The sequence below is a fragment of the Arthrobacter sp. ZGTC212 genome (genome assembly GCF_002929255.1).
In the GTDB taxonomy this organism is placed as follows: Bacteria; Actinomycetota; Actinomycetes; order Actinomycetales; family Micrococcaceae; genus Arthrobacter_B; species Arthrobacter_B sunyaminii.
Genome location: NZ_PJIJ01000003.1, coordinates 193,637 through 250,041, shown reverse-complemented (window position 1 = coordinate 250,041; position 56,405 = coordinate 193,637). Strand labels below are relative to the sequence as shown.

52 protein-coding genes (2 of these 52 running past the window's edge) are annotated in these 56,405 nt (G+C 65.2%); 29 read left to right on the top strand and 23 right to left on the bottom strand.

Annotation, left to right across the window (positions count from 1 at the left end; genetic code table 11):
• The 3 genes from CXQ89_RS13405 to CXQ89_RS13395 form a co-directional block, all read right to left on the bottom strand.
• A protein-coding gene (locus CXQ89_RS13405) for an ABC transporter permease (RefSeq protein ID WP_104055096.1) crosses the window boundary here: on the bottom strand, positions 1 to 843 show its 5' portion. 105 nt of this gene lie to the left of the window's left edge; 843 of the gene's 948 nt are visible here — the first part of the coding sequence; its start codon is at positions 841 to 843; the stop codon falls past the left edge of the window.
• A 6-nt stretch (positions 844 to 849) separates the two neighbouring features.
• Positions 850 to 2,385 (bottom strand): ABC transporter substrate-binding protein, encoded by a 1,536-nt coding sequence (locus CXQ89_RS13400; RefSeq protein ID WP_104161622.1) that lies wholly within the window; start codon positions 2,383 to 2,385, stop codon positions 850 to 852.
• A gap of 339 nt (positions 2,386 to 2,724) precedes the next feature.
• A complete protein-coding gene (locus CXQ89_RS13395; RefSeq protein WP_104055094.1) occupies positions 2,725 to 2,928 on the bottom strand; it encodes a cold-shock protein in 204 nt (67 codons plus the stop codon).
• A 212-nt stretch (positions 2,929 to 3,140) separates the two neighbouring features.
• Here CXQ89_RS13395 and glsA point away from each other — a divergent pair, with 212 nt between their 5' ends.
• Entirely contained in the window at positions 3,141 to 5,024 is a 1,884-nt protein-coding gene (gene glsA / locus CXQ89_RS13390) for a glutaminase A (protein ID WP_104055093.1), read from the top strand.
• Positions 5,025 to 5,082: 58 nt separating this feature from the next.
• On the opposite strand, the gene CXQ89_RS13385 is transcribed toward glsA, so the two are convergent.
• Complete coding sequence (locus tag CXQ89_RS13385) at positions 5,083 to 6,021, bottom strand: LysR family transcriptional regulator (protein WP_181032348.1); 939 nt, start codon at positions 6,019 to 6,021, stop codon at positions 5,083 to 5,085.
• 237 nt (positions 6,022 to 6,258) lie between these two features.
• Here CXQ89_RS13385 and CXQ89_RS13380 point away from each other — a divergent pair, with 237 nt between their 5' ends.
• Positions 6,259 to 7,590 carry an LGFP repeat-containing protein gene (locus CXQ89_RS13380; protein ID WP_104161620.1) on the top strand — a complete coding sequence of 444 codons (1,332 nt, stop codon included), beginning with the start codon at positions 6,259 to 6,261 and terminating at the stop codon, positions 7,588 to 7,590.
• A 95-nt stretch (positions 7,591 to 7,685) separates the two neighbouring features.
• Here CXQ89_RS13380 and CXQ89_RS13375 read toward each other — a convergent pair whose 3' ends face one another.
• The 3 genes from CXQ89_RS13375 to CXQ89_RS13365 all read right to left on the bottom strand — a co-directional run bounded on the left by CXQ89_RS13375 (position 7,686) and on the right by CXQ89_RS13365 (position 10,416).
• On the bottom strand, positions 7,686 to 7,889 hold the full coding sequence (locus tag CXQ89_RS13375) for a cold-shock protein (protein ID WP_104055090.1): 204 nt from the start codon (positions 7,887 to 7,889) through the stop codon (positions 7,686 to 7,688).
• A 206-nt stretch (positions 7,890 to 8,095) separates the two neighbouring features.
• On the bottom strand, positions 8,096 to 8,644 hold the full coding sequence (locus tag CXQ89_RS13370; RefSeq protein ID WP_258060094.1) for a DUF421 domain-containing protein: 549 nt from the start codon (positions 8,642 to 8,644) through the stop codon (positions 8,096 to 8,098).
• A 218-nt stretch (positions 8,645 to 8,862) separates the two neighbouring features.
• Positions 8,863 to 10,416, bottom strand: a complete 1,554-nt coding sequence (locus tag CXQ89_RS13365) for an FAD-binding protein (RefSeq protein ID WP_219815613.1) — start codon at positions 10,414 to 10,416, stop codon at positions 8,863 to 8,865.
• 209 nt (positions 10,417 to 10,625) lie between these two features.
• Here CXQ89_RS13365 and CXQ89_RS13360 point away from each other — a divergent pair, with 209 nt between their 5' ends.
• Together CXQ89_RS13360 and CXQ89_RS13355 are read left to right on the top strand one after the other, a co-directional pair.
• Positions 10,626 to 11,783, top strand: coding sequence for a Rieske 2Fe-2S domain-containing protein (locus tag CXQ89_RS13360; RefSeq protein WP_104161619.1), 1,158 nt, complete (start codon positions 10,626 to 10,628; stop codon positions 11,781 to 11,783).
• Positions 11,783 to 12,064 carry a ferredoxin gene (locus CXQ89_RS13355; RefSeq protein ID WP_104055087.1) on the top strand — a complete coding sequence of 94 codons (282 nt, stop codon included), beginning with the start codon at positions 11,783 to 11,785 and terminating at the stop codon, positions 12,062 to 12,064. Before CXQ89_RS13360 ends, CXQ89_RS13355 begins: the two co-directional genes overlap by 1 nt.
• A 173-nt stretch (positions 12,065 to 12,237) precedes the next feature.
• On the opposite strand, the gene CXQ89_RS13350 is transcribed toward CXQ89_RS13355, so the two are convergent.
• Together CXQ89_RS13350 and CXQ89_RS13345 are read right to left on the bottom strand one after the other, a co-directional pair.
• Positions 12,238 to 13,284 carry a ferredoxin--NADP reductase gene (locus CXQ89_RS13350; protein WP_104161618.1) on the bottom strand — a complete coding sequence of 349 codons (1,047 nt, stop codon included), beginning with the start codon at positions 13,282 to 13,284 and terminating at the stop codon, positions 12,238 to 12,240.
• Entirely contained in the window at positions 13,281 to 14,180 is a 900-nt protein-coding gene (locus CXQ89_RS13345; RefSeq protein WP_104055085.1) for an alpha/beta fold hydrolase, read from the bottom strand. Before CXQ89_RS13345 ends, CXQ89_RS13350 begins: the two co-directional genes overlap by 4 nt.
• A gap of 221 nt (positions 14,181 to 14,401) precedes the next feature.
• On the opposite strand from CXQ89_RS13345, the gene CXQ89_RS13340 reads away from it, so the two are divergent.
• From CXQ89_RS13340 to CXQ89_RS13330, 3 genes are all read left to right on the top strand, one after another.
• Complete coding sequence (locus tag CXQ89_RS13340; RefSeq protein ID WP_104055084.1) at positions 14,402 to 15,586, top strand: acyl-CoA dehydrogenase family protein; 1,185 nt, start codon at positions 14,402 to 14,404, stop codon at positions 15,584 to 15,586.
• A gap of 62 nt (positions 15,587 to 15,648) precedes the next feature.
• Entirely contained in the window at positions 15,649 to 16,575 is a 927-nt protein-coding gene (locus tag CXQ89_RS13335; RefSeq protein WP_104055083.1) for a VOC family protein, read from the top strand.
• 91 nt (positions 16,576 to 16,666) lie between these two features.
• Positions 16,667 to 17,137, top strand: a complete 471-nt coding sequence (locus CXQ89_RS13330) for a nuclear transport factor 2 family protein (protein WP_104161617.1) — start codon at positions 16,667 to 16,669, stop codon at positions 17,135 to 17,137.
• Between the two features lie 83 nt (positions 17,138 to 17,220).
• Here CXQ89_RS13330 and CXQ89_RS13325 read toward each other — a convergent pair whose 3' ends face one another.
• Entirely contained in the window at positions 17,221 to 18,036 is an 816-nt protein-coding gene (locus CXQ89_RS13325; RefSeq protein ID WP_104161616.1) for an IclR family transcriptional regulator, read from the bottom strand.
• 244 nt (positions 18,037 to 18,280) lie between these two features.
• Here CXQ89_RS13325 and CXQ89_RS13320 point away from each other — a divergent pair, with 244 nt between their 5' ends.
• The 4 genes from CXQ89_RS13320 to CXQ89_RS13305 are packed head-to-tail and all read left to right on the top strand — an operon-like array spanning position 18,281 to position 22,300.
• Positions 18,281 to 19,096, top strand: a complete 816-nt coding sequence (locus CXQ89_RS13320; RefSeq protein WP_104161615.1) for a 2-keto-4-pentenoate hydratase — start codon at positions 18,281 to 18,283, stop codon at positions 19,094 to 19,096.
• The gene (locus CXQ89_RS13315; protein WP_258060093.1) at positions 19,096 to 20,070 is read left to right on the top strand and encodes an acetaldehyde dehydrogenase (acetylating); all 975 of its coding nucleotides are present in this window, start codon (positions 19,096 to 19,098) and stop codon (positions 20,068 to 20,070) included. Before CXQ89_RS13320 ends, CXQ89_RS13315 begins: the two co-directional genes overlap by 1 nt.
• Before the next feature lie 2 nt (positions 20,071 to 20,072).
• Positions 20,073 to 21,080: a 4-hydroxy-2-oxovalerate aldolase gene (dmpG, locus tag CXQ89_RS13310; protein WP_104104304.1), complete on the top strand. Its 1,008-nt coding sequence runs from the start codon at positions 20,073 to 20,075 to the stop codon at positions 21,078 to 21,080.
• A 32-nt stretch (positions 21,081 to 21,112) separates the two neighbouring features.
• Positions 21,113 to 22,300, top strand: a complete 1,188-nt coding sequence (locus CXQ89_RS13305) for a flavin reductase (RefSeq protein WP_104161614.1) — start codon at positions 21,113 to 21,115, stop codon at positions 22,298 to 22,300.
• Positions 22,301 to 22,303: 3 nt separating this feature from the next.
• Here the strand turns inward: CXQ89_RS13305 and CXQ89_RS13300 are convergent, their stop codons facing one another.
• From CXQ89_RS13300 to CXQ89_RS13280, 5 genes are all read right to left on the bottom strand, one after another.
• The gene (locus tag CXQ89_RS13300; protein ID WP_104161613.1) at positions 22,304 to 23,608 is read right to left on the bottom strand and encodes a TetR/AcrR family transcriptional regulator; all 1,305 of its coding nucleotides are present in this window, start codon (positions 23,606 to 23,608) and stop codon (positions 22,304 to 22,306) included.
• A 105-nt stretch (positions 23,609 to 23,713) separates the two neighbouring features.
• Positions 23,714 to 24,181: a thioesterase family protein gene (locus tag CXQ89_RS13295; RefSeq protein ID WP_258060092.1), complete on the bottom strand. Its 468-nt coding sequence runs from the start codon at positions 24,179 to 24,181 to the stop codon at positions 23,714 to 23,716.
• A gap of 28 nt (positions 24,182 to 24,209) precedes the next feature.
• The gene (locus tag CXQ89_RS13290; RefSeq protein WP_181032347.1) at positions 24,210 to 25,691 is read right to left on the bottom strand and encodes an FAD-dependent oxidoreductase; all 1,482 of its coding nucleotides are present in this window, start codon (positions 25,689 to 25,691) and stop codon (positions 24,210 to 24,212) included.
• Positions 25,692 to 25,870: 179 nt separating this feature from the next.
• Complete coding sequence (locus CXQ89_RS13285) at positions 25,871 to 26,860, bottom strand: LLM class flavin-dependent oxidoreductase (RefSeq protein WP_104161611.1); 990 nt, start codon at positions 26,858 to 26,860, stop codon at positions 25,871 to 25,873.
• A gap of 148 nt (positions 26,861 to 27,008) precedes the next feature.
• Positions 27,009 to 27,497, bottom strand: coding sequence for an SRPBCC domain-containing protein (locus tag CXQ89_RS13280; protein ID WP_181032346.1), 489 nt, complete (start codon positions 27,495 to 27,497; stop codon positions 27,009 to 27,011).
• A 149-nt stretch (positions 27,498 to 27,646) separates the two neighbouring features.
• Between CXQ89_RS13280 and CXQ89_RS13275 the strand changes: the two genes are divergently transcribed.
• Entirely contained in the window at positions 27,647 to 27,943 is a 297-nt protein-coding gene (locus tag CXQ89_RS13275; RefSeq protein ID WP_104161904.1) for a DUF3253 domain-containing protein, read from the top strand.
• 2 nt (positions 27,944 to 27,945) lie between these two features.
• Here CXQ89_RS13275 and CXQ89_RS13270 read toward each other — a convergent pair whose 3' ends face one another.
• Both CXQ89_RS13270 and CXQ89_RS13265 read right to left on the bottom strand, forming a co-directional pair.
• Positions 27,946 to 28,254 carry a cupin domain-containing protein gene (locus CXQ89_RS13270; RefSeq protein ID WP_104161609.1) on the bottom strand — a complete coding sequence of 103 codons (309 nt, stop codon included), beginning with the start codon at positions 28,252 to 28,254 and terminating at the stop codon, positions 27,946 to 27,948.
• Between the two features lie 61 nt (positions 28,255 to 28,315).
• Positions 28,316 to 29,959, bottom strand: a complete 1,644-nt coding sequence (locus CXQ89_RS13265) for a PucR family transcriptional regulator ligand-binding domain-containing protein (protein WP_104161608.1) — start codon at positions 29,957 to 29,959, stop codon at positions 28,316 to 28,318.
• A gap of 148 nt (positions 29,960 to 30,107) precedes the next feature.
• Here CXQ89_RS13265 and CXQ89_RS13260 point away from each other — a divergent pair, with 148 nt between their 5' ends.
• From CXQ89_RS13260 to putP, 3 genes are all read left to right on the top strand, one after another.
• Positions 30,108 to 31,598, top strand: coding sequence for a CoA-acylating methylmalonate-semialdehyde dehydrogenase (locus tag CXQ89_RS13260; RefSeq protein WP_104161607.1), 1,491 nt, complete (start codon positions 30,108 to 30,110; stop codon positions 31,596 to 31,598).
• Positions 31,599 to 31,619: 21 nt separating this feature from the next.
• Complete coding sequence (locus CXQ89_RS13255) at positions 31,620 to 32,993, top strand: aspartate aminotransferase family protein (protein WP_104161606.1); 1,374 nt, start codon at positions 31,620 to 31,622, stop codon at positions 32,991 to 32,993.
• Positions 32,994 to 33,170: 177 nt separating this feature from the next.
• Entirely contained in the window at positions 33,171 to 34,682 is a 1,512-nt protein-coding gene (gene putP, locus CXQ89_RS13250; RefSeq protein ID WP_104161605.1) for a sodium/proline symporter PutP, read from the top strand.
• A 58-nt stretch (positions 34,683 to 34,740) separates the two neighbouring features.
• Here putP and CXQ89_RS13245 read toward each other — a convergent pair whose 3' ends face one another.
• A complete protein-coding gene (locus CXQ89_RS13245; protein WP_104161604.1) occupies positions 34,741 to 35,703 on the bottom strand; it encodes an L-lactate dehydrogenase in 963 nt (320 codons plus the stop codon).
• Positions 35,704 to 35,923: 220 nt separating this feature from the next.
• Here CXQ89_RS13245 and CXQ89_RS13240 point away from each other — a divergent pair, with 220 nt between their 5' ends.
• Both CXQ89_RS13240 and CXQ89_RS13235 read left to right on the top strand, forming a co-directional pair.
• The gene (locus tag CXQ89_RS13240; RefSeq protein ID WP_104161603.1) at positions 35,924 to 36,361 is read left to right on the top strand and encodes a hypothetical protein; all 438 of its coding nucleotides are present in this window, start codon (positions 35,924 to 35,926) and stop codon (positions 36,359 to 36,361) included.
• Entirely contained in the window at positions 36,358 to 37,074 is a 717-nt protein-coding gene (locus CXQ89_RS13235; RefSeq protein ID WP_104161602.1) for a hypothetical protein, read from the top strand. Before CXQ89_RS13240 ends, CXQ89_RS13235 begins: the two co-directional genes overlap by 4 nt.
• A gap of 115 nt (positions 37,075 to 37,189) precedes the next feature.
• Here the strand turns inward: CXQ89_RS13235 and CXQ89_RS13230 are convergent, their stop codons facing one another.
• Complete coding sequence (locus CXQ89_RS13230) at positions 37,190 to 38,938, bottom strand: gamma-glutamyltransferase family protein (protein ID WP_374952985.1); 1,749 nt, start codon at positions 38,936 to 38,938, stop codon at positions 37,190 to 37,192.
• A gap of 167 nt (positions 38,939 to 39,105) precedes the next feature.
• On the opposite strand from CXQ89_RS13230, the gene CXQ89_RS13225 reads away from it, so the two are divergent.
• The 10 genes from CXQ89_RS13225 (at position 39,106) to CXQ89_RS13180 (ending at position 50,098) form a co-directional block, all read left to right on the top strand.
• Positions 39,106 to 39,813: a YoaK family protein gene (locus CXQ89_RS13225; protein WP_104161903.1), complete on the top strand. Its 708-nt coding sequence runs from the start codon at positions 39,106 to 39,108 to the stop codon at positions 39,811 to 39,813.
• Between the two features lie 9 nt (positions 39,814 to 39,822).
• A complete protein-coding gene (locus CXQ89_RS13220; protein ID WP_104055064.1) occupies positions 39,823 to 40,377 on the top strand; it encodes a GNAT family N-acetyltransferase in 555 nt (184 codons plus the stop codon).
• Positions 40,378 to 40,606: 229 nt separating this feature from the next.
• A complete protein-coding gene (locus CXQ89_RS13215; RefSeq protein WP_104055063.1) occupies positions 40,607 to 42,346 on the top strand; it encodes an L-lactate permease in 1,740 nt (579 codons plus the stop codon).
• Positions 42,347 to 42,428: 82 nt separating this feature from the next.
• Complete coding sequence (locus CXQ89_RS13210) at positions 42,429 to 43,445, top strand: alpha/beta hydrolase (protein ID WP_104161600.1); 1,017 nt, start codon at positions 42,429 to 42,431, stop codon at positions 43,443 to 43,445.
• Positions 43,446 to 43,582: 137 nt separating this feature from the next.
• Entirely contained in the window at positions 43,583 to 44,845 is a 1,263-nt protein-coding gene (gene urtA, locus CXQ89_RS13205; RefSeq protein WP_181032344.1) for an urea ABC transporter substrate-binding protein, read from the top strand.
• A 48-nt stretch (positions 44,846 to 44,893) separates the two neighbouring features.
• Positions 44,894 to 45,778, top strand: a complete 885-nt coding sequence (gene urtB / locus CXQ89_RS13200) for an urea ABC transporter permease subunit UrtB (RefSeq protein ID WP_104055061.1) — start codon at positions 44,894 to 44,896, stop codon at positions 45,776 to 45,778.
• Positions 45,775 to 47,019 carry an urea ABC transporter permease subunit UrtC gene (urtC, locus tag CXQ89_RS13195; protein ID WP_104161599.1) on the top strand — a complete coding sequence of 415 codons (1,245 nt, stop codon included), beginning with the start codon at positions 45,775 to 45,777 and terminating at the stop codon, positions 47,017 to 47,019. The genes urtB and urtC overlap by 4 nt, the downstream gene beginning before the upstream one ends.
• A complete protein-coding gene (urtD, locus tag CXQ89_RS13190) occupies positions 47,016 to 47,843 on the top strand; it encodes an urea ABC transporter ATP-binding protein UrtD (protein ID WP_258060091.1) in 828 nt (275 codons plus the stop codon). Before urtC ends, urtD begins: the two co-directional genes overlap by 4 nt.
• Positions 47,843 to 48,535, top strand: coding sequence for an urea ABC transporter ATP-binding subunit UrtE (urtE, locus tag CXQ89_RS13185; protein WP_104161598.1), 693 nt, complete (start codon positions 47,843 to 47,845; stop codon positions 48,533 to 48,535). The genes urtD and urtE overlap by 1 nt, the downstream gene beginning before the upstream one ends.
• A 105-nt stretch (positions 48,536 to 48,640) precedes the next feature.
• A complete protein-coding gene (locus tag CXQ89_RS13180) occupies positions 48,641 to 50,098 on the top strand; it encodes a DUF5129 domain-containing protein (RefSeq protein ID WP_104161597.1) in 1,458 nt (485 codons plus the stop codon).
• Positions 50,099 to 50,152: 54 nt separating this feature from the next.
• On the opposite strand, the gene CXQ89_RS13175 is transcribed toward CXQ89_RS13180, so the two are convergent.
• Positions 50,153 to 50,821 (bottom strand): hypothetical protein, encoded by a 669-nt coding sequence (locus CXQ89_RS13175; protein WP_104161596.1) that lies wholly within the window; start codon positions 50,819 to 50,821, stop codon positions 50,153 to 50,155.
• Positions 50,822 to 51,046: 225 nt separating this feature from the next.
• Between CXQ89_RS13175 and CXQ89_RS13170 the strand changes: the two genes are divergently transcribed.
• Complete coding sequence (locus CXQ89_RS13170; RefSeq protein ID WP_104161595.1) at positions 51,047 to 52,150, top strand: alpha/beta hydrolase; 1,104 nt, start codon at positions 51,047 to 51,049, stop codon at positions 52,148 to 52,150.
• 15 nt (positions 52,151 to 52,165) lie between these two features.
• On the opposite strand, the gene CXQ89_RS13165 is transcribed toward CXQ89_RS13170, so the two are convergent.
• The 3 genes from CXQ89_RS13165 to CXQ89_RS13155 are packed head-to-tail and all read right to left on the bottom strand — an operon-like array spanning position 52,166 to position 55,124.
• On the bottom strand, positions 52,166 to 52,801 hold the full coding sequence (locus CXQ89_RS13165; RefSeq protein WP_104055055.1) for a lactate utilization protein C: 636 nt from the start codon (positions 52,799 to 52,801) through the stop codon (positions 52,166 to 52,168).
• On the bottom strand, positions 52,798 to 54,327 hold the full coding sequence (locus CXQ89_RS13160) for a LutB/LldF family L-lactate oxidation iron-sulfur protein (protein ID WP_104161594.1): 1,530 nt from the start codon (positions 54,325 to 54,327) through the stop codon (positions 52,798 to 52,800). The genes CXQ89_RS13165 and CXQ89_RS13160 overlap by 4 nt, the downstream gene beginning before the upstream one ends.
• Positions 54,324 to 55,124, bottom strand: coding sequence for a (Fe-S)-binding protein (locus tag CXQ89_RS13155; RefSeq protein ID WP_104055053.1), 801 nt, complete (start codon positions 55,122 to 55,124; stop codon positions 54,324 to 54,326). Before CXQ89_RS13155 ends, CXQ89_RS13160 begins: the two co-directional genes overlap by 4 nt.
• A gap of 187 nt (positions 55,125 to 55,311) precedes the next feature.
• Here CXQ89_RS13155 and CXQ89_RS13150 point away from each other — a divergent pair, with 187 nt between their 5' ends.
• Positions 55,312 to 56,405: the 5' portion of an L-lactate permease gene (locus tag CXQ89_RS13150; RefSeq protein ID WP_104161593.1), read on the top strand. The gene runs 640 nt beyond the window's last position; 1,094 of the gene's 1,734 nt are visible here — the first part of the coding sequence; it begins with the start codon at positions 55,312 to 55,314; the stop codon falls past the right edge of the window.

Below are 56,405 nucleotides of genomic sequence, written 5' to 3'. Positions count from 1 at the left end.
GGTAAGCAGATCCCGGTTCCCCACGGCGTCCAGGAGCATGGACCCCAGGCCGGGAATGACGAAGACGCGTTCAATGACCACGGCGCCAATGATCAGTGCCGCCAGCTGTACGCTGGCGACCGTCAGCACCGGAACGGCGGCATTGCGCAGCCCGTGCCGAACCAGTGCTTCCAGTTTGCCGAGCCCCTTGGCCCGGGCAGTACGCAGATAGTCCTCGCTCATGACTTCCAGGACGGCGGACCGGACGTAGCGGGTCAGGACAGCGCCTTGGACGGAAGCCAGGGCGAGCACCGGCAGGGTCACCCGGTGCAGGAAATCGGCAAAGTCCACGCCCGGCGGAGTCCAGCCGTTGGCCGGGAACCAGCCCAGCCCCACAGCAAAGACCACCACCAGCATGATCCCGGCCAGGAAGCCCGGCACCGCCACGCCCAGCTGGCTCAGCCCGCTGAGCAGGACTCCACTGGGTTTGCGGTGCCGCAGCGCGGCAATGGTCCCGAACGGCACGGCGATAACCAGCGCCGCGGCCATCGCCAGCCCCACAAGGATGAGCGAGACCTGCAGGCGGTCCAGCAGCAGGGGGCTGATGTCCTGGCGGGTGACGTAGGAAACCCCGAAGTCACCCCGGAACAGTCCCCCTACCCAGTCGAGATACTGCACCGGCAGCGGTCGGTCGGTGCCGAACTCCCGGCGGGTCTGCTCCAGCAACTCCGGGGTGGCGTTGACGCCCAGGGCTATCTGGGCGGGATCGCCGGGGATGGCACGCATGAAGAGGAACACGGCCACGGTGGCCGCCAGGAACGTGGCGGCAAACCGGGCAGCGTTAATCAGCAGGCGGATACCCACGGCCTGCTACTGCCACCCTGCTGAGCCCAGGTCCAGCGCTTCAGTAACCGAGTTGGCGGGAATGCCGGTCACGCCGGCCTTGGCCACCACAATGTTGGGAAACAGGAACAGGACATCCGCGGCGGCGTCGTCGTTGATGGTGCGCACCACCTGCTGCATGCCGGAAATGTAGCCGGCTTCATCCGCGGCATCCGCTGCTGCCGCGGCGTCCTTGATTTTGGAATTGTCGTAGCCAAGGTAGTAATTGGGGTTGTTGAACATGGTGAGCAGGTCGCGGCTTTCCACGGCAAGGACCACTGACATGTCGTAGTCGTGGCGGGTGAAGACCTTGTCCAGCCAGACGGCGGGGAACTCGGCGGATTCAATGGTGGCGTTGATGCCCACTTCGGCCAGCTGGGACACCACGATTTCAGACACAGCCGTGGCGTACGGGCGGGTGGGCACCGTGAAGGTGACGTCCAGGTTTTCCGCGCCGGCTTCGGCCAGCAGCGCGCGGGCCTTTTCGGGGTCGTAGGGATAGGTGTCGTTGAGGTCCTCGTAGTACGGGTCGGTGGGCGGCACGGGTCCACCCACCAGCGTTCCGTAGCCGCTCCAGGCCGTGTCCAGAACGGCTTGGCGGTCCACGGCATGCAGCACGGCCTGGCGGACGCGCACGTCGTTAAACGGAGGACGGGCGTTGTTCATGGACAGCATGATTTCGCCGTTGGAGGTCCCCTCAAGAACCTGGAAGGAGTCATCGTCCGCGAAGCTGGACAGCAGTTCGGGGGCCTGCATGTTGTAGACCACGTCCACGTCTCCGGAGCGGAGGGCGTTGGTGGTAGCCACGGCATCCGCGAAGTAGCGCAGGGTTGCACTCTCCACCTTGGGCGCCTCCCCCCAGTAATCGGACCGCGCCGCCAATTCAATGGATTCGCCGCGGTTCCAGGCCTGGACGGTGAAGGGTCCGGTGCCGATGGCAGTGGACGCCAGGTCCGCGACGCCGCTTTCATCAAACATGGCGCCCACGGGGGTGCCCAGGTCGAAGAGCCAGGCATTGGACGGGCGGGACAGCTTCACACTCACTTCGGTGTCGCTGAGGACGGTGACGGATTCCACCACATCCATCTTGGATTTCAGGCTGGACAGCCACGCGTCTGACTTCACCCGTTCCAGGCTGAACTTAACGTCGTCGGCAGTGAAGGCCTCCCCGTTGGAAAACGTCACTCCCGGCTGCAGGGTGAAAGTGTAAGTAGTCCGGTCCCCGCTGATGTCCCAGGACTCCGCGAGCAGCGGCTGGATCTGTCCGTCCTGGTCGATTTCCACGAGTCCCTCATACACGTTGGCCATCAGCGCCTGCGGAATGGCAGCGCCGGCCGTAGTGGTGAAGTCCAGGTTTGCGGGTTCACCCGTCAATGCGACGACGACGCCGCCGCTCTCCTGACCGTTCCCCGCACCGTCCTGGCCGGAGCCGCTTTGGCCGGCGCCCGATCCTGCGGAACAAGCGCTGAGTGTCAGCGCCGTCAGCAGAAGGGCAGCCGACGAGCGGACGGGAATTCGGCGCATCTTTTGTTCTCCATCGGTGGGGCGGGCGGTGCCCGGACGGCTGCGGACAATGCGTCCGCGCCAAATGTTGTCCTACATAGTATGAACTCGCTCGGGAACAGAGCGGAAATCGTCTCGGCACGGCCGAAGCGCCACCCCTTGAGGGCAAGCAGCCGCTGTTCCGGGTCACCGGCGGACGCTGCGCTCTAGACCCTGTTGTCCACGACCCCGTACTCCGATCAGGAGGCGGCAGACACCGGACACCTGCAGAACGAGGTGTTAACGCAGAAGCAGGACGGGAATTTCTTCCCGTCCTGCAACTTATTCAAGCCGGTTCCCGGGGGAACCCAAAGTCTAGATTTAGAGGGCCTGGATGTTTACGGCCTGGGGACCCTTGGGGCCCTGCTCTGTATCGAAGCTAACCTTCTGGTTCTCTTCGAGGGAGCGGTAGCCACTCGAGTTGATAGCGGAGTAGTGAGCGAAAACGTCGGCGCTTCCGTCATCGGGCTCGATGAAGCCAAAGCCCTTTTCGGAGTTGAACCATTTCACGGTACCTGTTGCCATTTTTAATCATCCTTCTAAAGAAACCACCCCCGACCTTCGAGGAGTTTCACGTTGCTGTGCCGTACGCGGCATGTTACAGAAAAAGCGGCTGGCCCTTGATGTGGGTTTCGCCGCTTGGACTATCAACATGCGCAACACTGCAACTGAAATTAGTATACACAGAGGCCTCCCAGGCGTCACCCCCTTTCCGCGCTACTCGTTAGGCTTGAGAGATGCGTTCCACTTCCTCCGTGACTGCCGCTCACGCGGCGACGTCCCCGTCCGCGTCCGGCTCCTATCCCGGCTCCTCCCCCATCGAGACATACCTCCGCAGGATTCACACCGAAATAGCGGAACTCAAGGACGGCAAGCCGTACAGCAGCATTCCTGCCATGGCGAATGTGGACCCGAATAACTTCGGCATTGCGCTGGCCACGGCCGACGGATATGTCTACGAGGTGGGCGACACCCGGGAGGAATTCAGCATCCAGTCCATCTCCAAACCCTTCACCTACGGGCTGGCCCTGGCCGACAGGGGAATGGACGCCGTGGACGCGAAGGTGGATGTGGAACCCTCCGGGGATTCCTTTAATGAGATCTCCCTTGCCGAAGGCACCGGGCGGCCTGCCAACGCCATGATTAACGCCGGCGCCCTCACTGCCACCTCCCTGGTCCGCGGCTCCGGCGGCAGCACCCGCTTCAAGCGGATCCTGAACACGTACTCGGCCTTCGCCGGGCGCCAGCTGTCCGTCAGTGAACGGATTTACCGGTCGGAATTAAAGTCAGGCCACCGCAATCACGCTCTCGCGTACCTGTTGCGCTCCTTTGACATCATCGAATCCGACCCGGCTCCGGTCATCAAGGATTATTTCCGCCAATGCTCGGTAATGGTCAATGCACTGGACCTGGCCATGATGGCCGCTACGCTGGCCAACAGCGGCCGCAACCCGCTCTCCGGCGATCAGGTACTGGAAATTGAACCGGTGGAACGGGTGCTTTCCGTCATGACCACCTGTGGCATGTATGACGACGCCGGCGCCTGGCTGTCCAGCGTGGGTATGCCCGCCAAGTCCGGGGTTGGCGGCGGAACCATCGCGGTGCTGCCCGGGCAGGTTGGACTGGCGGTCTATTCCCCTCCGCTGGACGCCCACGGCTCCAGTGTCCGCGGGGTTGCCACCAGCCAGCGGATCTCCCACGACATGCAACTGCACTTTGTCCGCGCTGCCCGCACCGGCCGTTCTGCCATCCGCAACGTCTATGACATCACTGCCGCGCCGTCGGGTATCCGGCGCACAGACGAAGCCGTTGAGGTGCTGCGCAGCCACGGCCACCGCGCCCAGGTGCTGGAACTGAACGGGGATCTTCTCTTTGCCGGTGCCGAGTCGGTGGTGCGGGCGCTCTCCAACCTGGACGACGACGTCGAAATGGTGATCCTGGACCTGCGGAGCGTTGACGAAGTCTCCGAGGTTGCCCTTCGCCTGTTCGCCGAGTCCGCCGAAATGCTGGCGCTGAACGGACGGGGCCTGGTGTTGGTGGACGGCGAAGGAACGGTCACCGAAGATCTGGCCGCACGCGGCCGCGAGGTTCCGTCCTTCCCCACCCGCAACGCTGCCGTTGAATACTGCGAGACACATCTCATTGATGCTTACGGCAGTGAACTGGTGCTCCCGGACGTCATGGAGCCGGTCGATTCGCCGGCCTTAAACCAGCTGGATCCCGAGGATGCCCAAACCGTCCAGGACCTCATGGAAGAGCGTTCTTATGACGACGGCGACGTGGTCCGGCGGGTGGGCCAGCGTTTCGGAGGCGTGTTCTTCATCGTCGCCGGCAACATTGCCACCTCCATGCCGGCACCGGACGGTTCCCGGATCAAACTCACCACTCTGGGCCCGGGGATGACCTTCGGCGAGATGGCCCTGGGCACGGACAAACGTCAGGAAACAACAGTGAAGGCCGCCGGACCGGTTCGGCTCAAGGTTCTCACCGCTGACGCCATGGACACCCTTGAGGAAGAGAATCCGCGTCTGGCCGTGGAACTCTGGAAGGCTCTCACCCGCGACGCCTATACGCGGGTGGAACAGTACCTGCGCGAAAGTGCCCTGCGCGCCCGGGACTGATTCGGCTACAAAAAAGAACGGCGCCCCGTACACAGACGCTGATGGGGGCGCCGTTCTGCTACCCGGCGGCTGCAGGAAGCCGCACGCTCTGCGGCTGACCCGCTGCCCGTGTGAAGAATGTACGAAGGGCGTGGATGAGGGCCGTGACCGGCTCACGGTGGTCCCCGTGACGGGACCCGGCGAAGAAGGTTATCGGGGGCACGCCTACCAGCTGGACCGCCGCCAGCCTTGGATCCAGGTGCCCGGCAAACGGTGAGGGGAATGCCGCAAAACCCGCGCCGCCGGCCACGCTCGCCAGCACAGCCGATGAATCATCGGCCCGGATATCCACCAGCCTGGCCTCTTGGGCAGGCCGGACATCTCCCAGATACCACTGCGCCATCCAGCCAACCGGCAATGATGAGTCATAGACCATCGGTTCCTGCACAAACTCTTCAACCTGAACGCTGGCATTGGCCCAATCATGGCGGGCGGGCACTATTCCGCTCCGATCCACAGTGACGAGCGGACTCGAATCGATGCCGGAATGCTGCACCGGTGACGCCGTCAGGATCACATCAACCGCTCCGACCAGCACTGCGTCGGTCAGTGAATGAAAAGGTACGCCGCGGCAGTTGAGCGCGACCCCCGCCACCAAATGCCGCATCAGGGCTCCAAGCTCAGCCAGCTCGCTTCGCGTTATGTGCTCGCCGATGACGCCCGGGAAGCCCAGCCGAACGCGGAAGGGAGCAGATGCCTCCGTTGCTGCATGCCGGACCGCGGCGGCATGAGTCAGCAGGGGTCCGGCTTCCCTGGCAAATCTGGATCCGGCCGGAGTCAGGGCCAGCATGCCCGAGGGTCCCCGTTCCACCAGCCCGGTCCCAAGCTGGTGCTCGAGCCGCTGCAGCCTTTTGCTGAGGGCTGAGGGAGAGAGGTGCAACCGAGCAGAGGCACGGCCGAAATGCCTCTCGTCCACAAGAATCAGAAAACTTGATACGCACGCCAGGTCCAAGTCCATGGGAGCGCTCCTGCCCTGTCCGTCCATCACATTTTAGAGATCCACGGCCAAAAACGATACGTGTGCCGTGGAATCCGTTCAGTGTTTTTGCCCTGCCTCCCCTCGCTGTCGAGGGGTGATTCCACCTTGGAAACGCAGCCGTGAAGGGGCGCTGACCGGATTTACGTTGAGGGAACAACGGCAACAGTTACGGCCCGTCCCGGGCCGGTGCGCCGCCTCAAGCAAGGAGATGGAATCATGCCGGATACCCACCGTGTGCCTGCCGGCACACCACTGACCCCGGGGACCGGGAGAATAAAAATATCCGACCGCATTAAGCTCCCTCCCCTGATTTCCGGGGAGGGAAACCTGCGCCGGAAATACGACGCCCTCGGCGGAGCTGCCGCCCTTGGCGAACCGGTAAGCAAGGAGGAGGGAAAGATCTGGACCTTCGCAAACGGATCCTGCCTTTGCTACAACCCGGACATGTTCGCCGCATTCGAAATCCACGGCGACATCTACGCGAAGTGGCTCGCCCTGGGCGGCATGGCATGGGGCATACCCTGCACTGACGAGACCGGAACCCCGGACGGCGTTGGGAGGTTCAACCACTTCAACGCCAACACAGCTTCAATCTACTGGACGCCAGCCACGGGTGCCGCGGGGATCTGGGGGCTCATCCGGAAGAAGTGGGCACAAATAGGATGGGAACGCTCACCGCTCGGTTATCCCGTGACGGATGAATCCGGTACGCCCGACGGCGTCGGGAGGTTTAACCACTTCAGCAACGCCGGCTCCGTGTATTGGACGCCGGGGACCGGTGCCCACGCTGTTTACGGTGACATCCGTGCCCGCTGGGAAGCCATGGGCTGGGAAACCTCATATCTTGGTTATCCGGTCAGCGACGAGGTGGACTTTGCCGAAGGCGGCCGGGCCAATGAGTTTCAAAACGGCGGGATCTATTGGTGGCCCGACACCGGCGCGATCGACCTGCGTGACGTCGTCGTGCACTACACCGGCTTGTACTGTTTCGGTGAGACGGACTGGGACCAGAGTTCGTCAGCGGACGAACCCTACGTCATTATGGGCGTCACCTCTCCGCAGGTGGCTACGGTTCACCGGTCCGGGATCTATAACGATGTTGACGCTGGTGAGTCCCGGCCGGACCTCATCGAGGTTTACCGCGGACGTCCATACGGCATGAATATCTGCGCCGTTGTGATGGAAAACGATTTTGGCGACCCGGACAAGTACAAGGAAGACATCCAGAACGTGGTGATGGGCGTGCATGCCGCCGGCACGCTGGCTCTTGGGCTGATACCGGTTGTGGGACCCGTGATCGCAGCCGTCGCCGGCCCGGCGCTGAAAACACTGATGCCAAGCATCGGAGGCGCCATCAACAACGCCCTCAACCTGGGCGATGACCGGATTGGCAGTTCCTCCATTACTGTTTCCGCCAAACAGATGGTGCTGCTCGCGGCACGAACCCCGAACACCGATTTCCACGGTATCGGATACAAAGTTGAGAGCGGACTGGTCTCCGGCTCCGGCGCCTCCTACAAGGCGTATTTCGGCGTGGTCCCTGCCTAGGAGAAAGGTTCCTGGTTAAACACAAAAGCAGGACGGGTAACCCGTCCTGCTTTTGTAAGGCAATTCAGTACTAGTACTGAACCGAAGTCTCTAAATTAGAGCGCCTGGATGTTCGTAGCCTGGGGACCCTTGGGGCCCTGCTCGGTATCAAAGCTAACCTTCTGGTTCTCGTCCAGGGACTTGTAACCATTGGAGTTGATAGCGGAGTAGTGAGCGAACACGTCGGCGCTGCCGTCATCGGGCTCGATGAAGCCGAAGCCCTTTTCGGAGTTAAACCATTTTACTGTACCTGTAGCCATTTTAATATTCCTTCTGGAGTGAAGCTGGTCCCGACTTTCGGGGAGCTTCAGTCGCGGTGTTCATTTACCGCTTTTACAGAAAAGCGGCTAGCCCGTTTGGGTTTCGCCGCTTGAAATACAAAATGCGCAACAACCAACAACTGAGTAAGACTCTACACGAGATCTACCGAAAGGCAAAACGGGGCATCCCCGCAGCTTGGATCAGCTCAGCCGGGCAGCACCAGGTGGGCCGGAATGCTGTCCCTGTTGGGGATTCGGCGCAGCAGCAGCGGGTCGATGAGCTCCCCGCGCCGCAGGACCGAGACATCACCGGTGGGTTCCAGTACGACAAGCGCAACTTCGGAAAAGTTCCTGATGCCGGCTTGGCGCAGCTTGAAGTACAGCTCGTCCTCCACAATTTTGGCTGAACGCAGTCCGGCCTGCAGAACCTGCTCCCCCGCCATGAGCAGGATCGGTTTGCTGGAGAAGTAGGCACCCCGCCTGGTCCGGCGCAGGACGGCTTCCAAACGGAAGAGGGCAAACATAGTTGCCAAGCCGATGACGCCGGCGGCCAGGGTAGGCGTGTAGCCCAAAACCACCCGCCCCAGCACCGACCCGAAAGCAATCACAATGGCCTTGTCCATCGTGGACCAGCTGGCCAGTGCGCGCTGCCCGGCTGTCCGGATCAGGACGAAAAATGCGGCATATATACCAGTCGCAGAAAGGATGACCCAGAGGGCCTCCAAGGGTGAAATTCCGAGGTTGTGGGACCACACGGTCATTCTCCTTACAGGGCAAGGCCGGGACCTTATTCCGGTCCCGGACCCTCAGCCGGCTTGGAGATAAACAGGAAGCCGACGCTGAACTGAGGATGGCACCGGCAGCCGCCTGGGCCGATAGGAAAAATGCTAGCCCCGGCGGTGCGGTTCCAACAGGCCGCTGCTGCAGGACTGCCGGACGGCTCCGTGATCCGTGCAGTCCAATGCCCGGCCGCCTAGCGCGCCGCCATGGACTGGACCGCGCGGTAGGCAAAGACCATGGCGGTGCCGATGGGAATGCCCGGCCCCGGATAGAACCGGCCGGAGAAGGACGCGCTCGTGTTTCCCACGGCGTACAACCCGGGGATAGGCTCCCCGTCTTCGGCCAGGACCCGTGCGTCGGGGTCCGTGCGCAGACCGCCCTTGGTGCCCAGATCGCTGAGCACCATCCGCGCCGCGAAGTACGGCGGCTGGTCCAGTGCCACCAGGGCAGGATTGGGACCGTGCGAAGGATCCGTGAAAAAGAGGTCATAGGGGTCTTCACCGCGGTGGAAGTCCTCGTCCACGCCGGTTTCGGCAAAACCGTTGAACCGCTGCACGGTTTCGCTCAACGCTTCCGCCGGCAGCCCTGTGCGTTCAGCCAGCTCCTCGAGGGTTTGCGCCTGAACCCAGGTTCCGGCAGCGAGGTGCTCCTGGGGTGACGTGATGTCCGGGCGCATGATGGCGGGCAGCCCGCCGCCGAAACGTGAATCGAAGACAAACCATGAAGGGATCCGGTCTTCCGCGGCGAAGGCCATTTGGCGGCCCATCCGGTCATATGGCAGTGATTCATTGGCGAAACGCCGTCCGTCCCCGCTCACCATCAGGCCTCCCCGGAAGCCCAAGGTAAAGGCGCCGTCGCCCGACGGCTGCAATACCCCGGGGCACCACCAGCCCTCATCCATCAGCTCAACAGCGGCCCCTATCTCCTGCGCGCTTCGGATGGCGGTGCCGGTGTTTGAACCGCGCGGCGCCATGCTCCAATCTGCTGAACCGGGTGTTCCGTTCTCCGCGCGCATCCGGGTGTTCGATTCAAACCCGCCGGCGCCCAGCAGCACTCCCGCTGCAGCCTTCAGTGTGTGCGCCCCTTCAGCGGTCTCCACGGAGATGCCGACTGCTCGTCCTTCCTCAACAATGAGGCCGGTCATCTCGGTTTCGGTGCGCACAGAGCCGTTGCCGGTATTCATGAAGCCCAGCAAAAGGCGCCCGATGAGTGCCTGTCCGGCGGTCAGTGGACCGTCAGGGTGTGACTCCCCTTTGCGGTCACTCTCTATGTTCGGCCGCACCAGAGCGGCCAGGTTCCCTATCTCGCTTCTCGGAAGATCCAGCGGCATCATGGACCGTCCCGCGTCCATCCTTCCGGGACCCGCAAAGTAATCGGGGAATGCAGTCCAGCGGAACTCAATGGCCGGGTCATGTTCAAGGGCTTTGACCAGCTCCGGGGCACTGGCCAGGAAGGCTTCCCGCCGGTCAGCTTCAGCCTCTCCCAGCAGGGACTGCAGATAGGCGCGTGCAGCGTCGAGGGAATCGGCCACCCCCGCCCGTTCCTGCACCTGCGTGGCGGGGAGCCAGCAGGAGGCTCCGGAATAGGACGACGTGCCGCCAAGGAACGGCGTCTTTTCAACTACCAGCGTTTTGAATCCGCGGGAGGCAGCACTGAAGGCGCCTGCCATCGCACCTGCACCGGAACCCACCACAATGACGTCATACTCGCTGTCCCAGTCCTGCACATTTACCTGCCCGATTGTCATGGTTTCCCTTTTCGTCGTCGTCGGTGGAACGCAGGCCTGGCTGCGGCATTCCGCCGGCGGCCCGACCACCAGATTGTCAGGCGGGAAATGCGCCGCTCACGACGGTCCCATACACCGGGACTGGCCCCTCACACGGTTACGCCTGTGCCTAAATTCAAGGTTCGAGACGTTCGACACCGCACAGGTGAATTTGAAGGGAACGGTTCCACATGAGCATTGTTGAGTCAGACCAGGACGAGATCAGGCAAATTGAATCAGGCCAAGTGCCCACGCGCTACGCGCGCGGATGGCATTGCCTGGGCCTGGCTGAAAAGTACAAGGACGGCAAGCCGCATACGGTGAAGGCCTTTGGCCAGAAACTGGTGATCTTCACGGGTAGCGACGGCAAGGTCAACGTGTTGGACGCCTACTGCCGCCACATGGGTGGGGATTTGTCCCTGGGTGAGGTCAAGGGCAACGAAATTGCCTGCCCTTTCCATGACTGGCGATGGGGCGGCGACGGACGCTGCAAGTCCGTTCCGTACAGCCGGCGGGTGCCCATGCGCGCCCGCACCAGCACTTGGCAGACGCTGGACCAGGACGGACTGCTGTTCGTCTGGAATGACCCGGAAGGCAATCCGCCGCCGGAGAACGTCGTCGTCCCCCGCATCGAGGGCGCCGAGGACGAAGGCTGGACCAAGTGGGTCTGGAACGAAATTGTGGTCAACACCAGCACTCGAGAAGTCATCGACAACATCGTGGACATGGCCCATTTTTTCTACATCCACAAAAACTTCCCCACCTATTTCAAGAATGTCTTCGAGGGGCACATCGCTACCCAGTACTTTGACGGAATTTCCCGCGAGGACGTGACTCCAGCAGACCCCGATCCCAGTGCCCCCAAAATGCTAGAGACCCGTTCGGTCGCCTCATACTACGGCCCGTCATTTATGATCGACGACCTGACGTACATCTACGAGACCTTCAATATGAAGACCGTCCTCATCAATGCGCACTACCCGATTGATGAGAACTCCTTCGTGCTGATGTCCGGAATCATCGTGGAGAAGAAGCCTGAACTTCCGGGCGACCCGGACCAGATTGCCGCTACCCAGGCCCAGTGGATCCTGGGCGGCTTCAACCAGGATGTGGAGATCTGGCAGAACAAGGCCCGCATCGACAACCCGCTCCTGTGCGAGGAGGACGGCGCCGTCTACCAGCTGCGCCGGTGGTACGAGCAGTTCTTCGTGGATGTCGCGGACGTCAAGCCCGAGATGACCGACCGCTTTGAGCATGAGTTGGACACCAGCAGGCCAAATGAGAGCTGGAAGAAGGAAGTAGCGGACAATTTGGCCCTTCGCAGAGCTGCAGAGGGACAGCTGATCTAATGACAGCACAGACCGATCTCCGACTCGTCGACAACCCAATGCAGCCACTGGATTGCAGTGCTTGTGCTGCCACTGTGCTGGTGCGCAAGTCGAACTGGCAACAAACCACCATTCAGTGGCAGGAGACCTCGCAGAAGGCGTGCCTGGAACGGCCACTAGCGTGCCGCGGCGGCACCCCAACGGAGCAGTTCGCCGGTTGCGGGACCCTGGCGGCAACCATCCGCGATGCTTCCTTGGAAGGCAGGATCGATGTGATTTTCAAGGACGTGCCGGAAACGTAGCGCCGGGACGCTTGGAAAGGCAAGCGGGAGGGATCAGTTCAGCTGGAACTGATCCCTCCCGCTTTTGTTGTGCCCTTGGGCTTCCTCAGCAAAAAGCACTGCCCGACCACCCCCACGGGGAGCCGGGCAGTGCCCTGCTGTTTCGCTGCCGGGATGGGCCGGGTGCGATCGACCTACTCGTCGTAAGTGATCCTGACCTTCTCGCTGACTGCCACCGCCTGGCAGGCGAGGATGTACCCCTCGTCGAGGTCCGCTGCGTCCAGGACCTCGTTCCTTTCCATCCGTATCTCGCCTTCGAGGACGCGGCACGTGCAGGCACTGCAGGCGCCCTCCCGGCAGGAGTATGGCGCGTCTATGCCGGCGTTGATCAGGACGTCCAGCAGGCGGTTTCCTCCGGGCCAGGACAAGGACCGGGTCTGGCCGTCCAATTGGACCTCCACCTCCGTGCTCTCCCCCTCGACGTCGTGAACCACGGCAGCCACCGGAGCAAAGGGATCGGTTCCCAGCGAGGTGAAGCGTTCAATGTGGACCCGCTCCGGCGGCATGCCGAGGGTTTCCAGTGCTTGGGCAACGCAGTCCATGAACGGTCCGGGACCGCAGATGAAAACTTCGCGGTCTGTGTAGGGGGCGGCCAGGGCACCGATGGAGGGCTGGTCTGGCAGCCCCTGCACGGTTCCCAGCCAGTGAATAACCGTAAGCCTGCCGGGATGCTGCTTGGAAAGAGCAATGAGCTCATCCCGAAAAATAATGGAGGACTCATCTTGGTTGGCGTAGACCAGCGTCACCAGTCCGTTGCCGGCAGCAAGTGCCGACTTCAGAATGGACATGACAGGCGTAACGCCGCTTCCCCCGGCGAACAGGAGGAAGTCCTGGTCCAGCGAGGTCGGGGTGAAGGTTCCCGCCGGGCGCAGGACGTCCAGGACGTTGCCTTCCACTACGTTGTCGCAGATCCAGTTCGATCCGTAGCCGTCCCGGGTGCGCTTGACCGTGACCTTCAGCTTTTCGTCCTGCTGCGGCGAGCTGCACAGCGAGTAGCATCGCGCTGCGCCGCCGGGACGGTCGCTGGGGATGCGGAGGGTGAGGAATTGGCCGGGCTTGTAGCTGAAGGTATCCCCCACTTCCCCCTCCGGCTCCAGGACGAGCGTGTGAGCATCGGACGTTTCCCGGATGACCTCCACCACCCTCACCTGTTGGGGCGTTACCACTGACAAAGTGCTCATACTGCTGCCTCTTCCCGCTGCAGGAATGCCAGTACGGTGCTTTCAAAGGCGGCCTTCTGCTCGATCATTGCCCAGTGCCCGCAGTTGGGGAATACATGAAGTTCCACGTCGGGAATGGTCCTCAGCGGCACCAGCACCCCGTCCAGAGGGGAGACGCGGTCATCACGGCCCCAGGTGATCAGGGTTTTGGCCTTCAGCTTGTGCAGCTGTGCCCAGGCCGGGGCAGCATCGGAGGCAGCAGCAGCTGCGGCCGCGGCTTTCATCGCCGCCCGGCTGTACATTCTGCGGGCGCTGGCCAGTGTCTTCGGTTCCGTGGCCTGCTGCCAGCGTTCGTTGATCAGCTCCTCGGTGACCAGCTCCTGGTCGTAAACCATGGACTGCAGCCACTGGATAAGCCGCTCGCGGGTGGGATCCTCGGTGAAGGCAATCAGGAGGCTGATCCCCTCAGCGGGGGACGGGCTGAAAATATTCACGCCCATGCCGCCCAGCGTTACCAGCTTGGCCACCCGGTCCGGGTGGTTGATGGCAAACCGCGTGCCGATCATGCCGCCCATCGAGTTGCCGATGATGTCCACCCGGTCCAGGCCCAGACCGTCCACCAGATCGACAACGGCCTGCCCGCCGGCCTGCATGGGATGCAGGTCCGAGGGGTCGCTGACGCCGAACCCGGGGAATTCCAGGACGTAGCAGTGGAAGTGCGCGGCGAAGGCCGGAAGGATGCCCTTGAAGTTGCCCATGCCGGTCACGCCGGGGCCGGAACCGTGCAGGAAGACCAGCGGCGGGCCTTCACCTGCCTCGTGGTAGCGCAGCACGCCGTTGCCGGTCTGCAGCTCCCGCAGCACTGCGTTTCCGGTCCGGGCTGCACTGCCCTCTTCATGGCGAAGGTCCGTGGTCATTTCTCAGGCTCCTCATGTACGAATCTCTTCGGTCTTCCTGAACCATAAACAGTCCCCCGGTATGCGGCCACGCAGATCCCGATCACCGGGATGGGTTGCCTGCGCCGCGGCCGAGCCGCCAATCCCGGTGACCGGGACATCCCCGGCTCCCCCTTGTCGAAGGACCCTAGATTTTGCACAGAGGCGGAGTACAAGCCCTGACGAGGAAGCGAGAAGCAGCAATGACAACCACTGTAAATTCCGATGTGCTGACCGAGCGGGGCGAAGAGCTGCGCTCTTACGGCCAGGCCAACGAAGACCTGGGCAAGCTCAATGAGGCCACCGTGGACATCCTCCGCCAGTCCGGTGTCATGAAGATGCTTGCCCCCGTTGAATACGGCGGCACCCGGGCGCACCCCACGGAGTTTGCCGAGACGGTCATGAAGATCGCCAGCCTCGACGGAGCAGCGGGCTGGGTGGCCGGCGTCGTTGGCGTACATCCCTGGGAATTGGAGCTCATGGCTCCGAAGCTCCAGGAAGAAATCTGGGGAGCGGACGACAACACCTGGGTGTCCTCCCCCTACGCGCCGATGGGCGTTGTCATCCCGACCGACGGCGGCTACCGGTTCACCGGGCACTGGCAGTTCTCCAGCGGCACCGACCATGCACAGTGGGTCATCCTGGGAGCATTCATCGGCGACGCCGAAGGCAAACCGCTGATGCCCTATGAATCAGTGCACGTGGTTGTCCCCCGCGCTGATTACACCATCGTTGAAGACTCCTGGGACGTGGTTGGACTGCGCGGCACGGGCAGCAAAGACGTCATCATCAAGGACGTCTTTGTTCCCGAGTACCGGGTCATCAACCAGGCCGACCTGTTCAGCGGCAAAGTGGCACGCGATGCCGGCAAGACCGACCCCATTCACCGCATCCCGTTCTACAGCCTGTTTCCGCTCGGCCTGACCTCCGCAGTGGTGGGCATCGCTGAAGGAGCGTTGCACGCGCACCTGGATTACCAGCGCGACCGAATGCAGGTCAACGGATTCAAGAGCGTCGAGGATCCGTACTCGATGTACGCGGTCAGCGAGGCGGCCGGAGAAATCCGGGCCTCCCGGTCGGCAGTTCTGGACAACATCAGCAGGATCTATGACACAGCGGCTGCCGGCCGTGAGATCAGCCTTGAGCAGCGCGCCGTGGGGCGCCGCACCCAGATCCAGGCTGCCTGGCGGGCCGTCGCCGCCGTAGACACCATCCTGTCCCGTTCCGGCGGCAACGGGCTGCGGATGAACAACCCGATTCAGCGATTCTGGCGCGACGCCCACATGGGCCTTGCCCACGCCATCCACGTGCCCGGCCCCACCTACCACGCAGCCGTCCTCACGGAGCTGGGCGTGGAACCGCCGGCAAACCTGGCCGCCATGGTCTAACCCGCCGGGAAACCTCCGGATACAGCAACAACCCTCAACACAACAGCAAGGCAAGGAACACCATGACTCACATTCGAGGACTGGGCTATCTCAAGGTCCAGACCGAGCACATTGACCGCTGGCGTGAACTCACCGTCGAAGGTCTCGGCTTCGCCGAGGCCGTGGGACCGGACCCCGACGGTCTGTACCTGCGCATGGACGAACGGGAAGCGCGCCTGATCGTGCTCCCGGGAACTTCCGACCGGGTCCTGGCCGTGGGCTGGGAAGTCCGCGACCAGTTCGCCCTGGCCCAGGTGGCCAGGGACGTGGAGGCGGCCGGCATTGCCGTCACCTGGCTCAACGAGGAAGAAGCGGACCTGCGCGGCCTGGAACAGGTCATCACGTTCGCCGATCCGGGTGGAACTCCGGTCGAAGTTTTCTTCGGCCCCCGCCTGGACCACAGCATCCTGAAGACCGGTTACGCGCAGAAATTTGTCACCGGTGCGCAGGGCATGGGCCACGTTGTCCTGCCCACCATGGCCATGGAGGAAACCACGTCCTTCTACACCGATGTGCTGGGCTTCCTGCCCCGCGGCGCAGTGCGGCTGGGCCCGCAGCGCCCGGCCAACCGGTTCCGCTTCTTCGGCGTCAACCAGCGCCATCACAGCCTGGCCATCGGCGGCGCACCGCATGCCGATGCTCCGGGTCTGGTGCACCTGATGGTTGAGGTCGAGGACCTGGACACCGTGGGGCGGGCGCTGGACAAGGTCACGAAGCAGGGCTTCACCCTCTCGGCTTCACTCGGACGCCACACCAACGACAAGATGGTTTCCTTCTACGTTCGGGCGCCCGGGGGCTGGGACATCGAGTACGGCACCGAGGGCATGCTGGTGGATGAAACCTATTTCACCGCCGAGGAGATCACGGCCGAGAGCTACTGGGGCCATGATCACTCCGCAGCCGCGCACGAGCCGCTGGCCGCGTTTGTCCCCAAACGCGCCGCCGTTTAGTTAGCAAAACAGGACGCCGCCCCGTCGGGCGGAGGAGAGCCGCAGCAGGCCGCTCCGCCCGACGGTTCGCCGGCATTCATTAAGGAACCCCGTGACTCACTCTCCAACCGGCACGGCCGCTGCACCCCGCGCTGCTTCTGCCGCCGGCGCGGCAGCGGACAGCGACATCGAGCTGATCCGGCGCCTAACCCACGAATATGTTTCAGCCCTTGACGGCGGCCGGCTGGACGATCTGCTGGCCCTGTTCACCGAGGACGGTGTCTGGGACGGCACCGGCTGGGGAATCCCCGCGGTTCAGGGTACGGCCGCCCTGCGGGACTTCTTCACATCCACCATGGCCTCAAACCGCGGCACCTGCCATCTGGTCCTCAACCACATCATTGACGTTGACGGCGACACAGCGAAGGGAACCGCCTACTTCCACGCCTTTGGCCGGCGCCTCGACGGCAGCCTGCAGGATTCCCTGGGACTGTATTCAGACTCGTTCGCCAGGACCGCCCGTGGATGGAAGTTTGCACGCCGGTCGGTGTCCGGCCTGCTGACGCCCCCGGCCGCTGACTGAGCAACCAGGTCCAGTGAGAACTCCCGGGGACAGGCACATGGGTCCAAGCGACACGCCTGGACCCATGTACCGTTCCGGGGCGCTCAGGACCCGGTATACCGGTCCTGGGGCAGGTCACCGGGAAACAGCGCTGCTGACACGCGGCGTGCCGCATCCAGGACCAGTGGAGCGACACGTTCAATCGGATCCCCGGCGGTGCCCACCAGGGAAATGCTTGCCACCGGCTCCCGCCGGTTGCGGATGGCCGCGGCCACGCAGGAGATACCCTCGTAGCTCTCACCGGATTCGTACGCCAGCCCGCCGCGCTGGCGAATCCGGTTCAGCTCCGCGTACAGCGCGGGGACATCCCTGATGGTCCGGGGCGTGTTGGCGGACAGCCCGTGCCGGAACATTTCGTCCAGCTGCTCGGGGTTGATCCAGGCCAGCATCGACTTTCCCAGTGCCGTTGCATGGGCCGGAGCATTTCCGCCCACCCGGGACGGCACCGAGGTGGCCGAGCGGCCGCCGGCCTTGTCCAGGTAATGGATGTTGGTGCCGTTAAGGACGGCCAGATGGACCACCATTCCGGTCCGTATCTGCAGGCTGTGCAGCAGGGGCGCGGCCTCAGCCCGGATCCGGCTGTTTCCGTTGTCCAAGCCGCCGAACTGCAGCGAGCGCCAGCCCATGCCGTAGCCGTCGGGCGTGTGTTCCAGCCAGCCCAGCTGCACCAACTGATCCAGGATCCGGTGCGTGGTGGAGCGCGGCAGGCGCGTCCTGGACGCTATTTCGTCCAGCAGCAGCCGGACGGAGCGTGAATCGAACACCTCCATGATCAGCGTCATCCGCGCCGCCATTGCCGGGGGCGGTCCGGAGGGAGCCGGAGGCCAGGCAACAGGGGGTGCAGTCAGGGAAACACTCATCGGCACCGCCCGAAGGAGACACCGGCGGAACGCCGGCGGAACCTGCAACAGGGAACATTCATTAGCTGGGACCTCCTTGGCACATCTATGGACCACAAAAACTATGTGAGCTAACGCACATGAGAGCTTCACTGTACACATCGCTACAGGATTTGCACCACCCTTCTCCCATCCCGCTCTTCGGGACTGCCCCGGGGCAGGACACCTCATCGGCGCAATACTGAAGGCTCACTTGGGAGGACAGATGACTGCAACCATCGAGACTGCACCTGCTTATCCGGCAGGCATTGCAGAATTGGCCGCACGCCTGCGCCGTGCAGAGCGGGATGGAACGCCGATTGAGCCGATCCGCGACCTGCTCGCAGACGGCGGCATCAGCGCGGCCTACGACGTCCAGCGGACCAACGAGGACGCCTGGATCGCCGAGGGCCGCCGCGTGGTGGGGCGCAAGATCGGGCTCACGTCACGGGCCGTACAGGCGCAGATGGGCGTGGACCAGCCGGACTTCGGCGTTCTCTTTGCCGACATGTGCCTGGCCGACGGCGAAGCGCTGGCTGCCGGCGCAGTCCTGCAGCCGCGGGTGGAAGCCGAAGTTGCCCTCGTCCTGAAAAAAGACCTCCCCGAACCGGATACCACGCTAACCGAGCTGATCGCCGCCGTGGACTACCTGCTTCCGGCTATTGAGATTGTCGGGTCAAGAATCACCAACTGGGACATCTCCATCCTGGACACCATCGCCGACAACGCGTCCAGCGGCCAGATAGTGACCGGCACACGGCCCGTCGCGCCGTCGTCAATTGACCTGGCGGCCGCCGGCATGGTCATGGAAGTCAACGGCAGCGTGGAATCAGTGGGCTCGGGCGCTGCCTGCCTGGGCCATCCCTACCGTGCCGCCCTCTGGCTGGTGAGGCGCATGGCGGAGCTGGAACGGCCGCTGAAGGCCGGCGAAATCCTGATGACCGGCGCCCTCGGCCCCATGGTCGCCTTTCCGCCCGGCGCCAACGCAGTAGTGAACATCCAGGGACTTGGACAGGTCCGCATCAAACATGAGGAGAAGTAGTGGGAACCAACGAACTCTGGCCGGTGGCCATCATCGGCTCCGGCAACATCGGAACCGATCTGATGATCAAGGTGCTCCGCGGGGCCAAGCGGCTGGAAATGGGCGCCATGGTGGGCATCGACCCGGAGTCCGACGGGCTCCGGCGCGCCGCCAGCATGGGCGTTCCCACTACTGCCGACGGCATCCAGGGCCTGCTTGAGATGCCGAACTTCAAGGACATCAAGGTGGTCTTCGATGCCACCAGCGCCTCCGCCCACCTCACCAACTGGGACCTGCTGAAGGACACCGGCGTCCGCGTGCTGGACCTGACACCGGCCGCCGTCGGCCCCTACTGCGTCCCCGTGGTGAACCTTGAGGATCATCTGGACGATGCCAACCTGAACATGGTCACCTGCGGCGGACAGGCCACGGTGCCCATGGTGGCTGCCGTCACGCGGGTGGCTCCGGTGCGCTACGCGGAGATCGTGTCCTCCGTTGCCTCCCGTTCCGCCGGTCCCGGCACCCGCGCCAACATCGACGAGTTCACCGAGACCACTTCCCGCGCCCTGGTTGAGGTCGGAGGTGCGGCCGAAGGCAAGGCCATCATCATCATGAACCCCGCCGAGCCGCCGATGATGATGCGGAACACGGTGTACTGCCTGGTCGACGGTGAAACGGACCATGCCGCCATCGCGGCGTCGGTCAAAGCCATGGCCGCACAGGTGCAGGAGTACGTTCCCGGATACAAGCTCAAGCAGGAAGTGCAGTTTGAAACCTTCGGCCCGGAGAATGCCCTGCACATTCCGGGCACGGGCAGCTTCACCGGCACCCGGGTCACAGTGATGCTGGAGGTGACCGGCGCCGCGCATTATCTTCCCGCCTATGCGGGCAACCTGGACATCATGACCTCCGCCGCCATGGCCGTCGCCGAGCGGTGGGCCGAACGCGGCGGAGTACAAGAACAACACATCGCCGCGGCGATGCAGGAGGCATAACCATGAGCAGGCTCTACATCTCCGACGTCACCCTGCGTGACGGCATGCATGCCATCCGGCACCAGTACACGGTGGACCAGGCCGTCGCCATCGCCACCGCGCTGGACGCCGCCGGCGTCGCCTCCATCGAGGTTGCGCACGGCGACGGAATCAACGGCTCCTCCTGCGTGTACGGCTTCGGTGCCCACACGGACCTGGAATGGATTTCCGCGGTTGCGGGGGCCGTCAAACAGGCCAAGGTTGCCACGCTGGCGCTGCCCGGCATCGCCACCATCCACCATCTCAAGGACGCCAACAGCGCCGGAGCGTCGGTGGTGCGTGTGGCCACCCACTGCACCGAGGCCGATGTGTCCGCGCAGCACATCGGTGCCGCCCGTGATTTGGGCATGGACACCGTGGGCTTTTTGATGATGTCCCATATGAGTCCGCCTGCCGAACTCGCCAAGCAGGCAAAACTGATGGAGAGCTACGGAGCCACCTGCGTGTACGTTGTGGACTCCGGCGGAGCCCTCACCATGCCCGGCGTAGCCGAACGAGTTGATGCCTTCCGGCAGGTGCTGGATCCGGCCACTGAAATCGGCATTCACGCCCATGAGAACCTCTCGCTGTCGGTGGCGAACTCCCTCACCGCAGTGGAACACGGCGCCAACCGGGTGGACGCGTCCCTGGCCGGCATGGGAGCAGGAGCCGGAAATGCTCCGCTGGAGGCGTTTATTGCCGCTGCAGACAAGTTCGGGCTTGACCACGGCTGCAACCTGCCGGCGCTGATGGACGCCGCTGACGACCTGGTGCGCCCACTGCAGGACCGCCCCGTCCGGGTGGACCGCGAGACCCTGTCGCTGGGCTACGCCGGGGTGTACTCCAGCTTCCTGCGGCACGCGGAAACGGCCAGCACCCGCTACGGCATCCCCACCACGGACATCCTGATGGAGCTGGGCAAGCGGCGCATGGTCGGCGGTCAGGAAGACATGATCGTGGACGTGGCTCTGGACCTGCTCGCTCAGAAGTAACCCCGTCCCACAGCATTTGGAAAGGAAACACAATGACCGAAATCAGCATGGAACAACAGCGGCCCCTCACGAGCGATCCGATGGTGTTCCGCAACGTGCTGGGCCACTTCCCCACCGGCGTGGTTCTGATTACGGGCATGGCTGAGGACGGCGAACCGGTGGGCATGATCGTGGGCTCCTTCACCTCGGTGTCGCTGGATCCGCCGCTGGTGGCGTTCCTGCCCACCGTTGCGTCGCAGACCTTCAGCAAGCTCCGCACCGCCGGTTCCTTCTGCGTCAATGTGCTGGCCGCGGACCAGGAGGACCTGTGCCGCCGCTTTGCCGGCAAGTCCGCTGACAAGTTCGACGGCTTGTCCTGGCGGCCGTCGCCGCTCGGCGCGCCGGTTCTGGACGGGGTGGTGGCCTACATCGACTGCACCTTCGATTCAATCAACGACGCCGGTGACCACTACATTGTCCTGGGCGCGGTCCATGAGCTGCAGGTGTGCAGCCCGGTGGCGCCGCTGCTGTTCTTCCAGGGCGGGTACGGACGGTTTGCCCCCATGTCGCTGAGCGCGCCTTTCGACGCGGACCTGATAGCCGGCGTTCGGCTGGCCGAGCGGGGACGGAACGAAATGGAGCGGCTCGCCGCCGAGCTGGGAGCCGAGTGCACAGCCATGGCCGTCATCAGCGATCAGCTGGCGGTCATAGTCGCCGCCGCCGGCACGGCTCCGGAACAGGACGATCGCCTCGGAGAACGCATTCCGCTGATGCCGCCCATGGGTGAACTCTGCCTGGCCTGGGAAGACCCGAAGACCATCGACCGCTGGCTCTCCCGTGCCCTGCCAAGCGACGAATGCACCCCGGACGAGTACCGGGGGCGCCTGGAAGCAGTGCGTCAGCGCGGCTGGTCCATCACCATGCGGGGCGGTTACCGGGACGAGCAGGTTTTCGAGGCCCTCCGCGAGTACTCCGCCGGCACCTACACCCCGGCCCAGGAACGTGAAATCCGCGAGATCATCTCCCGCACCTCCAACAGCTACGCTCCGGTGCAGCTGGAGGAAGGACGGACATACGACGTCGATTCCCTGCTCGCGCCCGTCTTTGACGCCGCCGGGAAGGTCCGGCTGGTGCTGCGCGTCGCCAATCTGCCCCGGAATGCAGAGGCGTCCCGGATCAAGGCACTGGCCCAGGAAATGCTGGCTGCGGCGCAGGCCATTGGTGCGGTAGCCGACGCCTGAGGTTCAGCGCCCGGCGGGAGCTGCCGATCCTGCCAGCAGCTTCTCAGCTGCCCGGTGCAGACCCACGGCCAACAAATCAGCCAGCAGTCCCGGTTCCCAGAAGTGGGCGTCGATCTGCCTGCTGAGCATCAGGCCTTCCAGGAACCGGAAGAGGCACTCGGACAGATACTCCGCCAGCTCGGTGCGCTGTTCTTCGCTTTCCGTGTCCGGCAGCACCGCGGAGAACCAGTCCGTCGTGATGCTCTGCATGTTCTCCATCACCGTCTCCAGGCTTTGCACGCCGGGGGAGGTTCGGTTGCCGTCCTGGAGCAGGAGCAGCAGGCCCAGCCGCAGGATCCCGGTTCCGGCGGCGGTCCCCTCGAGCACACCACGGAGCTGGCCGCGAAGCGGCACCGTCCAGTCCCCCTGCGCCCGTTGCCCGGTCAGGTCCAGCCGGGCCGCTTCCCATTTCTGCACGGCTCCGGCCACCACCTCGGCCACGAGGTCGTCCTTGTCTTTGAAGAACCAGTAGAGCGAGCTGGCCGGCAACTCGGCGCGTTCGCAAACCCGGGCTACAGTGACGCCGTCGTACCCGAATTCGGCGATGATGTCCTCGGCAGCCTGCAGGAAGGCCCGGCGCCCGGTCTGCGTGCCGGCGCACTCCACGGCCTGTGCCGGTGGTTCCCCTTCAATGGCGATCGGGGCCTCCCCTGCCAGTTCCCCCAGACGGTCAGCCATCGCATCCACGGACAGCGCCAGCATCCAGGTGATGCGGTTCTCGTCGAATTGGCGCCCGGCATGCCGCCGGAGAAAGTAACTGTCACGGACCGCGAACGTGAGGCTGCCCAGCAGCACCGATCCCATCCCCCGCTGCTCCATCTGCTCCGGCAGGCTGGGTTTCCACCAGCGGGCCAGCCAGTCGATGCTTTCCCGGCGAATCTCCAGGAACCTGTCCCTGGCCGGAGACTCCTCCGGAGGCCGGACCACAGCCATCTGCAGCCCGAAGCGCCAAAAGTCCTCACGGGGCCACTGGAAAATCTGCTCATACAACTCGGCGCTGCGGTCTTCGCCGGAAGAAAACTCCGGCCACGTGGGGATCGTCTGCAGGTGAGTGCCAATGGCATGTTCCAGGGCCGCTGCAATGAGTTGCTCCTTGTCCGAGAAGTGCCAGTAGATGGAGCTGGCGGACAAGCCGGTGGCTTTGCGGACCATGGAGATCCTGGTTCCCTCATAGCCGTGGCGGGCGGCGAGGCGCATGGTCTCTTCGAGGATCCGTTCGCGGGTCTGTTCACCCTGCCGGTTCTTCCGGTCCGTCTTGCGCTGCGCCACTACCCCACCCAATGTTCTCCGGTTCCAAACCCTTTTCGGCCTCGGCCCTCCATCCTTACACAGCACCGCCGGCTCGTCCGGGGCAATCCCGGCCAGCGATACCGTTTAGAACACTGACGCCCCGAGGTAGGGCAGCATGAGGGCCTTCTGGTCCGGGGCGATCCGCAGCAGCCGCCCGGAAGCGGCGTCGACAAAAGCGAGGGTGGTCTCCGCCTTGGCGCAGGTTTCCGCTGTTACGGGATCGCTGATGACATAGGCGATGGTGAAGCTGGCCCCCTTCAGGGCGCTGATCCAGACGTCGATCTCGGCCGGGATGTTGCGGTAGGTCAGGGGCGAAAGGTACTTCACCCGGTGCTCCGCCACCAGCGCCTGGGTGCCCTCGGGCACGTTGTTGAAGAGTGCGACGACGGGTTCCCGCCCCGGCCCGCCGGTACCGCCGGGCGGGCCGAAGGCGTGTATCCGGGCTTCTTCGAGAATCCGCAGGATTTCCACGTTGTTCACGTGCCCGTAAGCATCCATGTCCCCCCAGCGCATGCCGACGGAACACCGGATGACCTGCGGGGTTTTATTCATGGTTTGTTTCTAGCACAGGCTCCGGTTCTTACCGCCCCGGCACTGCAGCTGCGGCTGCACCGGCACGCCGGCCAAAGAACGTACCCTCGCCGAGGGAAGTGCCGCTGATGTACCCCTGTCCGTAGATCCCGGCGGTGGCGCGGCCGGCAGCGTAGAGACCGGGAACCGGTGCCCCGGAGACGTCCAGCACTTCGCCGTCCGGCCCGGTTTGCAGTCCGCCGAGCGTGAAGACGCTCGCACCGCCTCCGCCGGCGGAACCCGATTCCGGTGCGGTCATGCCGCGGCGGACGTCGATGGCGGCAAACGGCGGCTCCAGGGGCCGCAGCCAGCGCTTGTTTTTGAAGAAGTACGGGTCCTCCCCCGCCGCCGCATGCCGGTTGTACTCGCGCACGGTTCCTGTCAGCGAACCCTCCGGCATACCCACTTCCTGTTCGAGTTCTTCGACGGTCTCCGCCGCGAAATGCGGAACCACGCCCCAGCGCTCCTGTTCCGGAACTTCCTCGTAGGCCTTCTCATCCAGGATGACCCAGACTGCCAGGTCCTGCTTGAACAGGGCGGCCTGTCCGAGCAGCCCGGGATACTGGTCTTCGTTGATGAACCGCTGCCCGACGGCGTTGACCAGCATGCCGCGCACCACCAGCCCCGGGATCAGGGTGATTCCCACTTGCGCGGAGGACATCCGTGCAGTGCCGGCACCGAGCGCCTGGGCCATGCGGATTCCGTGTCCGTCATCGCCGCCGTCGCTGGTTACCCCCAGCCCGGCCAGCCGCGGGGCGTGCAGGGCCACCATCTCGGCGTTGTCCGCAAAGCCGCCCGTGGCCAGGATGACGCCGCGGCGGGCACGGTAGGTCACCGTCTTTCCGAAACGGGTGGCGACGACGCCGGCAACGGTACCGCCGTCGAGGATGAACTGCCCGGCATAGGTATCGGTGTGGACCGGGATGTCCGCCTCATCCACGGCCTCGGCCAGGACCTTCATCAACACCTTGCCGCCGTAACCTTCCGAGGTAACCCGGTGGCCGCGCGGTGCCGGCTTTGCCAGGGCAGCAAAGGGCATGGCGTTTTCGCCCAGCCACATCAGTCCGTCATCGGTGGGCGGCACCCAGGACGGGCTGTCCCACAGCGAGGGCTTGAACGGGACGCCGAGGCTGCTCAGCCACTCGTAGTGCTCCAGGCTGCCTTCGCAGTAGAGGCGGATTTTCTCGGCGTCGGCATTTGGCCCCAGTGCCGCCAGCAGGTAGGCCTCCATGTCCCCCGCAGTATCGGTGAACCCGCAGGCCTGCTGGATCGGCGTGCCGCCGCCCAGATATATCTCACCGCCGGAATGGGCTGACGAGCCGCCTCCCCCGCCCGCCCGCTCCAGGAGAATTACCTCGGCACCCAGCGCCCGCGCTTCGAGCGCAGCTGCGGCACCGGCGCAGCCGTAACCGATCACCAGCACGTCCGTCTCGTAATCCGCCGGGTCCGCCTCGCGGGAGTCCACCGGTCCTGCAGCTTTTTGCGCGCTCATCCTCGAGCCCCTTCGTTTGGCCATTAGTAGGGCTACTTAGGCACACGAAGGAGGAACACGTCCGCGCCAGTCCCGGCCAGCGGGACCGGCGGGACCGGGCGCCACCGGCGGGACCGGGCGCCGGAGGCCTGCCGGTCCCCGGCAGCCTTAGGCGCGGACCAACTTAGGCCCGGACCAACTTAGGCCCGGACCAGCTCCGTCACTGAAGCCAGCAGCTCGAACGAGTGGAGCCGTGATTCGAGGGTGGGGGTCTGGGTGGCCACGATCAACTCATCGGCATCGGCGTGGGTGCTGAACCAGTCCAGGTAGTCGCGGACCTCTGCCGGCGTACCCACAGCGGAATAACGTCCCATCTGCTTGACCTGCTGCCCGCCCGGGGATTCCAGGATCATGTCAGCTTCCTCGGACGTGAAGGTCCGGTCCCGGCCAAAGAGCTGGGTGACGCGGCGGCGCTGACCGTCGGTGAACATCTGCTGCGCTTCTTCGGAGGTGTCCGCGGCAATGACGTTGACGCCGGCGATGACGTACGGCTCGGCCAGCTGTTCCGAGGGACGGAAGTCGCGGCGGTAGATGGCCACGGCATCCTGCAGTGCCTGCGGGGCAAAGTGCGAGGCGAACGAGTAGGGCAGCCCCAGGGCGGCGGCGAGCTTCGCGCCAAACAGGGACGAGCCCAGAATGTACAGCGGAACGTTGGTGCCCTTGCCGGGGGTAGCGTCGATGCCGGGGATCAGCGTATTGCCGGTGAGGTAGCCCTGCAGTTCCTGCACATCCTGCGGAAAACTGTCCGAGGACATGGGATCGCGGCGCAAGGCGCGCATGGTCTTCTGGTCGCTGCCGGGGGCGCGGCCCAGGCCCAGGTCAATCCGGCCGGGGAAGAGTGTCTCCAGGGTGCCGAACTGCTCCGCAATGGTCAACGGGGCGTGGTTGGGCAGCATGACCCCGCCGGCACCGAGCCGGATGTTCTCGGTGTGGGCGGCAATGTAGCCCACCAGCACGCTGGTGGCCGAGGATGCGATGGTGGGCATGTTGTGGTGCTCGGCGTACCAGATGCGGGTGTAGCCCAGCTTCTCGGCGTGCTGTGCCAGGGCGAGGCTGGAGGCGAAGGAGTCGCGTGCGGTTTCGCCCTCGTCAATGATGGCAAGATCGAGGATCGACAGCGGAACAGTCATGTGGGTTTTCGGCCTTTCGTTGCACGTTGCACCCTGCCGGCTGTTTGCCCGGGCACTTCTGGTGCAACAGCGGAGGGCACGCTCTTATTTCACGCGCTCCTTTTCATGCCGCTGCCCGCATGCCGCCGCCTGTCTGCCGCCGTTTACCTCATCCACCGCCGCTGCGGCGGACCAGATACCGGGAGAGACGGTCAAAGGAAGAGTTCCAGCCGCTCTGGTGTCCGTCCAGATCACGCCGGTCGGAGAAGGGTCCCTGCCGGAACGTCATGCGCGTTCCACCGTGATGCGGGCTCAGGTCCACCGTGATCAGGGTTTCCGGGCTCGACGGCGTTCCGTCCGGAGACTGCCACTGCTGTGTCATGGCCAGCCGGTGGGGAGGCTCCAGGTCCCGCAGGGTTCCGCCCCACCACAGCTCATCCCCGGTCAGGGTGTTCACCATGCAGGCACGGTAGGTTCCGCCCACGCGGTTGTCGATGCTCACCCGATCCGGCGGCACAATAAAGCCCTCGGGTCCCCACCAGTCCGTGGCATGCGCCAGATCTGCCCAGGCATCGTAGACAGCCTGCTGCGGGACCGGGAAATCCCGCACCATCAACAGCTCATTCTCTGCTCCCTGCGGTGACACCGGATCAGCCATGACAGTCCTCTCGGTTCCGCCGAATCTGTCTTCAAGTGTGGTCCGCCGCATGCCGGCGTGGCCAGACTGCTGCGGCAAACGGGAACCGGCGGCGGAATTCCACCGGACCCGGTTCCGGTGAGTAGCCCGTCCCCGGCACAATGGCCTGCATGGATGCCAGCGGAACATCACAGACCGGAAGCGCGGACAGATCAAAGGACGACGTCGGCCCGCGCCTGGAGGCAGCCATCCTGGCCTTGCTCGCTGCCCGGGCGGACACCGCCACCATCTGCCCCTCGGACGCGGCCCGGGCGGTGGCCCCGGACAGCTGGCGGCCGCTGATGGATCCGGCCCGCAGTGCGGCGGCCAAGCTGGTGGCGAGCGGCGACGTAGAGATCACCCAGGGCGGCGGCGTCGTCGATCTTTCCACGGCCCGCGGACCGATCCGCATCCGCCGCAGACGCTGAGGCTAGCCCTGCTGTTTGAGCTCAATCTCGATGAACGCGAATTCAGTGTCGGTTTTGTTGATGACGTTGTGCTCGGCTCCGGCTTCCCGGGCATAGGAGGCACCCACGACCAGGTCCTTGGTGACCTGTTCCTCAGCGGTCTCATAGCTCATGTGGCCGTCAATGGTGGGTACCACCACATAGTCCAGTTCATGGCGGTGCCAGCCCGTTTGGGTCCCCGGCGGAAAACGCCATTCGGTCACACGGATGCGGGCATTGTCGATCTGTACGGAAGCTACGGCCTGGCCGTAGACCGAGGTGGTCGAAGTCATGGGGAAAACCTACCCCAGCACCGGCGGTTGCCGAAGGATGTTAAGCGATGGCCTGCTTCGTTCACCCTGCCGCCGAGAGCGACCGCAGCTGCCGCAGGAGCACCGCCACGTGCAGTGAGGTCCGGGATTCGGGATCTTCCAGGGACACCCCCAGCTTCGCTTCCAGCCGTTCCAGCCGGGCGTACAGGGTAGGGCGGCTTAGGTAACCGCGGCGGGCCAGCTCCGTTTTGTTGCCTCCGCATTCAAGAAATTTCTGCAGCAGTGCCAGGTCCTCCCCCGCGCCATCCTCCAGGATGCCGCTCAGCTCGGTGTCGGCAAACGTGACGGCCCGCGGATCTTCGCGCAGCAGGGCCAGCAGTCCCCTGAGCCGGACGTCGGTGGATCGGAAGTACCGTCGGGTCCCGGCGGACAGGGTTCCCGCTGTCTGCGCCACGTGGGCAGCCTCATCAAGGCCGGCGGCGGCATCCGAGAGGGCAGAACGGGCACGTCCCGCCCCGGCGGTCCAGGTCAGCGGTTCGGCGGCTTCCGCGGACCGTTCGGCCAGCACCCCGCAGATGCGCTCCAGCACGCTGTCCTCGAGCAGCCGGGCCGGCAGGGCCAGCAGTACTGCCACCTGGCCGGTCTGCACAGCGGCAGCCAGCGCAGTATTCCGGGTGGAGGACAGGACACTGTCCAGCATTTCGAGCAACGCGCGCTCTTTACGCTGCATGGACATGGGATCCTGGCCCGCACCTGCTTCCAGATGCAGCACCAGCGGAAGGTAGGCCGGGGAAGGTTTCAACCCCAGCGCCTCCGCCCGGGTTCGGGCCTCGGCTTCATCGGGCACCCGCGGCGAGCGCAGTTCATGGATCAGGCCGGCTTGGGCCTGCTGCGACAAGCCTGCCTGGTCGCGCTCGGCCAGCCGGTTGATGGACAGTGCCTGGCCGGCACGTTCCAGCACCATGGACGCCTCCGCCGCGGCGGCTTCCGACGCAACCGGGAGACCGGGGATCACCAGGCGGCCCCAGCGCTGGCTGCCCAGCCCCACCGGCGCCTGCAGCCACGCTGCGTCCGCTGCCGCCGGAGAATTTCCCTCTGCTAAACCGGAACGGTGCACCGCGCGGGAACGGCGCTGCCAGTCCCGCAGCAGATCCTTTGGCGGTACCGGCCCCGGTGCAAAAGCCACCACCAGGTGCGAGTTGTCTTCCAGGACCACCGGAGAGTCCAGCAGCTGCGCTGCCCGGTCCACAATCTCCTGGACGCCGGCGCTTTGCAGGCTCAGCATGGTGAAGACCTCGTGGACCTCCCGTGCCCGGGCCACCTGTTCAAACTGCCGGGCCACGATGCGCCGGTGCACCACCTCGGTGACCTCCACGAAACGGATCCGCCGGTGCAGCCGGATTACCGGCAGCCGGGCACCGGCGGCAGCAGTGGTCAAAGCCGCCGCGTCCGCCGGCCGGTCCCCGGTGAGCTCCACGATCACGCCCGCCGCTCCGGCAGCCTCCAGCCCGGCCAGATAGTCCGCCGCAGCCGCAGCCGAATCCCCGAAAGCCAGGCCTGTGGTGAGCACCAGCTCCCCGCCCTCCAACAGATCGGCCAGGTTGCGCAGTTCCGCGACATGAACCCAGCGCACCGGGCGCTCCAGCAGTTCCCTCCCCGCGAGCACTTCCGGCGCCCCCGCGCGCATCACGTCCAGTTCCAGCACTGCGGCCACCGTCAGCATCATGCCGCGAGTCTAGGCCGGTTCCGGGTGCGCGTCCTTACAAACCGTAAAGATTGCGCCAGATTTCCTGACATGTTGGCAATGGTTTCGCGGGGCCTCCCACGGCAGGATGGTGCCACTTCCGTTTCGCGTTCCACCCACAGGAGCAGGCATGCAGACCACTCAGCACTGGATCAACGGCACTTTCACTAAACCGGCCGACAGCCGGCTGGCCGACGTCACCAATCCGGCCACGGGCAAGGTCACGTCCCAGGTGGCCCTGGCCTCCGCGGAGACGGTCAACGACGCCGTCGCCGCGGCAACGGCGGCTTTCCCGCTTTGGCGCGACACGTCGCTGGCCCGCCGCGTGCAGATCCTCTTCACCTTCCGCGAGCTCCTGAACGCCCGCAAGCCGGAGCTGGCAGCGATCATCACCGCTGAGCACGGCAAGGTGCTCGACGACGCCCTCGGCGAGATCAGCCGCGGCCAGGAAGTCGTGGAATTCGCCTGCGGCATCCCGCACCTGCTCAAGGGCGGCTACACCGAAAACGCCTCCACCAACGTGGACGTGCATTCCCTGCGCCAGCCGGTGGGTCCGGCCGCCATCATCAGCCCTTTCAATTTTCCGGCCATGGTGCCCATGTGGTTCTTCCCGGTCGCCATCGCGGCCGGCAACACCGTCGTCGTCAAGCCCAGCGAAAAGGATCCGACCGCGGCGAACTGGATGGCGGAACTGTGGAAGGAAGCGGGCCTGCCGGACGGCGTCTTCAACGTGCTCCACGGTGACAAGGAAGCGGTGGACACCCTGCTGCACCACCCGGACATCAAGTCCGTCTCCTTCGTCGGCTCTACGCCCATTGCCCAGTACGTCTACCGTGAGGCCACGGCCGCCGGAAAGCGCGTCCAGGCCCTGGGCGGCGCCAAGAACCACATGATTGTCCTGCCCGACGCCGACCTGGACCTGGCCGCCGACGCCGCCGTCAACGCGGGCTTCGGGTCCGCCGGCGAGCGCTGCATGGCAATCTCCGCGCTGGTTGCCGTCGAACCGATTGCCGATGAGCTGGTGGCCAAGATCGCCGAGCGCACCCGTACGCTGCGCGTCGGTGACGGGCTGCGCGGCGCCGATATGGGGCCGCTGGTGACCGCTGCCCACCGCGACAGGGTGGCCGGCTACATCGACGCCGGCGCTGCCGCCGGCGCCGGCGTGGTGGTGGACGGTCGGGACGTGGCGCCCGACGCCGAGGGCGAGGGGTTCTTCCTCGGCCCGACCCTGTTCGACCGGGTCACCCCGGACATGTCCATCTACACCGATGAAATCTTCGGCCCGGTCCTCTCCGTCATTCGGGTCGAAAGCTACGACGAGGCGCTGGCACTGATCAATGCCAACCCCTACGGCAACGGCACCGCCATCTTCACCAACGACGGCGGCGCCGCCCGGCGCTTCGAGAACGAGGTGGAGGTGGGAATGGTGGGCATCAACGTGCCCATCCCCGTACCCATGGCCTATTACTCCTTCGGCGGCTGGAAGAACTCGCTCTTCGGCGACTCGCACGCACACGGCACCGAGGGAGTGCACTTCTTCACCCGCGGGAAGGTGGTCACCACCCGCTGGCTGGACCCCAGCCACGGCGGATTGAACCTCGGCTTCCCGCAGAACGCCTAAGACCCAGGAGGACTACCGAACATGAACACCACCACCGAATCCGCAGTCACCGAAGCGGAACTCGCCGCGGGCCGACGCGCCTATGAGCTGGACCGCGAGCACGTCTTCCATTCCTGGTCCGCGCAGAAGCAGATCAAGCCCATGACGGTTATCCGCGCAGAGGGCTCCCACGTGTGGGACGGCGAGGGCCGGAAACTGCTGGACTTCTCCTCGCAGCTGGTCAACACCAATATCGGCCATCAGCATCCCAAGGTGGTCGCGGCCATCCAGGAGCAGGCCGGCAAGCTCTGCACCATCGCCCCGCAGTACGTCAACGACGCACGCTCGGAAGCGGCCCGGCTGGTTTCGGAACTGACACCGGGGAATCTGGACACGGTTTTCTTCACCAACGGCGGAGCCGACGCCATTGAGCACGCCGTCCGCATGGCCCGCCTGCACACGGGACGTTACAAGGTCCTCTCCGCCTACCGGTCCTATCACGGCGGCACGGCACTGGCAGTAAACGTCACCGGGGATCCCCGCCGGATTCCCAACGACTACGGCACTGCCGGCACCGTCCATTTCCATGCCCCGTTCCTCTACCGGTCCCAGTTCCACGCCACCACCGAGCAGGAGGAATGCCGGCGGGCCCTGGACCATCTGGAATCCATCATCCAGCTGGAGGGGCCGTCCGCGTTTGCCGCCGTGGTGCTGGAATCCATTCCCGGCACCGCCGGGATCATGGTTCCGCCGCCCGGATATCTGGCCGGGGTCCGGGAACTGACCCGCCGCTACGGCATCATGTTCATTGCCGATGAGGTGATGGCCGGTTTCGGCCGCTCCGGCAAGTGGTTCGCCGTCGAACACGGCGGGGATGTGGTGCCGGACCTGCTCACCTTCGCCAAGGGCGTGAACTCGGGTTACGTGCCGCTGGGCGGCGTGGCCATCTCCGATGAAATTGCCGCGACCTTTGCGGACACGGCATACCCCGGCGGGCTGACCTACTCCGGACATCCGCTGGCCTGCGCTGCGGCGGTGGCCACCATCGGCGCCATGCGCGAAGAGGGGATGGTGGAAAACGCCGCACGCCTGGGCGACGCTGTGTTCGGACCCGGGCTGGCGGAAATAGCCGCCAGGCACCAAAGCGTGGGCGAAGTCCGCGGCACCGGCGCCTTCTGGGCCATTGAACTCGTCAAGAACCGTCAGACCCGGGAGCCACTGGCACCCTACGGCGGCTCCAGCCCGGAGATGAACACGCTGATCGCGGCCTGCAAGGACCGCGGGCTGCTGCCCTTTGCCAACTTCAACCGCCTCCACGTGGTTCCGCCGCTGAACGTCACCGATGAGGAAGCCCGCACGGGACTGGACATCATCGATGACGTCCTGGGCATCGCCGACACCTTCGTGACCGGCTAACCGACCCGGGTGCCCCTTGTTTGGTCAGCGGCGTGTTCCGGGACGCGCCGCTGACCGGGGTGGTTTCGGTCCCGCTGAATTCCCTGATTTCACCGCTCACTGTGACGCTTGGCATACTTGGTGGGGCCTTCGGGCTCCAACCGCGATACGTAACCAGAGTGAACGGCTAACAACACTATGACTGACCAGACGTACAAACTGATCGCCATGGCGATTTACATGCTCGCCATGCTGGCGATCGGCTGGTGGGCCTACCGGCGTACCACCGACCTCGACGACTACATGCTGGCCGGCCGGGATTTGAAGCCCGGCGTCGCAGCCCTCAGCGCCGGCGCGTCGGACATGTCCGGCTGGCTGCTGATGGGTTTGCCCGGCGCCATCTATGTCTCCGGCCTGGTGGAGGGCTGGATCGCCGTCGGCCTCACCGCCGGCGCCTGGCTGAACTGGAAGTTCGTGGCCCCCCGCCTGCGCTCCTACACTTTGGTCTCCAACAACTCCATTACGGTGCCCAGTTTCCTCGAGAACCGGCTGAAGGACCGTTCCCGGATCCTGCGCGTGGTCTCCGGGGTCATCATCCTGGTGTTCTTCACGTTCTACGTCTCCTCCGGCATGGTGGCCGGCGGCGTCTTCTTTGAGAGTTCCTTCGGCTCCTCCTACCTCGTGGGCATGCTGATCGTCGCCGGCGTGACCATCGCGTACACGCTCTTCGGCGGCTTCCTGGCTGCGAGCTACACCGACGTTGTCCAGGGTCTGATGATGCTCGGTGCCCTGATCCTCGTTCCGCTGGTGGGCCTGGGCCAGGTTGGCGGCTTCGGCGGCATGACCGACTCCCTCCGCGAGATTAACCCGGACATGCTGGATCCGATCGCCGGCGGCACCGCCGTCGGTATCATCTCGGCGCTTGCGTGGGGCCTGGGCTACTTTGGCCAGCCGCACATCATTGTCCGTTTCATGGCACTGCGCTCCCCCAAGGATGCCGTGGCCGGCCGCCGGATCGGTGTGGGCTGGATGCTGCTGACCGTGATCGGCGCTTTGATGACCGCGCTGATCGGTGCTGCCTACTTCCAGCAGAACAACCTCACCCTGAGCGATCCCGAAGCCGTGTTCCTGGAGCTCTCTCTGATCTTCTTCCACCCGCTGGTGGCCGGTTTCGTTCTCGCCGCAGTCCTGGCCGCGATCATGAGCACCATTTCCTCGCAGCTGATCGTCACGTCCTCGGCCCTGGTGGAGGACCTCTACAAGATCGTGCTCAAGCGCGATGCTTCCCCGGGCTCCATGGTGCTGCTGGGCCGCATGGGCGTGCTGGTGGTCTCGGTGATCTCGATCCTCATCGCCGTGAGCCGCAACGCTTCCATCCTGGAACTGGTGGGCTTTGCCTGGGCCGGCTTCGGCGCCGCCTTCGGCCCGACCATCCTGCTGGCCCTGTTCTGGCGCAAGCTCACCACCGCCGGCGCCCTGACCGGCATGATCGCCGGCGCAGTCACTGCATTCCTCTGGGGCACCCTGGAAATGCCCGGCATCCTGGGCGACGTGTACGAGATCATTCCCGGCTTCCTGATCAACCTGCTGCTGACCGTCATTGTCAGCCGGGTCACATTCAAGCCCTCAGCTGAGATCGACGCCGAATTCGACGACGCCGTGCGAATTTCCAAGGGCGACGGCGAACCGGCAGCGACCGTCCCCGCCTAGTTCCGCGGGACCCCGCGGGATCAGCTGCTGCCTCCACGGGAACGAGCACCCTCACCGGCTACACTCCGAGTTTGGTGAGGGTGTTCCGCAGGGTCTCGGCGGAGTCCTGGAACTGCCGGGTCTCCGTCTCGTCCAGCGGCATTTCCAGCATGCCGTAGACGCCGTTGATGCCAACTATTGAGGGCAGGGACAGCGCGACGCCCTCAATGCCGTAGGCGCCCTGCATGATCGCCGACACCGGCAGCACCGCGTTCTCCGCCTGCATAATGGCTTCCACAATCCTGATTCCGGCCAGCCCGATGGCGTAGTTGGTGGCACCCTTGCCCTCAATGACCTGGTAGGCGGCCGTCACCACGTCATGGGTGACCGCGTCCAGATACTCCTGGGTGAAAACCTGCCGGCCGCTGATTTTCCAGTCCCGAATCGGCACCGGACCAATGGAGGCGCTGGACCACACCGGAAACTCCGAGTCCCCGTGCTCACCGATGATGGTGGCGTGCACGCTGGTCATCAGCACGTGCGCCTCCCGGGCCAGCAGCAAACGCAGCCGGGAGGTGTCCAGCACGGTGCCGGAGGAGAAAATCCGGTTCCACGGAAGGCCGGAGGCCTTCTGGGCCGCCACGGTCAGCACGTCACAGGGGTTCGTGACGACGACGTACACGGCGTCCGGCGCCTGTTCCATCAGCTGCGTCATCAGGTTTTGAATGATCCCGACGTTGACCCCGGCCAGGTCAAGCCTCGATTGCCCCGGCTTTTGCCGCGCCCCGGCCGTAATAACGATGACGTCCGATCCTGCCAGCGCCTCGATATTTCCGCCGCCGGTCACCGTGTTTGCGCCGGTGAACTGCGTGCCGTGGGCCAGGTCCAGCCCCTCGGCTTCGGCCCTGACGGCGTCAATGTCGTAGATCGCAATTTCCCGTGCCGCGTCCCGGATAAGGGCGGCATAGGCGAGGGATGTTCCCACGCTTCCCGCCCCCACGATTCCCAGTTTGGTCACGGGCCGGGTGGTGATGTTGGCCATTGCAGAGCCTCGCTCACATAGGTTTGGATCCCCCTTTTCAGCAATGGTAGGCGCGGGTCCGGTGCAGGGGAACGGCCGGAGCATCCGCGGGCTTCGGTTCATGGGGACTAGCTTGTTCTGCTGCTGTTCCGCCGGAGGTCCGGCTCCCGCCGAAAAGCCCCCGCAGAAACTTGTCACCAGGGGGTAGACAGTCGTCTAAACCGCGCGCACACTTCAAAACATGGATAGTCACCCCGGGGATGACAGCCGCGAACCCGCATGGGACAGCGTTCTGTCCCACCGGCCCCCGGAAGAGCGGGGAGCCATTGGCGGCCGCTTCGAGGCGGCCGGATTGTCAGCAGAGCAGGTGCGAACCGTCCTGGCCGACGGCGGAGACCGGCTTTACGCTGCAGCCGTCGAAGGATCCCCCGGCTGGGCGGACCCGTTTGGCGGCACCCTGGCCGCAGCCCTCCTGGCTGCTGAGGTCGGCGCCCTGGCAGCCCAGCTGGGCCGCCGGGCCTCGGGCATCAGGTCACTCGCGGCAGCTGACCTGCTCGAGGACTTCAGCGCGGTAACGGTCGCCGAAGAGCTGGGTGTGTCCCGGCAGAAGATATATGAGATTGCCCGGGGCGGCCTGCGCGGTCCGCACCTGGACACGGTCCCTTGGAGGTCTCCGTGAAACAGATCAATGAACGCGTCCAGCTACCCGACGCCAACGAACAGTATCTAGTCCATCCACTGGATCTTGCACAGGCCCGCCGGCCGTTCCTGCTGGCCTGGGTGATGGGCATTATCGGCTCACCCCAGGTTTTTGCCGCCGTCGCTGCCCTGGTGTGGGTGGGAAGCAACAACTTCGTGGTCCCTTTTATCGCTGCCGGATCGACAATGCTCTTCGCCAACCTGGCAGCGGCCTGGTTCCGGCGCGAGGCGTGGTCCAACATCCCGGGCAAGCGCCGGGATTCGGACCGGCGTTTGCTGGGCCTGAACCTGCTGGCCGCCGTCGTACAGGCACTGGCGCTGGCGGCAGCGGCGGTGGTGCTGATCCTGTGGTTCATTAACCGCACCGTCTCCCCGGAGGTGGCGGCCTTCGCCACCGGCACGGTCACGGCAATCACGGTGCTGATGGCGGTCGATATGGTGGCGACCGCTGTCCGGTCCCGCAGCGGAACAGCCGCCCTTGCCCCCGCAGTGAACCTGCTCGTGGTGGCGGCGGTGTCCTGGTGGGGATTCCTGGTTATCGCCGGGCGGACCGGACCGCTGGACGTGTCCACCGTCATTATGGGAGCGGCCGTCCTCCTGGCCGTGTGGGGCCTGTGGCTGATCTGGTCGCTCTGGCAGCGCCGGCGGATTGCCCGCGGCCCCACCGGCGGAAGCGCGGCGTCGGCCGCCTAACCTGGCGGCCGCCTAACCTGCCGCCGCCCCTGCCACCTGCCCCTGCCACCAAAGTGTGCAACTGCAGCTGCTGCCCTGCCCCGGGGCGGCAGCTGCAGTCATTGTGGGTGCCTTCCTAGCGTCCGGCGGCGTATCCCTGCGCTCCCCGCGGATTTGCCGCAGCCCCAAGCACTCCCGTGGCCGGATCGCTGACCACCGAGGACAGGCGGCCCAGGGCCCAGTCTCCTGCCCGGGTGACCACGTGGCCGCGGGCTTCGAGGCCTTCAATGACGGCCTCCCCCAGCCGGTCCTCCACCACGGCTCCGCCCGGGGTCCAGGTCCGCGGATAGAAGGACCCGGGAATGGAAGTGGTGTGCAGGGCAGGGGCATCCACTGCCTGCTGCGGCGAGTAACCGCCAACCAGCGTGCGCAGCAGGTACAGCAGCTGCCACTGGTCCTGCTGGTCTCCGCCGGGCGAGCCCAGGGCCGTGACCGGTTTGCCGTCCTTGAGGACCAAAGTGGGCGTCAGCGTGGTTCGGGGCCGCTTGCCTGCGGTAAGGGTGGACGGCGCGCCCTCCTCCAGCCAGGTCATCTGCAGGCGTGACCCCAGGCAGAAGCCCAGCTCCGGAATGGTGGGCGAGGACTGCAGCCAGCCGCCCGACGGCGTCGCCGAAACCATGTTCCCCCACTGGTCCACCACGTCCACATGGCAGGTGTCGCCGCGGGTCTCCCCCGTGGGAAGAACGGTGGGTTCCCCCACTCCGGCGAAGGCCTGCTGCCCGGCAAGGGCCGGCGCGATGTACCCGGTGCGCAGCGGCGGGACAAACGGCGTGTGGCCGGGCACCGTACCGGGGCGGAATTCATGCGAGGCCTTATCCGTGATCAGTGCGCGGCGGGTGGCGGCGTATTCCTCGCTCAGCAGGTAATCCATGGGAACATCCGCGTCGCCGTAGTAGGCCTCGCGGTCTGCTACGGCCAGTTTCTGCGCCTCCAGGATCGTGTGGGCGCCCAGCTCAGTGGAGGGGTCCAGGTATTCGTCGTCGTAGCCGGCCAGAATGGCAAGAGTCTGCAGCAGCGCCGGCCCCTGGCCCCAGGGCCCGGTCTTGGCGATGGTGTGCCCGCGGAATTCAAAGGTCAGTGCGGGTTCGTACGAAGCACTGGCGGACGCGAAATCCTCCAAGGTCATGACGCCGGCGTGGTCCGCGCCGGAGGAATGGCGGTGCGGGACGGACAGGAAGTCCACGGCGGCACGCGCCACGAAGCCTTCGCGCCATTCGCGGCGGGCGGCCTCGATCCGCTCCTCACGGCTGTCCCCCGGTTTGCCTGCCGCCGCAAGCCGGTCCAGAACCGCCGCGTAGGCTGCATTCCGGATCATTTCGCCGTCCGCCGGGATCCGCCCGCCGGGCATCCACTGCGCAGCGGAGCTGGGCCAGTGCTCCGTGAAGAGGTCCGCCACCGAGGCGATGGTGCTGCCCACCCGGCCCAGCACCGGATGGCCGTTGCGGGCGTAGCCGACGGCGAAGGCAAGGACATCCCCCAGTTCCCAGGTGCCGTGGTCCCGCAGCAGCAGCAGCCAGGCGTCGACGGCGGCCGGCACCGCCGCGGCCAGGGCCCCGGCTCCGGGAACCAGTTCCAATCCCTGGGCAAGGTAATGTTCCCGGGTGGCATTGCCCGGAGCGGCGCCCTGACCCATCAGGACCACAGGCTCGGACGGGTTGTCGGCGGTCACGAACACTCCGGTCATGTCTCCGCCGGGCCCGTTGAGGTGGGGCTCCACCACGTGCAGGACGAATGCTGCGGCGGTGGCCGCATCAAAGGCGTTTCCGCCGCGTTCCAGCACTGCCTGGGAGGAAGCGGTGGCCAGCCAGTGGGTGGAAGCGCTCATGCCGAAGGTGCCTTGAAGAGTGGGGCGTGTGGTGAAGGAATCGGGGGCTGTGTAGGTCACGGGGTCGCTTTCGGCTGGAGGTGGCCACTGCTGAATACCATCGAAACTACACCCGGCGGATCGTATACAGTTGCCTGCATCACATCCAGATGAAGGAGTTCCCCGGCGTGAAGCGGTTGAATGCTGTGCCCACCGAACGGGTCCACCTGTGGCTGATGTTGTTGCTGACCTTCTCCACCGGAGTGGTGGACGCCGTCGGCTATCTGGGTTTGGACCGGGTGTTCACCGGCAATATGACGGGAAACGTGGTCCTCCTGGGCATGGCCTTCGCCGGCGGGGCCGATCTTCCGATCCTGCGGCCGCTGCTGGCACTGATCTTCTTCATGCTCGGCGCAGCCCTGGCCGGACGGATGCTGCGCAAGGGGCCGGAGGGCTGGTCCTGGCGCACGTCGGTGGCCCTGACCGTGGTGGCCGGCGGTCTCACTGCGCTCGCTATGTTCGTGGCGGTGGCGGATGTGCAGGGCAACGCCACCCTGGGCAGCCTCACCACGTCCTCCATGGCTACGGTGATGGGGGTGCAGGCAGCCACGGCGAAGCGGCTGAAGGTAGCCGAAATCACCACAGTGGTGGTCACCTCCACCATCACCGGGCTGGCATCGGATTCCAGGCTGGCCGGCGGCAACAGCCAGTTCTGGCAGCGGCGGGCGCTTGCCATCGCGTTGATCCTGTTGGGTGCCGTGGCCGGTGCAGCAGCCTTGAAGGTCGACTTGTGGCTGGGCCTGGCAGTCTCGGCTGCCATCTCCATTGCGGTGGCTGTGATGGGCTACGTTCGCCACCACCGCGAGCTCCAGACCGGCGCCCCAGGCGTGCCTTAGAGTGGATCCATGCCCGCACAGGATGTAGCCGACTGGACTCCGGTCCACACCCGCCGGCTGATACTCCGCCGTCCCGAAGGCAGTGATGAACATGCCGCCCTGGATCTGCACACCGATCCCCGGACCAACGTGCACCATCCCGCTCCGCGCACCGTCACCCGCGCTTCCTCGGCCCGGATTTTTCATGAAATAGGGCTCCACTGGTACCGCCACGGGTTCGGCGTTTGGGCCGTCAGCACCCAGGAGGATCCGCAGACACTGATCGGGTTCACCGGCCTCTCCCACCGGCTGGTCCATGCCCGGCCGGCGTTGAACCTCTATTACCGCTACCTTCCTGAAGTCTGGGGCCGCGGCTACGCCACCGAGGGAGCCCGGGAGGCCGTCCGGCTCGCGGATGAACTTCTTCCGGGCCTGCCGGTGGTCGCCTACACGACTGCGGACAACATTGGTTCCCAGCACACTGCCCTTGCCGCGGGATTGGACCGGCGGGAGGACCTCGACGTTGACCGCGGCACCTACCGGGACATCTATCTGGCCCGGGGCTGGTACACCGAGCGCCCATAAGGACCCGTCGGCTGCAAAGATTCTCCGCAGCAAACCCGGGGTGAGCCCGGCCGTCAACCCCGTTCCGCGGTAGCCGGGCATTTTTCCGGTACCGGGCGCCTAAATGCACTGCCGGATCTACTCTGATGGTGGGCTCTCCCGTGCTGTCTGCAGCCCGCGTTGTGGCGGCCTTGCCCGCTTCCCGTGTTTTTCCATTGACGCCGCCGTCCGGCGCGACCCGGAGGTAATCATGGACAGCTTCACCCCCAGCACCGACGCGGTTGCCAACAGCATTATCTGGTCAGCACTTCTGGCGCTCGTTCCCCTGCTGTTGTTCTTCTTCCTGCTGGCTGTCGTCAAAACCAAGGCCTACATTGCCGGGGCCTGGTCGCTGCTGGCGGCCCTGCTCATCGCTGTGCTGGGTTTCTCGATGCCCGTGGGCCTGGCGCTGCTCTCGGCCACGCAGGGAGCAGCGTTCGGGTTGTTCCCGGTGGTGTGGATCATCATCATGGCCGTGTGGCTGTACCAGGTCACGGTCCTGAGCGGCCGGTTCGAGGATCTGCGCCGCGTGTTCGACGCCGTGGGCGGCGGCGACCTGCGGGTCCAGGCCATCCTCGTGGCCTTCTGCTTCGGCGGGCTGCTGGAAGCGCTGGCCGGCTTCGGGGCTCCGGTGGCAATCACCGTCACGATGCTCCTGGCACTGGGGATCGCCCCCATCCGTGCCGCCGCCGCAGTCCTGGTTGCCAACACCGCGCCGGTGGCGTTTGGCGCACTGGCCATTCCCATTACGACGGCGGCCAACCTTACCAATTACACGGGCGAAGAGATCGGTGCAGTAGTGGGACGACAAACCCCGCTGCTGGCCTTCTTCATCCCGCTGGTGCTGCTGTTCATCCTGGACGGACGCAAGGGTCTGCGGGACTGCTGGCCGGTGGCCCTGCTCACCGGCGTCGTCTTCTCCGTGATGCAGTTCCTGTGCTCCAACTACTTCTCCTACGAACTCACCGACATTGTCGCCTCGCTGGTGGCGATGGCCGCCGCCGTCGGCTTCCTGCGCGTCTGGCATCCGCGTAACGGAGCAGAGGCCGATGCGCGGATGAGCGAGGAACTCGCCGCCGCCCGCGCGTCAGGCTGGACTCCGGCCGGCGGCGACGGGAACGCGGACGTCGGCACGGCTGCCACGGACACGGCAGCGGACCGTCTCACGCCGGGCCGGGCGTGGATGGCACTGTTTCCCTATGTCCTGGTCATTGCCGTATTCGGCATCGTGAATCTGTGGACCTGGGGCATCAACATTCCCGAGGCCCTGGAGAAGACGATCATCAAGATTCCCTGGCCTGTCCTGCATGAGAAGCTCCTGGACGCCAACGGACAGCAGCAGTCCTCCACCGTCTACAACTTCGAGTGGCTGATCAGCCCGGGCACCCTGCTATTGATCAGCGGGCTCATTGTGGCTGTGGTCTATTCCCGGTTCAACGACGGCGGGCGGTATCCGCTGGCCGTCGGGGAGGCCGTGAAGGAAATCGGCCGCACGGCGGTCCGGATGCGCTCTGCAGCCATGACCATCCTGGCGGTGCTGGCCCTGGCCTACGTCATGAACTTCTCCGGACAGACCGTCTCGATTGGAACCTGGCTGGCCGGAACGGGAGCATTCTTCGCGTTCCTCTCCCCGGTGCTGGGATGGATCGGCACCGCCGTGACCGGTTCGGACACCTCGGCGAACGCGCTGTTTGCCAAGCTGCAGCAGACCGCCGGGATTCAGGCCGGGATTGATCCCCAGCTCCTGGTTGCCGCCAACACCGGCGGCGGGGTGATGGGCAAGCTGATCAGCCCGCAGAACCTGGCCATCGGCGCGGCCGCTGTGAACATGAGCGGGCAGGAATCGGTCTTGTTCCGCAAAGTGGTGGGCTGGAGCGTCATCCTGCTGCTGGCCCTGTGCTGCATTGTCTTCCTGCAGTCCACGCCGGTGCTCGGCTGGATGCTGCCATAGACTCCGTCCGGAGCCGGCCGATCAGGCCCCGCCCGCAGCGGTTTGCCCGCGACCGGCAGCGGTCCGCGTCTAGGATGGGTCCATGCCCCGTCTTTCCCGCTTAGCGGCAGCTGCAGCCGCAACCGCCGCCGTCGCCGCCGGGTTCCGGCTCAGCCCGTGGCCGTCGGCGCTGCTCATCCGGGCAGTGTTCTACCGCGGTGCCCGGCAGACGGCCGCCGTCATGCGCGGCCATGTACCGGCCGGCGGTGTGACGGAACACCGGGGGGTGGCCTTTGAAACGGACAGCGGCAGCGGCACCCTGGACCTCTTCGTTCCGGAGGCAGCCGGCGAACCGGTGCCCCTGGTGGTGTGGATCCACGGCGGCGCCTGGCTCTCGGGCAGCCGGAACGACGTCGAACCCTACCTGCGCATCCTGGCGGCCTCCGGATTCGCGGCGGCCGGCGTGAGCTACACCCGTTCCCCGCGCGCCGTCTATCCGCAGGCCGTGGAAGAAGTGGCAGCAGCACTGGCTTTCCTGGAAAAGCACTCAGCGGACTATGGTGCGGACCCCCGCCGGGTGGTCCTGGCCGGAGACTCCGCCGGCGCACAATTGGCAGCGCAACTGGCGGTGCTCGCCACCAACCCGGACTACGCGCTGCGGACCGGACTCCCTGTTCCCCTGAGCCGCGACGACCTCCGCGGCGTCATTCTGCACTGCGGGATCTATGACGTCGCCGCACTGGACCCGCTGCCGGGGATCCTCGGCTGGGGCTTCCGGACCGCGTTGTGGGCCTACTCCGGGAAACGGGACTGGTCCCCGACCGCCGCCGGGCGTGACATGTCCGTGCTGAACGACGTCACCGGCCTGTTTCCGCCGGCGCTCATTACCGGCGGCAACGGAGACAACCTGACGGGAACGCAGTCCATTCCGCTGGCTGAACGTCTCATCCAACTGAAGACGGATGTCCGGTTCCAGTTCTGGCCCCGGGACCATGAACCGGCGCTGCCGCATGAATACCAATTCCTCCTGGACCGGCCGGAAGCGCAGCAGGCCCTGACGGAAACACTCGCCTTCCTCAAGGATGTGTGCTCAACGGACACACCTCCGAAAAGCACTTGAAACAAAAGAAATATCGAGGAAACGCGAATACCCAAAACCTGAAACACGAGTCACCTAAATTGAGGAAACGGCCCGAAGAGAGGCCCGTTCACCGGCCTCGCTGATCATCAGCACGGCCCTCAGAAATAAGGTGCTCAGTGAAAGTACAAAGCATTAAAGGCGCTTTCATTCCCGTTGCAGCCACTGCACTGGCTGCGGTTTTGGCAGGGTGCGGTTCCCAGATTGCAGACCCCGCAGCGGCCGGCCAGCCCAGCGGCGGAACAGATTCCTGCGTTGACACATCCGGGGACAGCATCAAGATCGGCTTTCTGAATTCCCTCTCCGGCACCATGGCCATTTCCGAAACCACCGTTTTTGACTCCCTCACCCTGGCCGCCGAGGAAATCAACGCCGACGGCGGCGTGCTGGGCAAGCAATTGAAAGTCATCAGCGAAGACGGCGCCTCCGAACCCACCAAGTTCGCCGAACGCGCCGGAAAGCTGATCCAGCAGGACTGCACGGCCGCCGTGTTCGGCGGCTGGACCTCGTCCTCCCGCAAGGCCATGCTCCCCGTCTTTGAATCCAACAACGCACTGCTGTTCTACCCGGTGCAGTATGAGGGGCTGGAGTCCTCGGAGAACATTTTCTATACGGGCGCCACCACCAACCAGCAGATCATTCCCGCGCTGGACTACCTCGCGGAGCAGGGCACCAAGACCATCTTCCTGGTGGGCAGCGACTACGTCTTCCCCCGTACCGCCAACAAGATCATCAACGCCTACGCCGAGGCCCACGGGATGGAAATCGTCGGCGAGGAGTACACGCCGCTGGGTTCCACGGAGTTCTCCACCATCGTGAACAAGGTCCGCGATTCCGGGGCCGACGCCGTCTTCAACACCCTGAACGGCGATTCCAATGTGGCGTTCTTCCGCCAGTACACGTCAGTGGGCCTCACCCCCGACACCATGCCCGTGGTTTCGGTGTCCATCGCCGAGGAGGAAGTACCGGGCATCGGCCTGGAGAACATCGAAGGCCAGCTCACCGCCTGGGATTACTACCAGACCCTGGACACCCCGGCGAACACCGCGTTTGTCAGCGCGTTCAAGGACAAGTACGGCGCGGACCGCGTCACCAGCGATCCGATGGAAGCCGCCTACACTTCCCTTTACCTGTGGAAGGAAATGGTGGAAAAGGCCGGTTCCTTCGACGTGGACAAGGTTCAGGACGCCGCCGACGGCGTGAGTTTCGAAGCGCCCGAAGGCACCGTCACGGTCAACGGGGAAAACAACCACATCACCAAGACGCCGCGGATCGGCAAGATCACCTCCGACGGCTTGATCGAAACCGTCTGGGAAGCGCCGGAGGCTGTGGAACCGGACCCGTATCTGGAGAACTACGACTGGGCGTCGGGCCTGTCCTGATTCCCGCAGTCGTCCCCGCCCGTTCTTCCACCTGAAAGGTCCGCCGCAATGGAACTGCTGATTGGACAAATGTTTGCCGGGCTCAGCCTGGGCTCGGTGCTGCTGCTGGCAGCACTGGGCCTGTCGCTGACCTTCGGCCAGATGGGGGTCATTAACATGGCCCACGGTGAATTCATCATGGCCGGTGCCTACACCGCGTTTGTGGTGCAGCAGACCCTGGGCAGCGCCGGAGCCTCCCTCCTGGTTTCACTGCCGGCGGCCTTCCTCGTGGGCGGAACCATGGGCCTGATCCTGGAAGAACTACTGCTCAAGCGGATGTACCACCGTCCGCTGGACACCCTCTTGGTGACCTTCGGGGTCTCCCTGATCCTCCAGCAGGTGGCCCGGGACATTTTCGGTGCACCGAGCGTGGACGTCCGGGTGCCCGCCTGGCTGCAGGGCAACGTGGAACTTCTCGGCGCGCCCATTCCGCTGACCCGGCTGTTCATCCTTGCCCTGGCACTCACCTGCCTCGCGGCGCTGGCACTGCTGCTGAAAGCAACCCCGCTGGGCCGGCGGATCCGCGCCGTCGTCGTGAACCGGGACCTGGCCGAGTCCAGCGGCATTTCCTCCCGGCGCACCGACCAGCTGACATTCTTTGTCGGTTCCGGCCTGGCCGGGATCGCGGGAGTCGCAGTAACGCTGATCGGATCCACCAGCCCGTATCTGGGTCCCAACTACATCGTGGACGCCTTCCTCGTGGTGGTGGCCGGAGGCATTGGGCAGATCAAGGGAGCCGCCATCGCCGCCTTCGCCCTGGGGGTGCTGCAGTCGGTGTTCGAATTCTCCACCACCGCCAGCATCGGCAAAGTGCTGATCCTCGCGGCCATCGTGATTTTCCTGCAGGTCCGCCCGCAGGGCATCTTCACCCTCAAGACGAGGAGCCTGGCATGAGCACCGATACAGTCCGCAGCACCACCGGCGGTTTCGCCGCCCGTCTTTCCTCCCTACGGCAGTCCCGGGCAGGGGTCCTGGCCGGCTTCGCCGCCGCGGCAGTCCTGCTGCTGGTGGCTGCACCCGCACTGCTGCCGGTTTTCAGCCTGGGGCTGTTCGGAAAATTCCTCTGCTTCGCCATTGTGGCCGTGGGCATCGGCCTGGCCTGGGGCCGCGGCGGGATGCTGACCCTTGGCCAGGGCGTGTTCTTCGGCCTCGGCGCCTACATCATGGCCATGCATATGAAGCTGGCCGACGCCGCACTGTTCGGCGGTTCCGGCGTACCGGACTTCATGGCGCTGTACGGCACCGGCACCGTTCCGGGCTGGTGGGAGCCGTTCCGCAGCCCCGTGGTGACCGTTCTCGCCGTCGTGCTGGTGCCCGGGCTGGTGGCGCTGGTCCTGGGTCTGGCCATCTTCAAGCGCCGGGTCAAGGGCGCCTATTTCGCCATCCTCAGCCAGGCCCTGGCGGCCGCGTTTGCCGTCCTGCTCATCGGCCAGCAGGCCACCACCGGCGGGTCCAACGGGCTCAGCGGTTTCCGGTCCTTCTTCGGCTTCGACCTGGCGGACCCGGCCAACAAGCGGATGCTGTACCTGCTGACCGCCGTGGTGCTGCTGCTGGTCGTGGCTGCGGCACGGCAACTGATGCACAGCCGGTTCGGTGAACTGCTGGTGGCCGTGCGCGACCAGGAGGAACGGGTTCGGTTCCTGGGCTACGACCCCGCGACCGTCAAAACCGTGGTCTACGTGCTGGCTGCAGTGATGGCCGGCGTGGCGGGCGCGCTGTTCGTGCCGCTCGTGGGCATCATTTCCCCTGCCGACGTTGGCGTCACCCCCTCCATCGCGTTCCTCATTGGGGTGGCAATCGGCGGCCGGTCCACGGTGCTGGGCCCGGTCCTCGGCGCGCTGGGGGTGGCCATCGCGCAAACCTCGCTCGCATCCTCCTTTCCGTCCTTCTGGGTCTACTTCCAGGGACTGCTGTTTGTCCTGGTCATCGGGTTCCTGCCCGGCGGCCTGGCCTCGCTGCCCGCGGTCCTGGGCAGGCTGCGGCGGAAGAGGAACGACGACGGCGGAGCCGCCCGGGAGTCCGGCCCGCCGACAAGTGCACCGCCTGTCCCGCCCGCCGTGCCCCCGGCGCCGGCAGTCTCCGCCGTTGCTTCACCGCTTGCCACCGTTCCCGCAGCTAAGGAGCTCCGCCCGTGAAACACCAGATGATTGCCGCGGAACAGCCGCACCTGCTGCTGCCCCAGGGAGAGCCGCAGGCCGGCGGCCGGCGCTCCGGACGTCCGCAGTACCTGGAGGTCCGAAACCTGCGGGTGGTGTTTGACGGGTTCACCGCCGTCGACGGCGTCAACCTTGACGTCACCCAGGGCGACCTGCGGTTCCTGATCGGTCCCAACGGCGCCGGCAAGACCACCATCATCGACGCGATGACCGGACTGGTTCCGGCCACCGGATCCGTCAACCACACCGGTACCGAGATCCTCGGCCGAAAGGTCCACCAGATTGCCAAGCTCGGTGTCGGCCGCACCTTCCAGACAGCCAGCGTCTTCGAGAACCTGTCGGTGCTGCAGAACCTGGACATTGCGGCCGGTGCCCGGCGGCGGCCCTTGGAGTTGCTGCGCAGGCGCCGCGGCACCGACCCGGCCGTGGACGAGGCCCTGGAAATCATCGGTTTGGAGCATCTGGCGTCCAAGCAGGCGGGAACCCTGGCGCACGGGCAGAAGCAGTGGCTGGAGATCGGCATGCTGCTGGTGCAGAACTCGGAGCTGCTGCTGCTGGATGAACCGATCGCCGGCATGAGCCAGGACGAACGCGCCCAGACCGGCGAGCTGCTGCGCCGGATCGGCGCGAACCGGATCACCCTGGTCATTGAGCACGACATGGATTTTGTCCGTGAGTACGCCACGTCCGTGACCGTCCTGGCCGCCGGCAAGGTCCTCAGCGAGGGCAGCGTGGCACAGGTGCAGGCGGACCCGCGCGTGCAGGAAGTCTATTTGGGCACCACGCCCGCGAAAGGACACTGATGCTGGAAATCAAGGACCTCAAGGCAGGGTACGGACGCACCCAAGTGCTGCACGGGGTCTCCGTGACGGTGCCCGATGACGCCGTCGCCTCCGTCCTGGGACACAACGGCGCCGGCAAATCCACACTGCTGCGCGCCGTCGTCGGCATCATCAAGCCCACAGCCGGAAGCATCCTGTTCAACGGTGAGGACATCGCAGGACTGCGTCCGCATCAGCGGGTGGCACGCGGACTCGCCTACGTCCCGCAGGGCCAGCAGTCCTTCGGTCCGCTGACCACGCTGGAAAACCTGCGGCTGGTGGCGGACGGACGCAAGCGCGGCAAGGCGCTGGTGGACGAGGCACTGGACATGTTTCCGGCGCTGAAACCGCTGCTGGCCCGGCGCGCGGGACTGCTTTCCGGCGGGCAGCGGCAGCAGCTGGCTATTGCCCGCGCGTTGATCACCGAACCCACCCTGCTGATTTTGGACGAACCCACGGAGGGCATCCAGCCCAACGTTGTGGCCGAGATTGAGCAGACCATCATGAACCTCGCCTCGCGGTCCGGCATGCGGGTACTCCTGGTGGAACAGCACATCGGCTTCGCACTGCAGGCCGCGGACACGTACTACGTCCTGGCGGCCGGGCGGGTCAGCTCAAGCGGCCGCGGCGGTGCACCAGCTGCGGAAACGGTCCGCACGGCCATGTTGATCTGAGGCGCAGCCGCATCATCATCTCCGGTGCAGGATCGGCTGCGGGCTGACCCCCGCCCGGATCCGCGCTAGGCTCGTGCCCAAATTAGTCGTCAACAGGGGGAAACGATGCGCCGGGCACTGACTACGCTGCTGCTGGTCCTGATCACGCTGACCGGGGGCGCCGCAGCAGCCGCTGCCGTTACCCCGGACGAGGTGATCGTCGAAGACACCGCAGGAGTCCTGGACAGCAATACGCTCCTGCCGGCACTGGAAAATATTGAGTTCCGGGAACCCACCACGGTTGCCGTCTATACCTACAACGGGCCTGCGGACAATGAGGACGGAACCGTTCTTAACGCCGAAGTGCTGCGCTTCGCCCGGGAAGAGCACCCCGAGTGGCTGAGCGAAGACGGCCAGAAATGGGCGGACGGACTGTTCATCTTCGCCCTGGATCCCACGGGCCGGTGGACCGGTACGTACTACGGCGAGGACCGCAAGATATCCCTCGATCAGCAGGAGGACATCCGGACCGAAACCAATGAGCTGTTCGCCGAGGCCAACTGGACCGAAGGAACCATTGCCGCCGTCGAAGAAGCGGCCAAGTTGATCAACCGTCCCTGGTACCTCTCCCCCGGCGCCATCATCGGATTCATCGTTGCCGGGGTGGCCGCGGCGGGATCGGTCGTCACCTACGTGGTGGTGCGGCGGAACCGCCGGACCAAAAACCGGAAGCTGCTGACGGAGGCCGACGCCAGCTATTCCAGCGTCACCCGGGACCTGGACGCTACGGAGGTCAACGCCAACACCATTCCGGATGATTCCTCCTACGGGTCGCGGGTGCTGGAGGAATACCGCACGTTCATGACGCGCTACAACAAGGCCACGGCGCTGAACAACGCCGCCCACGCCCTCTCCGACAAGGACCTGATGAACCGCAGCAGCACGGTGACGGTGGAAGAGTACGCGGATGCCGCCCTTGAACTGGACGGCCTGGATGACGTCATCGCGGACACCAATGCGCTGCTCAACAAGGCTCCGGGCTGGGAGCGGGCCTGGGACCGCCAGACCGATCCGCTGCAGGAGGATCTGGGCCGCCTCGATGACCTGCTGGAAGGCAAGGACGCCGTGGCCAGGGATTCCGCGACCGCCCGCGCACTGCTGGCCTTCCGGCAGCAGACCCAAGAGGACCTTGCCGCCGCCGCCACGGAACTGGCTGAGGACCGTATTACCCCCGAACAGGCGCTGGACCGCATCAAGGCCGCCCGGGAAAAGCTCTCGGATCTGCTGAACAAGCACGCCCAAACCGTCATCTCGGCGCAGGCGAAGACAGACAGCGAGCGCAAGCTCATGCAGAAGGAACTGGACAAGGCCTCCGCGCCGGGCCGCCGGGACCGCAGCTACCGTCCCGGAATCGTGGACACGGCCTTCCCCGCCTACTTCTACTACTCGGTGGGAAGCTTCAACACCGGCATCCAGCACGGCACCAGCAGCGTGGAATCGGCCCGCAGCTCCGCGTCCGGCTCCACCGGGTACGGCGGCTCGGGCGGCAGCTTTTCCGGGGCGGGCAGTTCCGGAAGGTTCTGACTGACCTGCAGCAGCTCCCTCCCGAGCGTCTCACACCCTCCGGCTTGTACTGACCTACAGGGGAACCCGGGCGTCCGAATGATCAACAAGCCGGCGGGCCGCTCGAGCATGGGCGGAGGCTTCAGCGTTCTGCCGGTCCGATTCAAGCAGGGCCGCGCGCCGTGGACCCGGCACCGTCGCCGGGCTGTCGGTGTGAGGCCGGGAAACCGTCCCTGGATTGCGCCGTGCTTCGGTTTTGGCACGCGCGGCGGCAAGCAGCATTTCCCGGCGGACCGCCGCGCGCTCCCCCGGAGCCAGATACTGCACATGGCGGCCGCTGCTCAGGCGGCGTGCACCCTGGTTGAGCACAAGCCGCAAATCACGCAACCGGGCTTCAACGCTTCCGCCGGGGCGCTCCGTTGCATCCAGGTAGGTGTCACAGGCCCGATGCATCTCCAGCAAAGTATTCGCGGAGGCAGAAGAGCCGGGACGAAGCTCGCTCAGGGTCTCGCGCACCTGCAGACGGATATCAATAACGGTGGAACGGCACCGCACAGGATCTAGCCCGGACTCAGCGGTGCCGGGACCGTTTTCGGCTAGTGCCCGTTTCAGGTGCACCTGGGTGATCAGTGCCTGCAGCGCCCTTCTCTCGCGCGCGCCCTGAAGCCAGCGCAGCCCCGGCACGGCGGCGGCGACGCCGAGAACCACGCCAATCAGGCTTCCCACCAGAAAAAACCACCACATGTTTGTCCCTCCCCCAGGATGCGGCTCCCGTTCCGCCGCTGAAAGGGAAGAATACGAACACATCGGCCGGTGCACCAGAGAGATTCGTGAAACGGGTAGCAGCTGCTTGCACCTGTGCCGCCAAACACCACGGGGCATGAGATTCCTCGCAGCAGCCGGCCGGGACCCGCCAGCTGGCGGTAAACGCGCCGTTTGGCGTCCAGAAGCGCGTCCTAGCTTAAAAAGATGAAGATCTTCTCGCTTCCCGCGGTGGGACTGGCGGCAGGCGCAGCCGCCGCTGCCGGATTGGCCGCAGCTGTGGCGCTGCACCGGCACCCCCTGCCGTCGGTACTGCTTATTCGCGGGGTTTTCTCTAGTGCCAACAAATTCCAGGCGACGAAAATCCAGCCCCATATTCCCGGTTTCCGCGTCACGCGCCACCGCGGACTGCACTATCTGGGGACCGGCAAACCGTCCCTGGACCTGTTCCTTCCGGCCACTGACCGAAAACCGCTTCCCGTGGTGATGTGGATCCATGGCGGGGCCTGGATCTCAGGCTCCAAGGAAGACGTGGCACCCTACCTGAAGGTCCTCGCCGGTTACGGCTACGCGGTCGTGGGCGTGGGGTATTCCATCTCGCCCGAAGCGGTCTATCCCACCGCGGTAAAAGAGCTGAACGCGGCGCTGGCTTTCATACGCGAACATGCGGACCGCTACGGGCTGGACCCGAACCGCATTGTTCTCGCCGGTGATTCCGCCGGGGCACAGCTGGCCGCCCAGCTGGCACTGGCGGTCACCAACCCGGAGTACGCCCGGGACACCGGTGTTGTCCCCGCGGCCGCACCCGGTCAGCTGCGCGGAATCCTGCTGAACTGCGGCGTTTTCGATTTGGATGCCGTGGCCAGCATGGCAGGCCCCGTGGGCTGGGGCCTGCGGAAGGCACTCTGGTCCTACACCGGATCCAGGGACTGGGCAGCAACCTCGGCCGCAGCCCACATGTCCATCCCGGCGCACGTGGACCACCGCTTTCCGCCCACCTACATTTCCGGCGGCAACGGCGACAATCTGACCCTCACCCAGTCCCTTCCCCTGGCGGACCGGCTGGAGGAACTTGGCGTGCCGGTGGTCCGCAGCTTTTGGCCCCAGGATTACAGGCCGGCTCTGGGCCACGAGTACCAGTTCCAGCTGCACCGTCCCGAGGCAAGGGAATCGCTGCAGCAGACCGTTGCCTTCCTGGAGGATGTGACCGGCGTTTCCGCCCTGCCCCGGCGGCCGCTCGAGAAGGTCATCGCCTTGGAGGAGGACCTGCTCGCGGAACTTCCGGAGATCGAGGAGAAACTCGCGGCGTAGCGGTAACCCGCAGCCTCAGCTGCGGACGATAACGACGTCCAGGTTCCGCGGCCCGTGCACTCCTTCGACCCGTTCCAGCTCAATGTCCGAGGTGGCGCTGGGACCACTGATCCAGGTCAGCGGACGGGTGCCGTCCAGCCGGCGCAGCGCTTCGGGAAGAATCCCGGCGATGTCCCCCTCCCGCACCACACAAATGTGGTGGTCCGGAACCAGCGTGATGGCGCGCCGGCCCTGGTTCGGGCTGCCGTCCAGAATGATTGTTCCGGTCTCCGCCACGGAGACGGCGCTCCCGGTGACGACGGCGTCCACCGCATCCAGCTCCGCCACGCTCAGCGGCGCGTCCGCGGCGTCGATCCGGCGGCGCCCGGGGGCCGCTGCTTCCGCGTCCGCCAGCCAGGCGCCGTCGATCCCGGCGGGAACCACGTAACTGGCGGCGTCCCGGAGCAGCTCGGCGATCCGCGGAGCCAGCCCCGCTTCATCCACCACGGTGACTCCGGCCTTGTAATCCACCAGCCGGTCCACCAGCAGTTCAATGCGTTCTTCGGCGCTCATGCCGGAGTCTTCGCGGTAGGTCCGCGGAATCTCCGGCACCGCAGGGTGATCCCGCAGCGCTGAGCGCAGCCGGTCCAGGATGTCTGTCCGTGCGCTCATGCCTGTTCTCCCGTGTTCGCGGAATCCGTGGGGGTGGACCCCGCAGCGGGATCCTTGTGGTCCTTGGCCCACCAGTCGCGGAACGATGCGGCGGGCGGAGCCGGGATGTCCCGGCTCTGTGTCCAGCCGCCCACAAGGCCGGGCAGCTTGGTGATCTTCTTTTTGCGGCCGGCGGCAATCCGGCCCAGGGGCAGTCCCTTTTCCAGCAATCCAAGATGCTTCCCGGAGGAGAACGCCCAGGAGGCACCCTTCATCATCAGGTCCATCTGGGAGGGCAGCTTCTTCTTGCCCCGCTTGCTGTCCACGTCCTCCGCGCGCAGGTGCACCAGAATTTCCGGGATGTTGATTTTGACCGGGCAGGCGTCATAGCAGGCGCCGCAGAGCGAGGAGGCATACGGCAGCGAACTGTTTTCCTCGGAAGTGATGCCGGTCATCAGCGGCGACAGGATGGCGCCGATGGGCCCCGGATAGGTGGAGCCGTAGGCATGGCCTCCGGTGCGTTCGTACACCGGGCACACATTCATGCACGCCGAGCAGCGGATGCAGTGCAGGGCCGAGCGGCCCATTTCGTCGGCCAGGGCGGCACTGCGGCCGTTGTCCAGGAGCACCAGGTGCACGTTCTGCGGGCCGTCGCCTTCGGTGACGCCGGTCCACAGCGAGGTGTAGGGATTCATCCGTTCCCCGGTGGAGGAGCGCGGCAGCAGCTGCATGAACACTTCAAGGTCCTGCCAGGACGGCAGCAGCTTTTCCACGCCCATGACGGTGATCAGGGTTTCGGGCAGGGTCAGGCACATGCGCCCGTTGCCTTCTGATTCGACGACGGCGAGGGTCCCGGCGTCTGCGATCGCAAAGTTGGCACCGGAGATGGCCACCTTGGCGGAAAGGAACTTCCGGCGCAGGTGGGCACGCGCTGCTTCGGCCAGCTTGGCCGGGTTGTCGGTGAGGTCCGGGTCCACGCCGGGCATTTCCCGCAGGAAGATGTCCCGGACCTGGGTGCGGTTCTTGTGGATGGCAGGGACCAGGATGTGGCTGGGCTTGTCATGGTCCAGCTGAACAATCAGCTCGGCCAGGTCGGTTTCAAAGGCGGCAATGCCCTGTTCTTCCAGGTACTCGTTCAGGCCGATTTCCTGGGTGGCCATGGACTTCACCTTGACCACTTCATCCACGCCCTGTTCGCGGATCAGGTCGCGGACAATCTCATTGGCTTCAGCGGCGTCCCGGGCCCAGTGGATGATGCCGCCGCGGGCCGTGAAGTTCTGCTCAAACTGTTCCAGCAGCTCGGGCAGCCGGGCCATGACGGCCTGTTTGGTGGCGCTTCCGGCGCTGCGCAGGTCCTCCCAGTCCGGCAGTTCCCCCACCACCCGCAGCCGCTTGTCGCGGATGGTGTGGGTGGCGTGGCCCAGATTGGCGCGCAGCTGGCTGTTGCCCAGCTCGCGCTTGGCCGCCGAAGGGAAGGACTCGGTGGCGTTGAGGTTGCCCTGCCCGAAGACGGGCAGCGTTGGCATGCCCAGGTAGGTGGTGCTCATCGGGAAGCCTTTCCGCTCACGAGAACGTCTCCGGTGACGGACACCGGATTTTCACGGGTGCTGGCGAGGATATCGGCGAGGTGCAGGGTGGTGACGCTGCTGCCTTCCCGGGAAAGCCCGCCGCCAATGTGCAGCAGGCAGGAAGCGTCTCCGCCGGAGCACAGCTCGGCTCCGGTGGCTCTAATGTTGGCTGTTTTGTCCTCGAGCATGGCGGTGGAAACATCCGCGTTCTTCATCGAGAAGGTGCCGCCGAAGCCGCAGCACTGGTCAGCCTGGGGCAGCGGCTGCACGGTGATCCCGCCAACGGTCTGCAGCAGGTTCAGCTGCCGGTCACCCAGCCGCAGCAGGCGCATGCCGTGGCAGCTGGGGTGGTAGGTGACGTTGTGCGGGAACCAGGATCCCAGCTGTTCGGCGGCGTTGGTGACGCCGAGAACGTCGGTCAGGAGTGCGGACAGCTCATAGGTCTTGGCGCCGACGGCTTCCGCCCTGGCTTCCAGGGCTGCGTCGCCGCAGGACCGGGCCACCATTGCATGCTGGTGTTTCACCGAGGCGACACAGGAACCGGAAGGCGCGACGGCGACGTCGTAGTCCTGCGATTCGAAGGCTTCAATGTGGTTGCGGACCACGGGAACGGCCTCGGGCAGGTATCCGGAGTTCACGTGCATCTGCCCGCAGCAGGCCTGCCCGGCGGGGAACACCACTTCGTGCCCCAGCCGCTCGAGGATGGCCACCGTTGCCCGGGCGGTGCGCGGATACATCGCGTCCACGATGCAGGTGGCGAATAGAGCGATTCTCATGGCTGCCTTTCAGCGGGGCAATGCCCCGAACGTGTGGTCTGACCATAGTAGAACATGTTACGGCGGACACATCCAAGCCCGCCGGTGCTGGTGACCACCATCACAGACATCCGCAATTTGCGCTAGACTCCTTTGGTCTGACCACTGTGGCCTGACCATACCTTGCCCCTCAAAGCGGAGGAACCCCGTGGAGTCGTTCATTCCCAGCACTGATCCGGTGCTCAACAGTGTTGCCGTGTCGGCACTGGTAGCCCTTGTGCCGCTGCTGACCTTCTTTGTGCTGCTTGCTTACGTAAAGGTCAAGGCGCATGTAGCGGGCGGGGTGGCCCTGCTGGTGGCGCTCGCCGTTGCCGTCTTCGCTTTTGAGATGCCGGCGGGCCTGGCCGTACTGTCCGCCACCCAGGGCGCCGTCTTTGGAGCCTTTCCGGTGCTGTGGATTGTCATCATGGCCATCTGGCTCTACCAGATCACCGTCCTGAGCGGCCGGTTCGAGGACCTGCGCCGGGTCTTTGATGTCATTGGCGGCGGGGACGTACGCGTGCAGGCCATCCTGGTGGCGTTCTGCTTCGGCGGCCTCCTGGAGGCGCTGGCCGGCTTCGGCGCACCCGTGGCCATCACGGCCACGATGCTCGTGGCGCTGGGCATCAAGCCGCTCAAGGCCGCAGCCGCCGTGCTCGTGGCCAACACCGCACCGGTTGCCTTCGGGGCCATGGCCATTCCGATCACCACCGCAGCCTCCCTGACCGGACTCGATGCCGGCCACATCGGCGCAGTTGTTGGGCGGCAGGCACCGGTGCTGGCCGTCGTCGTGCCGCTGATCCTGGTCTTCATCCTCGACGGCCGCCGCGGTGTCCGGGACACCTGGCCCGCCGCCGTGATCACCGGTGTTGCCTTCGCCGTTGCACAGGTGCTCTGCTCCACCTTCTTCTCTTACGAACTCACCGACATCGTGGCTGCACTGGCAGGTCTGGGTGCCGCCGTCGTCTTCCTGAAGTTCTGGCAGCCCCGCGGCCTGGAAGCCGCCCGCGAGCGCATGGGCCTGCCGGCCCTCGCCGTCGGCTCCGCTTCCGTCAACGCCGGCGGTTCCGGAAACCGCAGCCGCAGCGCCGCAGCCGTCAAGGACGGGGACTCGCTGACCCGTTCGCGCACCCTGCTGGCCCTCTTCCCGTATTTCCTGGTGATCCTGATCTTCGGCATCGCCAAGCTGTGGAAGTGGGGCGCGGACATTCCCGCTTTCCTGGCCTCCACGGACATCAAGGTGCCCTGGCCCTGGCTGCACGA

Coding starts and splice junctions, on each gene's coding strand:
- CXQ89_RS13400 (WP_104161622.1), bottom strand. CDS start 2,385: ATGCGCCGAATTCCCGTCCGCTCGTCGGCTGCCCTTCTGCTGACGGCG.
- CXQ89_RS13395 (WP_104055094.1), bottom strand. CDS start 2,928: ATGGCAACAGGTACCGTGAAATGGTTCAACTCCGAAAAGGGCTTTGGC.
- glsA (WP_104055093.1), top strand. CDS start 3,141: ATGCGTTCCACTTCCTCCGTGACTGCCGCTCACGCGGCGACGTCCCCG.
- CXQ89_RS13385 (WP_181032348.1), bottom strand. CDS start 6,021: ATGGACTTGGACCTGGCGTGCGTATCAAGTTTTCTGATTCTTGTGGAC.
- CXQ89_RS13380 (WP_104161620.1), top strand. CDS start 6,259: ATGCCGGATACCCACCGTGTGCCTGCCGGCACACCACTGACCCCGGGG.
- CXQ89_RS13375 (WP_104055090.1), bottom strand. CDS start 7,889: ATGGCTACAGGTACAGTAAAATGGTTTAACTCCGAAAAGGGCTTCGGC.
- CXQ89_RS13365 (WP_219815613.1), bottom strand. CDS start 10,416: ATGACAATCGGGCAGGTAAATGTGCAGGACTGGGACAGCGAGTATGAC.
- CXQ89_RS13360 (WP_104161619.1), top strand. CDS start 10,626: ATGAGCATTGTTGAGTCAGACCAGGACGAGATCAGGCAAATTGAATCA.
- CXQ89_RS13355 (WP_104055087.1), top strand. CDS start 11,783: ATGACAGCACAGACCGATCTCCGACTCGTCGACAACCCAATGCAGCCA.
- CXQ89_RS13350 (WP_104161618.1), bottom strand. CDS start 13,284: ATGAGCACTTTGTCAGTGGTAACGCCCCAACAGGTGAGGGTGGTGGAG.
- CXQ89_RS13345 (WP_104055085.1), bottom strand. CDS start 14,180: ATGACCACGGACCTTCGCCATGAAGAGGGCAGTGCAGCCCGGACCGGA.
- CXQ89_RS13340 (WP_104055084.1), top strand. CDS start 14,402: ATGACAACCACTGTAAATTCCGATGTGCTGACCGAGCGGGGCGAAGAG.
- CXQ89_RS13335 (WP_104055083.1), top strand. CDS start 15,649: ATGACTCACATTCGAGGACTGGGCTATCTCAAGGTCCAGACCGAGCAC.
- CXQ89_RS13325 (WP_104161616.1), bottom strand. CDS start 18,036: ATGAGTGTTTCCCTGACTGCACCCCCTGTTGCCTGGCCTCCGGCTCCC.
- CXQ89_RS13320 (WP_104161615.1), top strand. CDS start 18,281: ATGACTGCAACCATCGAGACTGCACCTGCTTATCCGGCAGGCATTGCA.
- dmpG (WP_104104304.1), top strand. CDS start 20,073: ATGAGCAGGCTCTACATCTCCGACGTCACCCTGCGTGACGGCATGCAT.
- CXQ89_RS13305 (WP_104161614.1), top strand. CDS start 21,113: ATGACCGAAATCAGCATGGAACAACAGCGGCCCCTCACGAGCGATCCG.
- CXQ89_RS13295 (WP_258060092.1), bottom strand. CDS start 24,181: ATGAATAAAACCCCGCAGGTCATCCGGTGTTCCGTCGGCATGCGCTGG.
- CXQ89_RS13290 (WP_181032347.1), bottom strand. CDS start 25,691: ATGAGCGCGCAAAAAGCTGCAGGACCGGTGGACTCCCGCGAGGCGGAC.
- CXQ89_RS13285 (WP_104161611.1), bottom strand. CDS start 26,860: ATGACTGTTCCGCTGTCGATCCTCGATCTTGCCATCATTGACGAGGGC.
- CXQ89_RS13280 (WP_181032346.1), bottom strand. CDS start 27,497: ATGGCTGATCCGGTGTCACCGCAGGGAGCAGAGAATGAGCTGTTGATG.
- CXQ89_RS13275 (WP_104161904.1), top strand. CDS start 27,647: ATGGATGCCAGCGGAACATCACAGACCGGAAGCGCGGACAGATCAAAG.
- CXQ89_RS13270 (WP_104161609.1), bottom strand. CDS start 28,254: ATGACTTCGACCACCTCGGTCTACGGCCAGGCCGTAGCTTCCGTACAG.
- CXQ89_RS13265 (WP_104161608.1), bottom strand. CDS start 29,959: ATGATGCTGACGGTGGCCGCAGTGCTGGAACTGGACGTGATGCGCGCG.
- CXQ89_RS13260 (WP_104161607.1), top strand. CDS start 30,108: ATGCAGACCACTCAGCACTGGATCAACGGCACTTTCACTAAACCGGCC.
- CXQ89_RS13255 (WP_104161606.1), top strand. CDS start 31,620: ATGAACACCACCACCGAATCCGCAGTCACCGAAGCGGAACTCGCCGCG.
- putP (WP_104161605.1), top strand. CDS start 33,171: ATGACTGACCAGACGTACAAACTGATCGCCATGGCGATTTACATGCTC.
- CXQ89_RS13245 (WP_104161604.1), bottom strand. CDS start 35,703: ATGGCCAACATCACCACCCGGCCCGTGACCAAACTGGGAATCGTGGGG.
- CXQ89_RS13240 (WP_104161603.1), top strand. CDS start 35,924: ATGGATAGTCACCCCGGGGATGACAGCCGCGAACCCGCATGGGACAGC.
- CXQ89_RS13230 (WP_374952985.1), bottom strand. CDS start 38,938: ATGAGCGCTTCCACCCACTGGCTGGCCACCGCTTCCTCCCAGGCAGTG.
- CXQ89_RS13220 (WP_104055064.1), top strand. CDS start 39,823: ATGCCCGCACAGGATGTAGCCGACTGGACTCCGGTCCACACCCGCCGG.
- CXQ89_RS13215 (WP_104055063.1), top strand. CDS start 40,607: ATGGACAGCTTCACCCCCAGCACCGACGCGGTTGCCAACAGCATTATC.
- CXQ89_RS13210 (WP_104161600.1), top strand. CDS start 42,429: ATGCCCCGTCTTTCCCGCTTAGCGGCAGCTGCAGCCGCAACCGCCGCC.
- urtB (WP_104055061.1), top strand. CDS start 44,894: ATGGAACTGCTGATTGGACAAATGTTTGCCGGGCTCAGCCTGGGCTCG.
- urtC (WP_104161599.1), top strand. CDS start 45,775: ATGAGCACCGATACAGTCCGCAGCACCACCGGCGGTTTCGCCGCCCGT.
- urtE (WP_104161598.1), top strand. CDS start 47,843: ATGCTGGAAATCAAGGACCTCAAGGCAGGGTACGGACGCACCCAAGTG.
- CXQ89_RS13180 (WP_104161597.1), top strand. CDS start 48,641: ATGCGCCGGGCACTGACTACGCTGCTGCTGGTCCTGATCACGCTGACC.
- CXQ89_RS13175 (WP_104161596.1), bottom strand. CDS start 50,821: ATGTGGTGGTTTTTTCTGGTGGGAAGCCTGATTGGCGTGGTTCTCGGC.
- CXQ89_RS13170 (WP_104161595.1), top strand. CDS start 51,047: ATGAAGATCTTCTCGCTTCCCGCGGTGGGACTGGCGGCAGGCGCAGCC.
- CXQ89_RS13165 (WP_104055055.1), bottom strand. CDS start 52,801: ATGAGCGCACGGACAGACATCCTGGACCGGCTGCGCTCAGCGCTGCGG.
- CXQ89_RS13160 (WP_104161594.1), bottom strand. CDS start 54,327: ATGAGCACCACCTACCTGGGCATGCCAACGCTGCCCGTCTTCGGGCAG.
- CXQ89_RS13155 (WP_104055053.1), bottom strand. CDS start 55,124: ATGAGAATCGCTCTATTCGCCACCTGCATCGTGGACGCGATGTATCCG.